Origin of the sequence: Streptomyces sp. NPDC085944 (genome assembly GCF_040686295.1) — a bacterium.
Lineage (GTDB): Bacteria > Actinomycetota > Actinomycetes > Streptomycetales > Streptomycetaceae > Streptomyces > Streptomyces salinarius.
This window is the reverse complement of sequence record NZ_JBFBJX010000019.1, coordinates 1-57,209: the sequence shown is the minus strand read 5'-3', so window position 1 is coordinate 57,209 and position 57,209 is coordinate 1. Positions and strand designations below refer to the sequence as shown.

47 protein-coding genes, 1 tRNA gene, 2 pseudogenes and 1 riboswitch (1 of these 51 running past the window's edge) are annotated in these 57,209 nt (G+C 71.5%); of the genes and pseudogenes, 20 read left to right on the top strand and 30 right to left on the bottom strand.

All coding sequences use genetic code 11. The annotated features are described in order from the left end of the window. Window positions 1-471, top strand: partial view of an FtsX-like permease family protein gene (locus AB0P07_RS30265; RefSeq protein ID WP_365556160.1) — the final stretch only. The gene continues 2,061 nt to the left of window position 1, outside the view; 471 of the gene's 2,532 nt are visible here — the last part of the coding sequence; the start codon falls outside the window, past its left edge; it ends in the stop codon at window positions 469-471. A 78-nt stretch (window positions 472-549) separates the two neighbouring features. Here AB0P07_RS30265 and AB0P07_RS30260 read toward each other — a convergent pair whose 3' ends face one another. The 9 genes from AB0P07_RS30260 to AB0P07_RS30220 all read right to left on the bottom strand — a co-directional run bounded on the left by AB0P07_RS30260 (window position 550) and on the right by AB0P07_RS30220 (window position 10,508). Then, the gene (locus AB0P07_RS30260; protein ID WP_365556158.1) at window positions 550-1,866 is read right to left on the bottom strand and encodes a cyclopropane-fatty-acyl-phospholipid synthase family protein; all 1,317 of its coding nucleotides are present in this window, start codon (window positions 1,864-1,866) and stop codon (window positions 550-552) included. A gap of 252 nt (window positions 1,867-2,118) precedes the next feature. Next, complete coding sequence (locus AB0P07_RS30255) at window positions 2,119-3,534, bottom strand: NAD(P)/FAD-dependent oxidoreductase (RefSeq protein ID WP_365556156.1); 1,416 nt, start codon at window positions 3,532-3,534, stop codon at window positions 2,119-2,121. 440 nt (window positions 3,535-3,974) lie between these two features. Next, window positions 3,975-4,940, bottom strand: coding sequence for a Ppx/GppA phosphatase family protein (locus AB0P07_RS30250; RefSeq protein WP_365556154.1), 966 nt, complete (start codon window positions 4,938-4,940; stop codon window positions 3,975-3,977). Continuing rightward, on the bottom strand, window positions 4,937-5,494 hold the full coding sequence (locus tag AB0P07_RS30245) for a DUF501 domain-containing protein (protein ID WP_365556152.1): 558 nt from the start codon (window positions 5,492-5,494) through the stop codon (window positions 4,937-4,939). The genes AB0P07_RS30250 and AB0P07_RS30245 overlap by 4 nt, the downstream gene beginning before the upstream one ends. 111 nt (window positions 5,495-5,605) lie before the next feature. Further along, the gene (gene divIC, locus AB0P07_RS30240; RefSeq protein ID WP_365556150.1) at window positions 5,606-6,088 is read right to left on the bottom strand and encodes a cell division protein DivIC; all 483 of its coding nucleotides are present in this window, start codon (window positions 6,086-6,088) and stop codon (window positions 5,606-5,608) included. Between the two features lie 108 nt (window positions 6,089-6,196). Then, the gene (gene eno / locus AB0P07_RS30235) at window positions 6,197-7,477 is read right to left on the bottom strand and encodes a phosphopyruvate hydratase (protein ID WP_365556148.1); all 1,281 of its coding nucleotides are present in this window, start codon (window positions 7,475-7,477) and stop codon (window positions 6,197-6,199) included. Between the two features lie 238 nt (window positions 7,478-7,715). After that, window positions 7,716-8,444 carry a resuscitation-promoting factor protein RpfA gene (gene rpfA / locus AB0P07_RS30230; protein WP_365556146.1) on the bottom strand — a complete coding sequence of 243 codons (729 nt, stop codon included), beginning with the start codon at window positions 8,442-8,444 and terminating at the stop codon, window positions 7,716-7,718. Between the two features lie 3 nt (window positions 8,445-8,447). Next, a riboswitch (cyclic di-AMP (ydaO/yuaA leader) is annotated at window positions 8,448-8,614 on the bottom strand. Window positions 8,615-8,797: 183 nt separating this feature from the next. Next, window positions 8,798-9,841 (bottom strand): transglycosylase family protein, encoded by a 1,044-nt coding sequence (locus tag AB0P07_RS30225; protein ID WP_365556144.1) that lies wholly within the window; start codon window positions 9,839-9,841, stop codon window positions 8,798-8,800. A gap of 124 nt (window positions 9,842-9,965) precedes the next feature. Then, window positions 9,966-10,508: a transposase gene (locus AB0P07_RS30220; RefSeq protein ID WP_365556142.1), complete on the bottom strand. Its 543-nt coding sequence runs from the start codon at window positions 10,506-10,508 to the stop codon at window positions 9,966-9,968. A gap of 69 nt (window positions 10,509-10,577) precedes the next feature. Here AB0P07_RS30220 and AB0P07_RS30215 point away from each other — a divergent pair, with 69 nt between their 5' ends. Beyond that, entirely contained in the window at window positions 10,578-11,816 is a 1,239-nt protein-coding gene (locus AB0P07_RS30215) for a cytochrome P450 (RefSeq protein ID WP_365556140.1), read from the top strand. Window positions 11,817-11,821: 5 nt separating this feature from the next. Here AB0P07_RS30215 and AB0P07_RS30210 read toward each other — a convergent pair whose 3' ends face one another. The 5 genes from AB0P07_RS30210 to AB0P07_RS30190 form a co-directional block, all read right to left on the bottom strand. After that, window positions 11,822-12,805, bottom strand: coding sequence for a nucleoside triphosphate pyrophosphohydrolase (locus AB0P07_RS30210; protein ID WP_365556138.1), 984 nt, complete (start codon window positions 12,803-12,805; stop codon window positions 11,822-11,824). Window positions 12,806-12,881: 76 nt separating this feature from the next. Next, window positions 12,882-13,529, bottom strand: a complete 648-nt coding sequence (locus tag AB0P07_RS30205; protein WP_365556136.1) for a SurA N-terminal domain-containing protein — start codon at window positions 13,527-13,529, stop codon at window positions 12,882-12,884. 199 nt (window positions 13,530-13,728) lie between these two features. Then, window positions 13,729-15,219 carry a serine/threonine protein kinase PkaE gene (gene pkaE, locus AB0P07_RS30200; RefSeq protein WP_365556272.1) on the bottom strand — a complete coding sequence of 497 codons (1,491 nt, stop codon included), beginning with the start codon at window positions 15,217-15,219 and terminating at the stop codon, window positions 13,729-13,731. A 38-nt stretch (window positions 15,220-15,257) separates the two neighbouring features. Continuing rightward, on the bottom strand, window positions 15,258-15,854 hold the full coding sequence (locus AB0P07_RS30195; RefSeq protein ID WP_365556134.1) for a hypothetical protein: 597 nt from the start codon (window positions 15,852-15,854) through the stop codon (window positions 15,258-15,260). Window positions 15,855-15,995: 141 nt separating this feature from the next. Beyond that, a complete protein-coding gene (locus tag AB0P07_RS30190; RefSeq protein WP_365556132.1) occupies window positions 15,996-18,050 on the bottom strand; it encodes an N-6 DNA methylase in 2,055 nt (684 codons plus the stop codon). Window positions 18,051-18,267: 217 nt separating this feature from the next. Here AB0P07_RS30190 and AB0P07_RS30185 point away from each other — a divergent pair, with 217 nt between their 5' ends. Then, window positions 18,268-18,774, top strand: a complete 507-nt coding sequence (locus tag AB0P07_RS30185) for a hypothetical protein (RefSeq protein ID WP_365556130.1) — start codon at window positions 18,268-18,270, stop codon at window positions 18,772-18,774. Window positions 18,775-18,784: 10 nt separating this feature from the next. On the opposite strand, the pseudogene AB0P07_RS30180 reads toward AB0P07_RS30185, so the two are convergent. Continuing rightward, window positions 18,785-18,976: pseudogene (locus AB0P07_RS30180) on the bottom strand (N-acetyltransferase); the annotation flags it as partial. 74 nt (window positions 18,977-19,050) lie between these two features. Continuing rightward, on the bottom strand, window positions 19,051-19,824 hold the full coding sequence (locus AB0P07_RS30175; protein WP_365556128.1) for an HNH endonuclease family protein: 774 nt from the start codon (window positions 19,822-19,824) through the stop codon (window positions 19,051-19,053). A gap of 146 nt (window positions 19,825-19,970) precedes the next feature. Between AB0P07_RS30175 and AB0P07_RS30170 the strand changes: the two genes are divergently transcribed. Beyond that, entirely contained in the window at window positions 19,971-20,168 is a 198-nt protein-coding gene (locus AB0P07_RS30170; RefSeq protein WP_365556126.1) for an antitoxin, read from the top strand. A 112-nt stretch (window positions 20,169-20,280) separates the two neighbouring features. On the opposite strand, the gene mfd is transcribed toward AB0P07_RS30170, so the two are convergent. The 6 genes from mfd to AB0P07_RS30140 form a co-directional block, all read right to left on the bottom strand. Beyond that, on the bottom strand, window positions 20,281-23,835 hold the full coding sequence (gene mfd, locus AB0P07_RS30165; protein ID WP_365556124.1) for a transcription-repair coupling factor: 3,555 nt from the start codon (window positions 23,833-23,835) through the stop codon (window positions 20,281-20,283). Between the two features lie 472 nt (window positions 23,836-24,307). Then, on the bottom strand, window positions 24,308-26,875 hold the full coding sequence (locus AB0P07_RS30160; protein ID WP_365556123.1) for an FtsX-like permease family protein: 2,568 nt from the start codon (window positions 26,873-26,875) through the stop codon (window positions 24,308-24,310). Then, window positions 26,872-27,660: an ABC transporter ATP-binding protein gene (locus tag AB0P07_RS30155; protein ID WP_365556121.1), complete on the bottom strand. Its 789-nt coding sequence runs from the start codon at window positions 27,658-27,660 to the stop codon at window positions 26,872-26,874. Before AB0P07_RS30155 ends, AB0P07_RS30160 begins: the two co-directional genes overlap by 4 nt. 385 nt (window positions 27,661-28,045) lie before the next feature. Next, window positions 28,046-28,936, bottom strand: a complete 891-nt coding sequence (locus tag AB0P07_RS30150; protein WP_365556119.1) for a cellulose-binding protein — start codon at window positions 28,934-28,936, stop codon at window positions 28,046-28,048. A gap of 187 nt (window positions 28,937-29,123) precedes the next feature. Beyond that, entirely contained in the window at window positions 29,124-31,934 is a 2,811-nt protein-coding gene (locus tag AB0P07_RS30145) for an SUKH-4 family immunity protein (protein ID WP_365556117.1), read from the bottom strand. A 7-nt stretch (window positions 31,935-31,941) separates the two neighbouring features. After that, window positions 31,942-32,934: an SMI1/KNR4 family protein gene (locus tag AB0P07_RS30140; protein ID WP_365556115.1), complete on the bottom strand. Its 993-nt coding sequence runs from the start codon at window positions 32,932-32,934 to the stop codon at window positions 31,942-31,944. 291 nt (window positions 32,935-33,225) lie between these two features. Between AB0P07_RS30140 and AB0P07_RS30135 the strand changes: the two genes are divergently transcribed. Both AB0P07_RS30135 and AB0P07_RS30130 read left to right on the top strand, forming a co-directional pair. Then, window positions 33,226-33,756 (top strand): YwqJ-related putative deaminase, encoded by a 531-nt coding sequence (locus AB0P07_RS30135; protein ID WP_365556113.1) that lies wholly within the window; start codon window positions 33,226-33,228, stop codon window positions 33,754-33,756. An 80-nt stretch (window positions 33,757-33,836) separates the two neighbouring features. Further along, the gene (locus AB0P07_RS30130; protein ID WP_365556111.1) at window positions 33,837-34,331 is read left to right on the top strand and encodes an SUKH-3 domain-containing protein; all 495 of its coding nucleotides are present in this window, start codon (window positions 33,837-33,839) and stop codon (window positions 34,329-34,331) included. 14 nt (window positions 34,332-34,345) lie between these two features. On the opposite strand, the gene AB0P07_RS30125 is transcribed toward AB0P07_RS30130, so the two are convergent. Further along, complete coding sequence (locus AB0P07_RS30125; protein ID WP_365556109.1) at window positions 34,346-35,665, bottom strand: histidine kinase; 1,320 nt, start codon at window positions 35,663-35,665, stop codon at window positions 34,346-34,348. 134 nt (window positions 35,666-35,799) lie between these two features. On the opposite strand from AB0P07_RS30125, the pseudogene AB0P07_RS30120 reads away from it, so the two are divergent. The 7 genes and pseudogenes from AB0P07_RS30120 (at window position 35,800) to AB0P07_RS30090 (ending at window position 41,525) form a co-directional block, all read left to right on the top strand. Continuing rightward, window positions 35,800-36,661 (top strand): annotated as a pseudogene (locus tag AB0P07_RS30120) (hypothetical protein). A 15-nt stretch (window positions 36,662-36,676) separates the two neighbouring features. After that, a tRNA-Gln gene (locus AB0P07_RS30115) sits at window positions 36,677-36,753 on the top strand. A 112-nt stretch (window positions 36,754-36,865) separates the two neighbouring features. Further along, window positions 36,866-38,314 (top strand): bifunctional UDP-N-acetylglucosamine diphosphorylase/glucosamine-1-phosphate N-acetyltransferase GlmU, encoded by a 1,449-nt coding sequence (glmU, locus tag AB0P07_RS30110; RefSeq protein ID WP_365556107.1) that lies wholly within the window; start codon window positions 36,866-36,868, stop codon window positions 38,312-38,314. Window positions 38,315-38,445: 131 nt separating this feature from the next. Further along, complete coding sequence (locus AB0P07_RS30105; RefSeq protein WP_365556105.1) at window positions 38,446-39,420, top strand: ribose-phosphate diphosphokinase; 975 nt, start codon at window positions 38,446-38,448, stop codon at window positions 39,418-39,420. A gap of 212 nt (window positions 39,421-39,632) precedes the next feature. Next, window positions 39,633-40,223, top strand: a complete 591-nt coding sequence (locus tag AB0P07_RS30100) for a 50S ribosomal protein L25/general stress protein Ctc (RefSeq protein WP_365556103.1) — start codon at window positions 39,633-39,635, stop codon at window positions 40,221-40,223. A gap of 116 nt (window positions 40,224-40,339) precedes the next feature. Continuing rightward, window positions 40,340-40,942: an aminoacyl-tRNA hydrolase gene (gene pth / locus AB0P07_RS30095; protein ID WP_365556101.1), complete on the top strand. Its 603-nt coding sequence runs from the start codon at window positions 40,340-40,342 to the stop codon at window positions 40,940-40,942. Window positions 40,943-41,006: 64 nt separating this feature from the next. Then, window positions 41,007-41,525 (top strand): hypothetical protein, encoded by a 519-nt coding sequence (locus AB0P07_RS30090; RefSeq protein WP_365556099.1) that lies wholly within the window; start codon window positions 41,007-41,009, stop codon window positions 41,523-41,525. A 115-nt stretch (window positions 41,526-41,640) separates the two neighbouring features. Here the strand turns inward: AB0P07_RS30090 and ppc are convergent, their stop codons facing one another. Next, complete coding sequence (gene ppc / locus AB0P07_RS30085; RefSeq protein ID WP_365556097.1) at window positions 41,641-44,376, bottom strand: phosphoenolpyruvate carboxylase; 2,736 nt, start codon at window positions 44,374-44,376, stop codon at window positions 41,641-41,643. A 291-nt stretch (window positions 44,377-44,667) separates the two neighbouring features. On the opposite strand from ppc, the gene AB0P07_RS30080 reads away from it, so the two are divergent. From AB0P07_RS30080 to AB0P07_RS30070, 3 genes are read left to right on the top strand one after another with little or no spacing between them, the layout of a single operon-like run. Beyond that, window positions 44,668-45,678, top strand: coding sequence for a fatty acid desaturase (locus AB0P07_RS30080; RefSeq protein ID WP_365556095.1), 1,011 nt, complete (start codon window positions 44,668-44,670; stop codon window positions 45,676-45,678). After that, the gene (locus AB0P07_RS30075) at window positions 45,675-46,352 is read left to right on the top strand and encodes a TetR/AcrR family transcriptional regulator (RefSeq protein WP_109034690.1); all 678 of its coding nucleotides are present in this window, start codon (window positions 45,675-45,677) and stop codon (window positions 46,350-46,352) included. The genes AB0P07_RS30080 and AB0P07_RS30075 overlap by 4 nt, the downstream gene beginning before the upstream one ends. Window positions 46,353-46,373: 21 nt before the next feature. Continuing rightward, a complete protein-coding gene (locus AB0P07_RS30070) occupies window positions 46,374-47,549 on the top strand; it encodes a CaiB/BaiF CoA-transferase family protein (protein ID WP_365556093.1) in 1,176 nt (391 codons plus the stop codon). A 13-nt stretch (window positions 47,550-47,562) separates the two neighbouring features. Here the strand turns inward: AB0P07_RS30070 and AB0P07_RS30065 are convergent, their stop codons facing one another. Next, window positions 47,563-47,940, bottom strand: coding sequence for a VOC family protein (locus AB0P07_RS30065; RefSeq protein ID WP_365556091.1), 378 nt, complete (start codon window positions 47,938-47,940; stop codon window positions 47,563-47,565). Continuing rightward, window positions 47,937-48,776, bottom strand: a complete 840-nt coding sequence (locus tag AB0P07_RS30060; RefSeq protein ID WP_365556089.1) for a trans-aconitate 2-methyltransferase — start codon at window positions 48,774-48,776, stop codon at window positions 47,937-47,939. Before AB0P07_RS30060 ends, AB0P07_RS30065 begins: the two co-directional genes overlap by 4 nt. Before the next feature lie 134 nt (window positions 48,777-48,910). Between AB0P07_RS30060 and tamR the strand changes: the two genes are divergently transcribed. Next, complete coding sequence (gene tamR / locus AB0P07_RS30055) at window positions 48,911-49,408, top strand: MarR family transcriptional regulator TamR (protein WP_102927250.1); 498 nt, start codon at window positions 48,911-48,913, stop codon at window positions 49,406-49,408. On the opposite strand, the gene AB0P07_RS30050 is transcribed toward tamR, so the two are convergent. Further along, complete coding sequence (locus AB0P07_RS30050; RefSeq protein ID WP_365556087.1) at window positions 49,367-50,146, bottom strand: response regulator transcription factor; 780 nt, start codon at window positions 50,144-50,146, stop codon at window positions 49,367-49,369. The two genes, tamR and AB0P07_RS30050, sit on opposite strands and share 42 nt — an antisense overlap. Window positions 50,147-50,421: 275 nt before the next feature. On the opposite strand from AB0P07_RS30050, the gene AB0P07_RS30045 reads away from it, so the two are divergent. Next, window positions 50,422-50,877, top strand: coding sequence for a GNAT family N-acetyltransferase (locus tag AB0P07_RS30045; RefSeq protein ID WP_365556085.1), 456 nt, complete (start codon window positions 50,422-50,424; stop codon window positions 50,875-50,877). Window positions 50,878-51,342: 465 nt separating this feature from the next. On the opposite strand, the gene galK is transcribed toward AB0P07_RS30045, so the two are convergent. The 3 genes from galK to galT are packed head-to-tail and all read right to left on the bottom strand — an operon-like array spanning window position 51,343 to window position 54,573. After that, window positions 51,343-52,506 carry a galactokinase gene (gene galK / locus AB0P07_RS30040; RefSeq protein WP_365556083.1) on the bottom strand — a complete coding sequence of 388 codons (1,164 nt, stop codon included), beginning with the start codon at window positions 52,504-52,506 and terminating at the stop codon, window positions 51,343-51,345. A gap of 46 nt (window positions 52,507-52,552) precedes the next feature. Further along, complete coding sequence (gene galE, locus AB0P07_RS30035; protein ID WP_365556080.1) at window positions 52,553-53,515, bottom strand: UDP-glucose 4-epimerase GalE; 963 nt, start codon at window positions 53,513-53,515, stop codon at window positions 52,553-52,555. Further along, on the bottom strand, window positions 53,512-54,573 hold the full coding sequence (galT, locus tag AB0P07_RS30030) for a galactose-1-phosphate uridylyltransferase (RefSeq protein ID WP_365556078.1): 1,062 nt from the start codon (window positions 54,571-54,573) through the stop codon (window positions 53,512-53,514). The genes galE and galT overlap by 4 nt, the downstream gene beginning before the upstream one ends. A 212-nt stretch (window positions 54,574-54,785) precedes the next feature. Here galT and AB0P07_RS30025 point away from each other — a divergent pair, with 212 nt between their 5' ends. After that, on the top strand, window positions 54,786-56,474 hold the full coding sequence (locus AB0P07_RS30025) for a sodium:solute symporter family protein (protein ID WP_365556076.1): 1,689 nt from the start codon (window positions 54,786-54,788) through the stop codon (window positions 56,472-56,474). A gap of 21 nt (window positions 56,475-56,495) precedes the next feature. Then, window positions 56,496-56,792, top strand: a complete 297-nt coding sequence (locus AB0P07_RS30020; protein WP_365556074.1) for a hypothetical protein — start codon at window positions 56,496-56,498, stop codon at window positions 56,790-56,792. Window positions 56,793-57,209 lie beyond the last annotated feature (417 nt).

Genomic DNA, 57,209 nt, shown 5'->3' with positions numbered 1-57,209 from the left:
GGCGACAACCCGGCGATCACCGTGATGGACCGGCAGGACATCCGCGACGAGTTCGGCGGCGCCATCAACACCCTGCTGAACGTCATGTACGGGCTGCTGGCGATGGCCCTGATCATCGCGGTCCTCGGCGTCGTCAACACCCTCGCGATGTCCGTCTTCGAACGGCAGCAGGAGATCGGCATGCTGCGCGCGATCGGTCTGGACCGTCGCCGGGTGAAGCGGATGGTGCGGCTGGAGGCCGTCGTCATCTCGGTGTTCGGCGCGGTGGTCGGCATCGGTCTCGGCACCTTCCTCGGCTGGGCGATCGGTGAGACCGTCGCCGACGAGATCCCGGGGTACGCGCTGGTGCTGCCCTGGGACCGGATCGGGATCTTCGTCGTGCTGGCCGGTCTGGTGGGCGTCCTGGCCGCCATGTGGCCGGCCCGCAACGCCGCCCGGCTGAACATGCTGAACGCGATCAAGGCCGAGTGACCTCGCCACGAGGGGACATACCGAAGGGCCGGGCCGCCGCATGGGCCCGGCCCTTCGGGGTCGTGGGTCGCGCGCGGATCAGGCCCGGTCGGGCGCGCCCCACACACGGGTCCGCAACGGCATCCCGGAGGCGCCCGAGTCGGGCGTCCTCACGGCGAGGACCTGGTTGACGCCGATGCGGTTGCGCTCGAAGGCGAGCGCGGAGGCGGCCATGTACAGCTGCCAGACCCGGGCGCGTCCGGGGCTGACCAGCCGGGTTGCCGTCGCCCAGTCGGACTCCAGGTTGGCGACCCAGCGGCGCAGGGTGAGCGCGTAGTGCTCGCGGATCGACTCCACGTCGCGGACCTCGAACCCGGCGCGCTCCAGCTGCGTGACGGTGGTGCCGATCGGGGCCAGCTCCCCGTCGGGGAAGACGTAGGCGTCGATGAACTCGTCGACGCTGTAGGCGGACTCGTCCCGCTGGGGGCGGCGGGCGATCTGGTGGTTGAGCAGCCGTCCCCCGGGCTTGAGCAGCCTGTGCAGGTCGGTGGCGTACTCCAGGTAGCGCTCGGCGCCCACGTGTTCGGCCATGCCGATGGAGGAGATGGCGTCGTAGGGCCCGTCCGCGACGTCCCGGTAGTCCTGGACGCGGATCTCCACCCGGTCGGTGAGCCCCTCGTCGGCGACGCGCTTGCGGGCGTATGCGGCCTGTTCCTGGGACAGGGTCACGCCGACGACGCTCACCCCGTGCTCGCGGGCCGCGTGGATCGCCATCGAGCCCCAGCCGCAGCCGATGTCGAGGAGGCGCTGACCGGGCTTCAGGTCCAGCTTGCGGCTGACCAGTTCGAGCTTGTCGCGCTGGGCGTCCTCGAGAGTGCCGCCCTCGGCCGGCGGAGCGGGCCAGTAGGCGCAGGAGTACACCATGGAGGGGCCGAGGACGAGTTCGTAGAAGTCGTTGCCGACGTCGTAGTGGTGGCTGATGGCCCGCTTGTCGGTGCGCTTGGTGTGCAGGTGGCCGCGGGTCCGGCGGACCTCCTCCGGCGGCGGCGCGGGCGGCAGCGGCGGCCCGGCGAGCTTCACCAGGCCCCGTACGGCGGCCCGGACCTCGGGGTCGCGCAGCGCCTCGACCAGGCCGCGGGCGTCCTCGCCCCGCTCCCAGATCAGGCCGGCCATCAGCCCGAGCGCGGTGTAGAGGTCGCCCTCGATGTCGAGGTCGCCGGCCACCCAGGCGCGGGCCAGGCCCAGTTCACCGGGTTTGAACAGCAGGCGGCGCAGTGCCCTGCGGTTGCGGACGACGAGGGTCGGTGCGCCCGGCGGACCCGCGTGCGAACCGTCCCAGGCGCGGATGCGCACCGGGAGTGGTGCGCCCAGCAACTGTTCGAAGAGGTTCTGCAGCCGCAGCGCGGCGTCAGCCATGGCGTACCTCCAAGACGAGCTATCCCGGAATGTCCAACACCACGTAAACACCTGCGGGCCCTCCGTACAGTCCCCGGCACGCGTTACGACTCGGCAAAATAGCTGTACACACCAACGGACTCGTCGCCCGGGCGGCGCGGCGCCAGCGCGAAGGGGCCGTCCGCACCACGGATGGCGGACGGCCCCTTCGAGGGACTGCTACTGGCTACTACCGACTTGTGCTGCCACGCGTACTGCCGACAGCGACGGGGGTCAGGAGGCCTTGGCCTCGGTCTTCTCCGCCGTCTTCTCGGCCGGCTTCGCGTCGGCCGCCTTCGCAGCGGCGGGCTTCGGGGCCGGCTTGGCGGCCTCGTAGAACTCCTCGCGCGGCGTCTCCATCGCACCGAGGGAGACGACCTCGCGCTTGAGGAACATGCCGAGCGTCCAGTCCGCGAAGACGCGGATCTTGCGGTTGAAGGTCGGCATCGCCATGCCGTGGTAGCCGCGGTGCATGTACCAGGCGAGACGGCCCTTGAGCTTGATCTTCATCTTGCCCATGACGATCATCGCGACGCCCTTGTGCAGGCCGAGGCCCGCCACCGCGCCCTTGTTGGCGTGGCTGTACTCCTTCTGCGGGAAGCCCCGCATGCCGGAGATCACGTTGTCGCCGAGGACCTTGGCCTGGCGCAGCGCGTGCTGGGCGTTGGGCGGGCACCAGGCGTTCTCGTTGCCCGCCTTGCGGCCGACGAGGTCCGGCACCTGGGCGTTGTCGCCCGCGGCCCAGATGTAGTCGGTGCCCTGGACCTGGAGGGTGGCCTGGGTGTCGACGTGACCGCGGGGACCGAGCGGCAGGCCGAAGCGGGCCAGCGCCGGGTTGGGCTTGACGCCGGCCGTCCACACGATGGTGTTGGAGTCGACCTCCAGCCCGTTCTTCAGCACCACGTGGCCGTCGACGCAGGAGTCCATGGAGGTGGACAGGTAGACCTCGACGCCGCGGCCCTCGAGGTGCTCCTTGCCGTACTGGCCGAGCTTGGGGCCGACCTCGGGGAGGATCTTGTCGGCGGCGTCCACGAGGATGAAGCGCATGTCCTCGCGGGAGACGTTGTTGTAGTACTTGGCCGCGTCGCGGGCCATGTCCTCGACCTCACCGATGGTCTCCGCGCCGGCGAAGCCGCCGCCGACGAAGACGAAGGTGAGCGCCTTGCGGCGGATCTCCTCGTCGGTGGTGGAGTCGGCCTTGTCGAGCTGCTCCAGGACGTGGTTGCGCAGGCCGATGGACTCCTCGATGCCCTTCATGCCGATGCCCTGCTCGGCGAGGCCGGGGATCGGGAAGGTGCGGGAGACCGCGCCCATCGCGATGACCAGGTAGTCGAAGGGCAGCTCGTACGCCTCGCCGACCAGCGGCGCGACGGTGGCGACCTTGCGGTCCTGGTCGATGGTGGTGACCCGGCCGGTGAGGACCTCCGCCTTCGGAAGCACGCGCCGCAGGGGGACGACGACGTGCCGCGGGGAGATGCTGCCGGCGGCGGCTTCGGGGAGGAAGGGCTGGTAGGTCATGTACGACCGCGGGTCGACGACGGTGACGGTCGCCTCGCCGTAACGCATCTTCTTCTGGATGCGTCGAGCTGCGTACAGGCCTACGTACCCACCGCCTACTACGAGGATCCTGGGACGCTCCGTGGTGCTCATGGCATCGAGTATCCACCCGGTCGAGGGGGGTGGTTCGTGCGCCCCTTCACAAGGTTCGGTGGAGGCTGTGCTACCATTCGCCGCCGACGTGACGGAGATCATGGCGGGCGAAGGAACCAGCGTGTAGGGCATCCCGTTGTCAATGCCGCGTGAGCTGCGCCTCCGCACCGACGAGACGGTGGATCACCCTCGCGCGAGGGTTCCGCGAGACCCCCTCACGACACCGTCCTGAACACGTTCAAAGGGCAGTTGAAACCCCAAAAGGGTCGACGAGCGCGCTTTCGTCGTCCGACGGGGCCCAATTCCTTGTGAAGAACTTCACGAACTTTGCCGACGGGATGTCACCGACGGGCCCCGAAGGGCCCCCGGCGCCCGCTCAATCGTCGTCGGTCCTGCTCAGAACCCCACCGCACGACCGCTCCGGCGCTGCGGCGAACCCCCTACGCGAGCGACCACGCGATGCCGTCGAGGATGTCGTGCTCGCTCACGACGACCTCCTCCGCACCGGCCCGCTCCATGATCGCCAGGAGCACCAGGGCCCCGGCCGCGATCACGTCGACCCGGCCCGGGTGCATGGAGGGGACCGCCGCGCGCTCGGCGTGCGTGGAGCGCAGCAGCCGGTCGGTGATCTCCCGGACCCGGTCGCGGGAGACGCGGGAGTGGTGGATGGCGGCCGAGTCGTACTCCGGCAGCCCCTGCGCGATCGCGGACACCGTCGTCACCGACCCGGCCAGACCCACCAGCGTGCGCGCCTCGCGCAGCGGCACCGCCTGCTCGGCGAGGTCCAGGGCGGCCTCGACGTCGGCCCGTATGGCGGCGACCTGCGTCTCGGTGGGCGGGTCGGTCACCGCGCCGTCGCGCACCAGGTGCCGCTCGGTCAGCCGGACGCAGCCGACGTCCACGGAGCGGGCGGCGCGCGCGTGGTCGTCGCCGACGACGAACTCGGTGGAGCCGCCGCCGATGTCGACGACCAGGTAGGGCCGGTCGAGGTCGGCGCGGCCGGTCAGCTCCTTCGTCGCGCCGGTGAAGGAGAACTCGGCCTCCTGGTCCCCCGAGATGACCTCCGGCTCCACGCCCAGGATGTCCAGCACCCCGCGCACGAAGTCGTCCCGGTTCTCCGCGTCGCGGGAGGCGGAGGTGGCCACGAAGCGCAGCCGTTCGGCGCCGTGCGCCTTGATGACCTCGGCGTACTCCCGGCAGGCGGCGAAGGTCCGCTCCAGCGCCTCGGGCGCCAGCCGTCCGGTGCGGTCGACGCCCTGTCCGAGCCGCACGATGGTCATGCGGCGGTCCAGGTCGATCAGCTCGCCCGTGGCCCCCGCGCCGGAGGCGCTGTCGGACACAGTGGCGTCGGCGACGAGCAGGCGGATGGAGTTCGTACCGCAGTCGATGGCGGCGACCCGGGTCACTGGGCGTCCTCCCCTTCGGTCCGCTCGGTCCCCTCGGTTGCGGAGACCGTCACGCACGGGCCCTTGCGCCACCACTCGGGCAGCATCGCGACCGCCTCGTCGCCCAGCGGGTTGACGCCGGGACCGGCCGCCAGCGAGTGGGCGACCAGGACGTGCAGGCACTTCACGCGGTCCGGCATGCCGCCCGCGCTCGGGAAGCCGGTCAGCTCCTCGATCTCGTCGCGGCGCCGGATGTAGTCCTCGTGCGCGGCACGGTAGGCGGCCGCCAGCTCCGGGTCGGTGGCCAGGCGCTCGGTCATCTCCTTCATCACGCCGTTCGCCTCCAGCGTGCCGATGGCGGAGGCCGCCTTCGGGCACGTCAGGTAGTACAGCGTGGGGAAGGGCGTGCCGTCGGGCAGCCGCGGCGCCGTCTCCACGACGTCCGGCTGTCCGCACGGGCAGCGGTGCGCGATGGCGCGCAGGCCGCGCGGGGGCCGTCCGAGCTGCTGCTTGAAGGCCGCCACGTCCGCGTCGGTCGGCTCGGTGCGCGGGGTGGTCGGCGGGGGAGTCTGCATGACTGTCTTCTGCTGGTCTTCCTGTTGAGTCGCGGCCGGAGCGGCCGGAGCGGCCGGCGTGGTCTGCGTGGCTGCGTGGTCGGCGATGCGGGCGTGGTCGGCGTGGTCGGTTCACTGCCGGCGGGCGGCGGCGTCGGCCTTGTCGACCCCGTCCCACACGTTGCGGTACCAGGGGCGGTCGGCGGCGCCTGCTTGGGCACGGGTCTGCTCGGCCGCGTCCGGGTCCACGACGACGAACCCCGTCTCCCCCGGCATCACGTAGTGCAGCCGCAGCCGGATCTGCTGCTCGGCGTAGGCGTCGTCCTGCCAGCGCGCCCTGAGGTCGCGCAGGTCCTCGACCCGCTGCCGGGTCTCCCGCTGCTCCTGCTCGAGGTCGGCGATCTCGGCCCGCTGGGCGACGTACTGCCGGATCGGGTAGGCGAGGGCCACGACGAGCGAGCAGAGCACCATCGCGAGCAGCGCGGCCCGGCCGGTCAGCCGGGAGCGCCGGGCCTGGCGCTTGGTCTGCGAGCGGTAGACCCGGGCCGCGGTCTGCTCCCCGATGATCCGGATCCTGGTCGCGGTGGAGAAACGGTCCCGGTCCTTCACGGCCATCTGGTCTCCGCCTCCCGTGCACGCGCGTACGTCCCCGCACACGGTACGGGACCGGATACGGGGACGTACGTACGACGCTGCCTCTTACGGGGCCTTACCGGGTGGCGCTCAGCCCTTGAACCGCGGGAACGCGCTGCGGCCGGCGTACACCGCGGCGTCGTCGAGGATCTCCTCGATGCGCAGCAGCTGGTTGTACTTGGCGACGCGCTCGGAGCGGGCCGGGGCGCCGGTCTTGATCTGGCCGCAGTTGGTGGCGACGGCCAGGTCGGCGATGGTGACGTCCTCGGTCTCGCCGGAGCGGTGGGACATCATGCACTTGAAGCCGTTGCGCTGGGCCAGCTCGACGGCGTCCAGGGTCTCGGTCAGCGAACCGATCTGGTTGACCTTGACCAGCAGGGCGTTGGCCGAGTTCTCCTCGATGCCGCGGGCCAGGCGCTCCGGGTTGGTGACGAACAGGTCGTCGCCGACGAGCTGGACCTTGTCGCCGAGCTTGGCGGTGATGGTCTTCCAGCCGTCCCAGTCGTCCTCGAACAGCGGGTCCTCGATGGAGACCAGCGGGTACGCCTCGACCAGCTCGGCGTAGTACTCGGTCATCTCGGCGGCCGTGCGGGTCTTGCCCTCGAAGGCGTAGGAGCCGTCCTTGTAGAACTCGGACGCGGCGACGTCGAGCGCGAGGGCGATCTGCTCGCCGGGGGTGTAGCCGGCCTCCTTGATCGCCTCGAGGATGAGGTCGAGGGCCTCGCGGTTGGAGCCGAGGTTCGGGGCGAAGCCGCCCTCGTCGCCGAGGCCGGTGGCCAGGCCCTTGTTCTTCAGGACCTTCTTGAGGGTGTGGTAGACCTCGGCGCCCCAGCGCAGGGCCTCGGAGAAGGACTCCGCGCCGATCGGAGCGATCATGAACTCCTGGATGTCCACGTTGGAGTCGGCGTGCGAGCCGCCGTTCAGGATGTTCATCATCGGCACCGGCAGCAGGTGCGCGTTCGGACCGCCCAGGTAGCGGAAGAGCGGCAGGTCGCTGGCCTCGGAGGCGGCGTGGGCGACGGCGAGGGAGACGCCGAGGATGGCGTTGGCGCCGAGCGAGCCCTTGTTGTCGGTGGCGTCCAGGTCGAACATGGCCTGGTCGATCAGGCGCTGCTCGGTGGCGTCGTAGCCGACCAGCTCCGGGCCGATCTGCTCGATGACGGCCAGGACGGCCTTCTCGACACCCTTGCCGAGGTAACGGCCCGGGTCGCCGTCACGCAGTTCGATGGCCTCGAAGGCACCGGTGGAGGCGCCGGACGGAACGGCGGCACGCCCCGTGCTGCCGTCGTCGAGGCCGACCTCGACCTCGACCGTGGGGTTGCCTCGGGAGTCCAGGATTTCCCGGGCTACGACGACGTCGATGGACGGCACGAGCATCTCCTTCTTCAATGTGACGCTTCGGTGTGACGCGCGGGCCCCGCGGGACCGCGGCGGCTCTGCGGGACCGAGCCTAACCGGCTCCGGGCGATCGGCCAGCCGATCGCCCACCCGCTGGACAGAACCGAGAGTAAATTGTTTCCGAACGAAACAAAGGCGGAATGTGAAAATCCCGCCCCGGTGCGTACGGGGGAACACGCACCGGGGCGGGAGTCGCGGGGGCCGCCGCTCCTTACTTCAGGTGCAGCTGCTGGCCCGGGTAGATCAGGTCGGCGTCGTCGACGATGTCGTCGTTCAGCTTGAACAGCTTCTGCCAGCCACCCTTGACGTCGTGGTCCGCGGCGATCGAGCTGAGGGTGTCGCCCTTGACGACCTTGTACTCGCCGTCGCCCTTCTCGACCTTCTTGCCGGTCGGGGTGGTGACGGTCTTCTTGGCGGGCTTCTCGGCCTTCGGCTCGGCGGCCGGACGCTCGGAGGAGCGGGAGGCCTTCTGCTCGGTGGAGCGCTCGGCGGTGGAGCCGCCGCTCTGGCTCTGCGAGCTCTCGGAGCTGCCGGAGCCGCTGTCCTGCGAACCGCCGCCGGTGTACGCGGCGCCCGACAGGCCGGTGCCGCAGACCGGCCAGGCACCCTTGCCCTGGCCCGCGAGGACCTTCTCGGCGATCTCGATCTGCTGGGCCTTGCTCGCCCGGTCGGCGGTGGAGGCGTACTGCGTACCGCCGTAGGCGGCCCAGGTGGAGGCGGAGAACTGCAGACCGCCGTAGTAACCGTTGCCGGTGTTGATGGACCAGTTGCCGCCGGACTCGCACTGGGCGACGGCGTCCCACTCGGACGCGGTGGCGGCGGAGGCGTTGCCGGCCGCCATCAGCGGGGCGGCGACGGCGGCACCGGTCACGCCGGCGACGGCGATGACACGGGTGGCCTTGGACGGACGACGGTGCTTGCCCTTGCCGGAAAACAGCATGGTTGATCCCCTCACCGACGCCTGCGAGGTGAGCTGTCGGGTTCGGGCCGGTTGAGTTGCCCGGCCGGGTTCCTCACGGAACTCGGCTTCACCCCTAGCCGCTCCGGCTCAACTGCCCGGTGCGGCACTTACCTTGGGTCCCCCGCTCCTGCCTGCGGCGCTTGACGCGACGACTGTTCCCGTACGGCCGCTGGCAGGATTCGGCGTTGCGGCTGTCGGGGCCCGCGGTGGCGAGCGGTCATGACCGTAGACACGTGCTCCGCGGATTTTCAAAGACGATCACGGCTTCTGAGACCTATCTCTCACGAGATCCAAAAGGGACATACGGTCTCTAACCGTGACGCGAACTCCCCCTACTTTTCGCCCGATTCGCCCGTGACCGTGAGCGTCTGACCGGGGAGGATGTGGTCCGGGTCGGCGCCGACGACGGTCTCGTTCTCGGCGTAGAGCGCACGCCACCCGCCGTCGAGGTCAAGGGAGTCGGCGATGGCCCAGAGGTTGTCGCCGGAGCGGACGGTGTACGAGCCGTCCTCGACCTCTCGCGGTCCACCGTCGCGCGAGGCGTGCCGTCCCGCCGCCTCGCCCCCGCGAGCCTCGTCCGCGGCGGCCTCGTCCGCGCTGTCGCCACGGTGCCGGCCGGAGCCGGACGAGCCCTCGGCGCCCTGCCGTTCGGCCACGACGCCGGAGTCGGATTCGGTGGATGTGTCCGACTTGATGGAGGAACCCTCGTCACTTGACGAGCCCTCGGAGGAGGTGTCGGACGACGGGGAAGAAGAGGGCGAAGGGGACGAAGAGGGCGCCCCGGACGTCGATTCGGTAGCCCCGCCCGCGTCGGCCGAGTCGGCCCTTCCGGACGACCGCGAGGACTCGGACGACCTGGACGACTCGGGCGACTGCGACGACTCGGGCGCTTCGGTGGTCGTGGGAGCGGCCGACGACTCGGAACCGTCCGTCTTCCCCGAGGCGTCCGAACCCTCCGACACCCCGTCACCGGACGCGTCCGAGCCGCTCGTGGCGCCCGAGTCGTCGCCGAGGCCGGCGAGGAGGCCGCAGGTCGGCCAGGCGGCGATGCCCTGGTCCGCGTGCATCTTCTCGGCGATCCGTATCTGCTGGGAGCGGCTGGCCTGGTCGGCACTGGGCGCGTAGTCGAGGCCGCCGTACCGCTCCCAGGCGTCCTGGGACAGCTGCAGGCCGCCGTAGTACCCGTTGCCGCTGTTCTGGCTCCAGGCACCGCCGGTCTCGCACTCGGCCACCTGGTCCCAGGTCCCCGAGCCGGCCGCGTGGGCCCCGGTGGCGCCGAGCAGCGGGATCGCGATGGCGGAGCCGGTCACTCCGGCGGCGACGACCAGGGCGGGAGCCTGGCGGGGGCGACGGTGACGACCGTTCCCGGAGAGCATGCGACGACCTTTCACGAGACGACGGGGACCACGCGGCGGATGACGCTCGACACCACGTTGATCCGTGAACGTATAGGGAGATCATCACTAGTCACAAGTTCATGCCGCGCAGATCACGTGAAGATCACAGAGTTGAGCGCGTGTCACGTTTGAACGACTCGGACGCGATGGTCCCCGTGACTTCGAATGGCGGCGCTTGCGGTTCGCACCGCACCGGCGTGGCCACCCCGCGCCGGTTCAGCTCTTCCATGAGTACAGGCCAGAAGCCTGTTCTGAACCAGGAGTTCTGCCGTTCTTCGGCGAGCTGCCACGGCCCGTACCCCTCGGGGAACTCGTCCCGGAGACAGCCTGTACGCAGCCGGTGCAGAGCACCGTTCAACTGCGTACGGGTGTCGACGGTTCCGCGAGCGAACTGGCGGCGCGCGAAGCAGGAGACCATGAGTTCTTCGACAACTGGCCATTCCGACTCCGCCACGGTGACGGGAACCGGTGTGCCGGTGCGCTCATGCCACTCCGTCACCTTGCACTTGACCCCGGAACGCCTCCTCACCGCTCCGAGCGGCTTCACCTCGATGTCCAAGAGATCGATCAGCAGTCTCATCCCGGCTGTTTCTGCCTGGTGTGGAGACTGCGCAGACAAACTGAGAAATCTCTCCTTGTCGTCCATGTCCTGACGAGTCGGTTCTCCTCTGTCGGCCCGGGAACTGGGAGCATCCGCTCCCGTTACGGTCGTACCGTGAATGTTCCGAGCGCCGCCCCCGAACTCTTCACCTGGGAGTTCGCCACCGACCCCTATCCGGCTTACGCCTGGCTGCGTGAGCACTCCCCCGTCCACTGGACGAAACTGCCCAGCGGAGTCGAGGCATGGCTGGTGACCCGATACGGCGACGCGCGTGAGGCTCTCGCCGACGGTCGACTGTCCAAGAACCCCGAGCATCACGCCGAGGACGCCGGCGGGAAGAGCAAGACCGGGATTCCCGGTGAGCGCAGCGCCAACCTCATGACCCATCTGCTCAACATCGACCCCCCGGACCACACGCGTCTGCGCCGCCTCGTCTCCAAGGCCTTCACTCCACGACGCATCGCGGAATTTGCCCCTCGGGTACAGCAGTTGGCGGACGGCCTCATCGACGATTTCGCCTCCCGGGGCGAGGCGGACCTCATCCACGACTTCGCCTTCCCTCTGCCCATCTACGCGATCTGCGACCTGTTGGGTGTCCCTCGGGAGGATCAGAACGATCTCCGGGACTGGGCAGGCATGATGATCCGCCACGGCGGAGGACAGCGCGGTGGCGTGGCCCGCTCCGTCAAGAGGATTCGCGCCTACCTCGCCGAACTGATCCACCGGAAGCGCGACGACCTCGGTGAGGACTTGATCTCGGGTCTGATCCGGGCCTCCGACCACGGCGAGCACCTCACCGAGAACGAGGCCGCGGCGATGTGCTTCGTCCTTTTGTTCGCCGGTTTCGAGACCACCATCAACCTCATCGGTAATGGCGTGTACACGCTCATGCAGCACCCTCGGGAGCGGGCTCGCTTGCAGGAAGCCATTCAGCGGGGCGATACGGCGTTGTTGGACAGCGGCGTCGAAGAACTGCTCCGCTACGACGGCCCCGTGGAACTGGCCACCTGGCGCTTCGCCACGGAGCCACTCGTCATCGGGCGACAACGCGTCGCCCAGGGTGACCCAGTACTCGTCGTGCTCGCTGCCGCAAACCGTGACCCGGCACGCTTCGCCGGACCGGACGCCCTCGACCTGAACCGCCGCGACAACCAGCACCTGGGGTACGGACACGGCATCCACTACTGTCTTGGCGCGCCTCTCGCCCGTCTGGAAGGCCGCACGGCTCTGGAGACCCTGCTACGGCGTCTCCCGGATCTCGAGCTGGCGGCCGACCCCGGCGACCTGCGCTGGCGGGGCGGGCTCATCATGCGCGGGCTCCGTGACCTCCCGGTACGGTTCACCGCTGTCTGACCGGCTCAGACTCCACCCTCGACCGCCCTGATGGCGTCCCGGTAGGTGCGGGCCGCCGCTCTCAGGGCCGCCTCCGGGTCGGTGCCCTCGGTCTCGGCGCGGGCGGCGAGGGCGAGCAGTTCGTAGCCGATGCCCTCGCCGGAGGGCAGGGGGACGTCGAGGCCGGCGGTGCGGACGCGGGAGTGGAGCTTGGCGGCGAGGGCGAGGCCGGGCTGGCCGAGGGGGACGCCTTCGGTGACCGAGGTGCGCTGCTTCTCGGCGGCCTTGGTGCGCAGCCAGTGCTCCCGGACCTCCTCGGGGGTGTCGGCCGTCTCGTCGCCGAAGACGTGCGGGTGGCGGTGGACGAGTTTGTCGACGATGGTGCCGGCCACGTCGTCGACGGAGAACGGGGCGTCCGGGTCCTCCTCCGCGATGCGGGCGTGGAAGACGACCTGGAGGAGCACGTCGCCCAGCTCCTCGCGCAGTTCGTCGCGGTCGCCGTCCTCGATGGCCTCGACGAGTTCGTACGCCTCCTCGATGGCGTACTTGGCCAGGCCCTTGTGGGTGCGCTGCGAGGACCACGGGCATTCCAGGCGGATGCGGTCCATGACCTGGACGAGGTCGAGCAGGCGGGCGCCCGGGAGGTCGTAGGAGGCGGGGAGCAGCTCGAGCTCGGGCATCCGGATGCGCCCGGAGCCGGCGAGGCGGGCGAGTCCGTCGGTGAGCGCGGGGTCGCCCTCGCCGGTGGCGACGACCACGGCGGTGCGGCCGCCGGCGCAGGCGTCCACCAGTTCCTCGGCGGTGGGGGCCGCCTCGTCCACCCGTATGCCGGCCTCGCGCAGGTAGGGCAGCTGCGGGTGGGCGCCGTCGGCGCACAGGACGCGGTCGGCGGTGCGCAGGGCCTGCCAGGCGGGCCAGGACAGCAGGCCGGGGGCGACGCGGTGGCTGGTGGTGAGCAGGACGATGCGGCCCTGGTCGGGGACGGTCGGGTCGGCGGTCTTCGCGTTCACTCTCCGAACCTAACGCACGCCGCCGACGGCCCCCCGAGTTGTCCACAGGGGGGCCGTATCCACGCTGCTCAGGCGGTTACGCGGGCTGCTGGTCCCCGGCCGCCGCGATCTCCCGCACCCACGGGGTCCGGGTGTCGACGCGGCTGCTCTTCTGGACGTCCCAGGTGCCGTAGCGCGGGTTGAGGTCGACGTCGAGCTTCTTCGAGGCGGCGGACAGGGCCTGCCAGAACTCGGGCCTGCTGGTGTCGGTGCCGAGGCTCTGGGCGAGCTTCTGGGCCTCGATCTGAACGGAGAGGTTGTCGTCGAGGCGGTCGGGGGCGACGCCGTACTGCTGGAGCCAGACCGTCTCCAGCTGCTCGGGGCCGCCGGCCTGCCCCTCCAGCTCGCCGCGCATGTCCTGCACCTCCTTGCGGCTGACGGTCACACCGGCGTCCTGGGCGGCGCGGTGCAGGACCCGGTCGAGGACCATGCCGTGCAGGGTGTCGCGGGTGAGGGTGCCGGTGCGGGCGACCACCTGCTGGTACTGGGTGTCGTCCGGGACGGCGGCGCGCTGTGCCTCGCGTACCTCGTCGACGCGGTTCTCCAGCTGGGCGACGGTGATCCGCTGGTCGCCGACGACGGCCGCGGCGCCCGGGTGCGCGTCGTTGCCGCAGGCGGCGAGCAGGGGTGCCGCGGCGGCGATCGCGGCGGTGAGGAGGAGCGCGGAGCGACGGCGGCGGTGCAAGGGAACCTCCCGTTGGAGATTGCAAGGGACAGGTGCGGCCCGAACCGCCTCCACCAGGGGTGGTGGTCGGGCGACGGGCGGGCGCACAAAGTCTTGCGATGATCGATGTTAGGCAGTGGCCCGGCTCTGGCCAACCCATTGGACCAACGATTCATCGGCACTTCGGGCACCGCCTCGCGCCCGCCGCCGTCGGGGGTCGTCAGCCGTGCATCCGGCCGAGCCACTGGAGCGTGCGCCGGACGTCGGCGGCGAGCGGGTGGCCGGGGCCGTGGACGCGCTCCACGTCGTGCAGCAGCCGGGCCAGCGTGTCGTGGGCGGCGGCGCGGTCGCCGAGGGCGAGCAGGAGGTGGCCGATGCGGCGGCGCACGTCGTGGGCGAGGTCGGGGTCGCCGGCGACGTACTGGTTCTCGTAGTACGGCAGCAGGGCGCGGTACTCGGCGAGGGCGGCGGCCGGTTCACCGAGCTGTTCCAGGCACTGGGCGGCGTCGTAGCGGTGGCGCAGGGACTGCGGATCGGCCTGGCCGGCCTCGGCGGCGCGTTCGTCGGCGAGGCGGCGCAGTTCGGGCAGGGCGCGCCGGTACTGGCCGTCGTTCATGAGGGTCGCGGCGTACTGCTTGCGCAGGGTGCGTACGACCGGGGAGTGTTCGCCGTGCTGGTCGGCGGCGGCGGGCAGGATGGCGCCGAGGACGTCGACGGCCTGAGTGATGCGGCCCTCGCCGAGGAGGCGCTTGACGTCGTCGACGGCGCGGGCGACGTCCGGCTTCCCGGCGTCGGCGGCGGGCGTCACCGGGGCGGGTCGGGGCGCGGGGGTGCGGGCGCGGTCGGGCCAGGGGGCGTGCGGGCGCACGAAGGGGCGGGTGGGGTCCAGGGGGCCGCCGGTGGGTACGCCGCGTGCGGGCAGCATCGGCGCCAGGTGCTCGTAGACCTCCTGGGCGGAGGCGGGGCGGTGCTGCGGGTCCTTGGCGAGCAGGTGCAGGACCAGGGTTTCGAGCGTGTCGGGGACCTCGGGGCGGATGCGGCGCACGGGCAGCGGCGGCTCGTACAGGTGCCGGTGCAGCACGCCGAGTGCCGTCGATCCCGCGAACGGGACCTCGCCGCTGAGCAGTTCGTGCAGCAGCACGCCGAGCGCGTACAGGTCGGTGTACGGGCCGACGGCGCCGCCCATGGCCTGCTCGGGCGCCATGTAGGCGGGCGAGCCGACGGGGGTGCCGGTGTGGGTGAGGCGGGTGGTGTCGGCGTCCATGACGGAGGCGACGCCGAGATCGAGGACGGTGACGGCGCCGTCCTGTCCGACCATCACATTGCGCGGCTTGAGGTCGCGGTGGACGATCGGCACGGCGTGCACGGCGCTCAGGACGGCGCACAGCTGCGCGGCGACCGCGACGGCCCACTGCCACGGGTAGGGCTCGTGCTCGGCGAGGTGGTCGGAGAGGTCGGCGCCGTCGACGTACTGCATGACGAGGAACAGCTCCTCGCCCTCGCTGCCCGCGTCGTGCACCGTGACCAGGCCGGGGTGATCGACCTGTGCGGTGATGCGGCACTCGCGCACGAAGCGGCGGCGCAGTTCGTCGGCCTCCTGCCCGGCCACCTTGTCGGGGCGCAGCAGCTTCACCGCCACGCGCCGGTCCAGGCGCCGGTCGTAGGCCGTCCAGACCTGTCCCATGCCGCCCTGGCCGATGAGCGTGGACAGCTCGTACCGGCCGGCGACGACGCGTCCTGCCCTCACGGTCACCGTCCGCCCCGGGGGCCGGCGTCGTGGCCGTCGTGGCCGCCGCCGTCGTGGCTGCGCAGGTAGTCGCTGAGCTCGTCGAGTTCGGCGCGGACCTGGTCGATGCGGGCGGCGGCGGGGTGGGGCTGCGGCGGGGCCTGGTAGGGCGGGACCGGCGTCTGCACGGGGGCGGGGGCGTAGGGGTACGGAGGCTGCGGATGTCCGTGGCCGGGTGTCGGCGGCAGCGGCACCGGAGGCAGGTGGGCGGGGTGGGGCGGCCGCCGGTGGTGGCTGATGTCCGCGTACAGGAAGTACCCGGCGCAGGCGCAGGCGTTGAGCAGCAGGATGATCATGCCGGTGGTGCCGGCCGGGGTGCTGAAGTCGTCGGTGTCGTCGGTGGCCAGGAAGCAGAAGCTGACCACCAGGAGGGCGACCGACGCCGCGAAGGCCCACCAGTCGCGCGGCTGCCGGGTCACGATGGCCGCGTACAGGGTCGAGATCCAGGCGAGGAACCCGATGCTCAGCAGGGGCAGGGCCACGAAGAAGACGCGCAGCAGGACCAGCACCGCGGTGGCGGGGCGGCGCGGCGGCGGTGGCGCATAGCCGTGGCCGTGCATGACTTCTCCCGAAGACCTGAAGAGACGGACGCGCACCGGCCGTCGACCGGTGCGGAGTCGAGCGTATAGGCCGGCACGGACAAGCGGCCCCGGGTTGTACCGAACCGTTGTCGTCCCGGTCACCCGGCCCGTGCGGACCGCTCAGTCGGGGGCGACCGTGCCGTCCGTGAGCCCGTCGTACATGCCGCGCACCAGCTGCTCCCCCAGGCGGCCCGCGAGCCGCAGCGCGCGCTCGAACTCGTCGAGGGCGCGGAAGCGGTCGCCGTAGCCGCGCTGGGCGTCGAGGGGGAGGCGGGGCAGTTGGAGGCGCCGCACGTCGAGGCGGGTGGCGGTGGAGGCGTAGCTGCTGGCCTGCCGGTGGTTGGCGGTGCCGCGCAGGAACCCGGCGAGGAACCAGGGGTCGAGGGCGGCGGGGTCGGGGCGCAGGAGCACGAGGTTGCGTCCCAGGGCGGCGCCGGCGGTGGCGTCGTCGACCACGCGCGCGACCGTGCCGCCGCCGAGGACGGGGACGACGACGTCTCCGGGCTGCGTCAGCACGGGCTCCTCGTCGCTCTCCGGAAGGGTGCCCGTGGGGCCGGTGCCGGTGAGGACGTCGTGGTCGGTGAGCACGGGCACGCGCGCGTGGCCGCCGTGGGTGCCGGTGCGCAGGGTCAGGGCCCCGCCCCGGGCGAGTTCGCCGACGGTGGTGAGGGGCCGGCGGGGCGCGGCGCGTCCGGTGGCGGGGGCGGCGGGGGCGGGGGTGAGCCGCGCGGTCAGCCGCAGGGTCTCGCCCAGGCGCTCGCGTACGTCCGTGAGCCGTCCGGTGTCGCCGGCGGCGGTGGGGGGCGGCAGGTGGCGGGCGGGGGCGAGGTCGACGTCGTCGTCGAGGAGTTCGATGACGGGCAGGCAGCGGGCCAGGCCCGGCCGGTCGTCGAGCCGGCCGGTGCGGTCGAAGTCGCCCCAGGCTTCGAGCACGGCGTCCCGCACGGACCGCCAGTCCGGTCCGCCCCGCCCCTCCCCGGCGAACTGCCCGGCGTCGGCGAGCAGTACCTCGGGCTGCGCGGGAGCCTTCTCGGGCCGGCGCAGCACCCACAGGTGCAGGGGGAGGTTGTACGGGGGTGCCGCGCCGACCGGCAGGGCGATCACGGCGCGCAGGGCGCCCCGGCGCAGCAGGTCGGCGCGGACCCGGCGGCCGGAGCGGCGGGAGGCCGCGGCGGGCGGCATGAGGACGACGACGGTGCCGCCGTCCCGGACGCGGGCCAGGGCGTGCTGCACCCAGGCCAGTTCGGACTCGGTGCGGGCCGGGAAGCCGTACTCCCAGCGGGGGTCGTAGGCGAGTTCGTCGTGACCCCAGTTGCGCTCGTTGAACGGCGGGTGGCACAGGGCGGCGTCGGCGCGCAGGGCGGGGAGGGCGTCGGCGCGCAGGCTGTCGCCGGCGGCGATGCGCACGGTGGCGTCCGTGCTCAGGGCGAGCCGGAGCGCGGTGAGGGCGGTGAGTGCGGGATCGTCGTCCTGGCCGTAGAGCTCCTGTCCGGAGCGGGGGGTGGCGGCGACGGCGCGGAGCAGGGTCCCGGTGCCGCAGGCGGGGTCGAGGACCGTGCGGGCGGGGCCGGCGAGTCCGGCCATCAGCTCGGCGAGGGGGCCCGGGGTGAGCGTGTACTGCCGCGGGTTGGCGTCGAGGTGCCGGCCGAGCAGGAACTCGTATGCCTTGCGGGCGCCCGGCCCGGCGGCGAGTTCGGCGGCGCCGCGCAGGAGGGGCACGGAGGGGAGCAGGCGGGGGCCGATCGGCGTGGTGACGGTGCGCTCGGACGCCGGGCCGAAGCGGGCGTCGAGCACCTGGTCGAGGGCGGCGGGCAGCATGGCGGCGAGGCGTTCGTCGGAGCCGGCGCTCGCGTCCAGCCACAGGGTCGGGCGGTCGTGGATCAGCAGGAGGCCGCAGCCGGTGTGCACGAGGGCGGTGACCGGTCCCTCGGGGTGGCCGGCGAGTTGCTGCCAGACGCGTTCGCGCGGGGGCACCTCGGCGAGTTTGCCCTGGGCGCGCAGCCATGCCTCGACGTCGGCGAGAGAGAAGGACGGGCTGGTCTCGGTGCCGCCGACGGGTTTGGGGAAGTCGGCGTGCCGGCGGCGCCAGTTGCTGACGGCGGCGCGGCCGACGCCGGCGAGCCGCGCGATACCGGCGGCGGTCACCTCGGTTCCGTCTGTCGCCTTGTCCTGCACGCTCGGGCCCCCTCGTCCTGGTCGTGTGAGGCCGATCCTACCGATGGACACGGACCACCCCGATTCACGATGTGCACCACCTTCTCACTGTGAACCGTGTTGACTCGGTTCACACGCTCTGTTCTTATTGACGCATCGAACCGCGAACCGGCCTGACCGACAGGCTTCGGTCCACGCGGTCATCAACTGATCTGTCTCTGGGGAGAGGACCGACGTCATGGGCATGAAGACCAAGATCGCGCTGGGTGCCGTGGTGGGGATCGCCGTCATCGGCGCGATGTCGGCGAACTCGGGCGACGGGGACGGGGACGGCGGCGGCAAGAGCGACGGCCGGACCTCCGCGAGCGCCGGCGAGAAGTCGGACGACGGCGCGAAGGCCGACGGAGGGAAGGCGGACGGCTCGTCCGACGCGAAGCCCGCCGAGGACAAGGCCGCCGAGAAGGCGTCCCAGGCCGAGCAGTTCAAGGCGTTCGTGCGGAAGAACGGCTCACCCAACGAGAAGGACGCCGTCTCCCACGTCACCAAGGTGCAGGGCGCCGAGGAGCAGAACGACATCCTCGACGCCGCCGACGTCTACACCGACTTCACCGGCGGCCTCATGGGCGAGGGCACGGGCCCGGCCAAGCTGATCGCCTCGGCTTTCGCCGACTGGAAGGACAGCGAGAACGGCCTCGTCACCATCTACGACGCCGAGGGCGAACTCCTCGGCAACGGCCAGTTCTGACCGGCTGCGGCTACAGCGCGTGCCGCAGCCACACGTTCGGCTCGACGTACACCGCGTACCCGCGCTGCGGTTCGCAACGCACCGGCACCAGGGCGCCGGGGACCTCGACGTCCCCGGCGGTGTCGAAGGGGAGTCCCGTCCACCCCCGCCACTCCTCCAGCGAGCCGGAGACGGTCATGGAGGCCGGGGCCACGGAGTCGAGGGTGGCTTCACGGGGCAACGCAGGCGGGAGGGCCGACGGCTCGAAAGCGGATGACGTCACCGCTCCCCGGGCCTTCAGTCGCCGCACTGCTTCGCCATCATCGCCTTGTCCGCCTTCGTCACCGCCAGTTCGTACTTGGCGGCCACCTGCGCGAACCGCACCGCGTACGCGCAGCGGATGGTCCTGCTGGGCGGCAGCCAGGAGGCCGGGCCCGCGTCGCGCTTGGCGGAGTTGGCGCGGCCCTCGACAGGGAGCAGGTTGAGCGGGTCGTTGGCCAACTGCTCGCGTTTGTTCTCCGGCCAGCGCGCGGAACCCATCTGCCAGCTGTACGACAACGGCACGACGTGGTCGATCTGGACCTCGCTCGCCTTCTGCTTGCGCCACTCGATGCTCGTCCCGGTGTACGGGTCGTCCAGCGTCATGGCGATGACCACACAGTCGGAGCCGGACCGGAAACGCACCTTCTGGCCATCGCGTTTCAGCAGGTCGTTCCGGGTGTCGCAGCCGTTGCGGGCGAGCGGGACGCCGTCGGCGGTGTCCATCCAGGCGTAGCCGAACTCGTCGCGGTCGTACCCCGTCTTCGGGCCGCGCCCCTTGGTGGTCAGGCCGTCGATCAGCTTGCGGGCCTCGGTCCGCGGGCCGTCGCCCGTGACCGGGGCCAGGCCCGGTTCGGTGCCGTCCGGGTTGTCCAGCGGGCTCGCGGCACGGCCCGCGGCGGGGGCCTCGGCGCCACCGCCCGAGGCCGGGGTGTCGCCGTCCGCCTCCAGACCCTCGCAGCCGGTCGCCAGGGCCAGGGCGAGGACCGCACCCGCGGCCCACCCGGTACGAATCCTGCTGTGCCGCCTCATGCGCGCCCCTCCCCTTGCCGTTCGCGACAACCACCGTAGCGACGGAGAAGGCCGCGCCATACCGTGCCTTAGGTGGGCTTTAGTGGGCACACGAGACATATCTGTCGTACGGTCGACAGTGAGTCACGTCTCGGAAGGAGCTCTGCATGGGCATCCTCGACAAGATGAAGAGCATGGCGGGCAAGGACAAGGACAGGTCAAGGAAGATGTCCGACGCCGCCGAACGCCAGGTCAACCAGAGGACCGGCGGCAAGTACGAGAAGCAGGTCGACGCCGCGCAGCAGCAGGCCGAGGGCAAGCTCGGCCTCGGGCGCGAGCAGGGCGGCGGCCGGGAGCAGCAGTAGGAGCCTCCCGCGACCGGAAGCGTCGAAGCCGTCCACGGAACTGTCTCCGTGGACGGCTTCTCCGTGACCGGCTGTGGACGGCTTCTTCTTGGCCGAGCCCCGGCCCCGGGTGCTACGACCCCAGGATCGAAGTGAGGAACTCGCCCACCCAGCCGAGCAGTTCCCGCCCGACCAGCGGCTTGCCACCCACCTTCGCGGTCTTCGGACGCGGTACGAGCACCTGGTGGGTGCCCGCCTTGATGACACTGCCGGGATAGAGCCGCTTGAGCCTCAGCTCCTGGGATTCGCGCAACTCCACCGGCGCGAAGCGGATGTTGTTGCCCTGGAGCACGACCTCTCCGACGGCACACGCCCGCGCGAGCATGCGCAGGCCGGCCACCAGCAGCAGGTTCTCCACCGGCTCCGGCAGCTTGCCGTAGCGGTCGACCAGCTCCTCCCGTACGGCCTTGATGTCCTCCTCGCTGTTGGCGGAGGCGATGGACCGGTACGCCTGGAGGCGCAGCCGCTCGCCGGGCGCGTAGTCGTGCGGGACGTGCGCGTCGACGGGCAGCTCGATCTTGACCTCCAGCGGCGGCTCCTCCTCGACCCCGCCCTCCAGGGAGGCCCGGTAGTCGGCGACGGCCTCGCCGACCATGCGCACGTACAGGTCGAAGCCGACTCCGGCGATGTGGCCGGACTGCTCGCCGCCCAGCAGATTGCCCGCGCCGCGGATCTCCAGGTCCTTCATCGCCACGTACATGCCCGCGCCCATCTCGGTGTGCTGGGCGATGGTGGCGAGCCGCTCGTGCGCGGTCTCCGTGAGGGGCTTTTCCGGCGGGTAGAGGAAGTAGGCGTAGCCGCGCTCCCGGCCCCGGCCGACGCGGCCGCGCAGCTGGTGGAGCTGGCTGAGGCCGAAGTTGTCGCCGCGCTCGACGATGAGGGTGTTGGCGTTGGAGATGTCGATGCCGGACTCGACGATGGTGGTGGAGACCAGCACGTCGAACTTCTTCTCCCAGAAGTCGACGACGACCTGCTCCAGGGCCTGCTCCGACATCTGGCCGTGGGCGGTGGCGATGCGCGCCTCGGGGACGATCTCGCGCAGCTTGGCCGCCGCCCGGTCGATGGACTCGACGCGGTTGTGGATGTAGAAGACCTGGCCCTCGCGCAGCAGCTCGCGGCGGATCGCGGCGCCGATCTGCTTGTGCTCGTAGGGGCCGACGAAGGTCAGCACCGGGTGGCGCTCCTCCGGCGGGGTGGTGATCGTGGACATCTCGCGGATGCCGGTGACCGCCATCTCCAGGGTGCGCGGGATGGGGGTGGCGGACATGGTGAGCACGTCGACGTTGGCGCGCAGCTTCTTGAGCTGCTCCTTGTGCTCGACGCCGAAGCGCTGCTCCTCGTCGACGATGACCAGACCCAGGTCCTTGAACTTGGTCTCCGAGGAGAACAGGCGATGGGTGCCGATGACGATGTCCACCGAGCCCTCGCGCAGCCCCTCCAGGGTCGCCTTCGACTCGGTGTCGCTCTGGAAACGGGACAGCGCCTTCACGTTCACCGGGAACTGCGCGTAGCGCTCGCTGAACGTGCCGAAGTGCTGCTGCACCAGCAGCGTGGTGGGGACGAGGACGGCGACCTGCTTGCCGTCCTGGACGGCCTTGAAGGCGGCGCGGACCGCGATCTCCGTCTTGCCGTAGCCGACGTCGCCGCAGATCAGGCGGTCCATCGGGACCGTCTTCTCCATGTCGTCCTTGACCTCGGCGATGGTGGTGAGCTGGTCCGGCGTCTCCGCGTAGGGGAAGGCGTCCTCCAGCTCGCGCTGCCAGGGGGTGTCGGCGCCGAACGCGTGGCCCGGCGCCGCCATCCGCGCGCTGTACAGCTTGATCAGGTCGGCGGCGATCTCCTTGACCGCCTTCTTGGCGCGCGCCTTGGTCTTGGTCCAGTCGGCGCCGCCGAGCCGGTGCAGGGTGGGGGCCTCGCCGCCGAGGTACTTGGTGATCTGCTCCAGCTGGTCGGTGGGGATGTAGAGGCGGTCGCCGGGCTGGCCGCGCTTGGCGGGCGCGTACTCCACTACCAGGTACTCGCGGGTGGCGCCCTGGACGGTGCGCTGCACCATCTCGATGTAGCGGCCCACGCCGTGCTGCTCGTGGACGATGTAGTCGCCGGCCTCCAGGGTGAGCGGGTCGATGGTCTTGCGGCGCCGGGCCGGCATCCGGGCGCCCTCGCGTCCTGCGGCCTTCTGCCCGGTCAGGTCGGTCTCGGTGAGCACGGCCAGCTTGAGGACCGGGTCGACGAAGCCGTGGTCGATCGAGCCGCAGGAGACGTGCACGACCGAGGGGCTGAGCGTGCCGAGGTCCTGGTCGAGGCGGGCGGCGATGCCCTCGCCGCCGAGGACCTCGACGGTGCGGGAGGCGGGGCCGTGGCCCTCGGTGAGGTAGACCGCGCGCCAGCCGTCGGCGAGCCAGCCCTTGGTGTCGGCCAGCGCCTTGGCGGTGTCGCCGCGGTAGGTCTCGGGGGCGTGCATGCCGAGCTTGAGGGTGTCCGGGTCGCCCGCCGTGCCGGCGTCGGACGTCAGCGTCTCGTCGGCGGCGAAGGGGGAGACCGACCACCACATCATGTCCAGCTCGCGGGCCCGCTCCCGGACGTCGGCGATGGACCACAGGGAGGCCGCGTCCACGTCGATCGGGGCCTCGCCGCCGCCGGCGGTGGCGGCCCAGGACGCCTGGAGGAACTCCTGGGACGTCGCCACCAGGTCGGCGGCCCGGGTCCGCACCCGCTCCGGGTCGCAGACCACGGACATCGAGCCCTCGGGCAGCACGTCGAGGAGCAGCTCCATGTCGTCGACGAGGACGGGGGCCAGCGACTCCATGCCCTCCACCGCGATGCCCTCGGCGATCTTGCCGAGCAGTTCGCCCAGCTCGGGGTGGTCCTCGGCGAGGGCGGCGGCCCGCTCGCGCACGTCCTGGGTCAGCAGCAGCTCGCGGCAGGGCGGCGCCCACAGGCCGTGCTCGGCGACCTCCAGGGAGCGCTGGTCGGCGACCTTGAAGTAACGGATCTCCTCGACGTCGTCACCCCAGAACTCGACCCGGAGCGGGTGCTCCTCGGTCGGCGGGAAGACGTCCAGGATGCCGCCGCGCACGGCGAACTCGCCGCGCTTCTCGACCAGCTCGACGCGCGCGTACGCGGCCGCGGCCAGGGCCTCGACGATCTCTTCCAGGTCGGCGCTCTGTCCGGTGCGCAGGGCCACGGGCTCCAGGTCGCCCAGGCCCTTGACCTGCGGCTGGAGCACGGAGCGTACGGGGGCGACGACGACGGAGACCGGGCCGGTCTCCGGGTCGTCGGGGCGCGGGTGGGCCAGGCGGCGCAGGACGGCGAGGCGGCGGCCGACGGTGTCGCTGCGGGGGCTGAGCCGCTCGTGCGGGAGGGTCTCCCAGGAGGGGTACTCCACGACGCCCTCGGGCGGCAGCAGGGAGCGCAGGGCCGCCGCCAGGTCCTCGGCCTCGCGGCCTGTCGCCGTCACCGCCAGCACCGGGCGGCCCGTGTCGCGGGCCAGGGCGGCGATCGCGAAGGGGCGGGCCGCGGGTGGGCCGACGAGGTCGACGTGCATGCGGTTGCCGTCTGCGGCCGCGGTGATCGCTTCCGCGAGGGCGGTGTCCTTGACGACGGCGTCGAGCAGACCGTGCAGGCTCATTGAAGGGGCGCTTCCGTCCTGGGGTGGGACAACACGAGTAACCCGACGCGGTGAGGGCCGGGGGTGTCCAGGTTACGTCGGTCCGCTCGTCGGCGTCGGGGGCCGTGGATGACGCCGGATGCGTGGTGGCCGGCCTCGCGGTGGCCGTACCAGGGGGATCCGCCCCTCGGACCCCCGAACCTGCGCCCACCCATCACCCGACTCGGTGGGCTGAAACCCGAACGCCCGGGGTGACGGACGCCCCGGGCCGGAAGGCTGCTGTCCCCGGCCCCCGGCCCCCGGAGACGCGAACGACCCGGGGACGAGAGCCACGGCACCCCAGGCACCGGCCCCGGCGTCGGAAGGTCCCGGGGGGGTACGGAGGCTGCGGCGGCCCCGGGGCGGGTGTGAAAAGGCCCGGCGCCGGAGGCGGTGGGCCTCCGGCGCCGGGCTTCCCCCGCAACCCCCGTGTGCGGTGGCTGTTGGACGGGTGCTAGTCCGTCGCGATGGCGTTCAGGACGTTCATGCGGCCGGCCCGGAAGGCCGGGACCAGGGCGGCGAACAGGCCCACGAAGGCCGATCCGACGAAGACCCCGATGATCGTCGGCCAGGGGATGTCCAGGACGTTCAGCCCCTCCAGGGCGAGCAGCTTCTGGGCCGTGGCGCCCCAGCCCATGCCCAGGCCGAGGCCCAGCAGGGCACCGAAGAGGGCGATGACCACGGACTCCATGCGGATCATGCGGCGCAGCTGGCGGCGGGAGAGGCCGATGGCCCGCATCAGGCCGATCTCCCGGGTCCGCTCGACCACCGACAGCGCCAGGGTGTTCACCACACCGAGGACCGCGACGATGATCGCCAGGGCGAGCAGGCCGTAGACCATGTTCAGCAGCTGGCCCACCTGGTCCTTCAGCTCCTGCTTGTAGTCGGTCTGGTCGGCCACCTGGTACTGCGGGTAGGCGTCCAGGGACTTCTTCAGCGCGGCGTACGCCCGGTCGGCCTGGCCGTCCTTCGCCTTGGCGAACATGATCGTGTTCGGCGGCACGTTCTCGGCCGGCAGGTACTTCTTCATCGTCTCGATGCTGATGTAACGGGCGCCCTGGTCGATGGCCACGTCGTCGCTGGTGATCGCGGCGACCTCGAGCTTCGCGGTCTTGCCGCCCTTGAAGGCGACGGAGACGGTGTCGCCGACGTGCACGCCGTGCTTCTCGGCGTAGTCCGAGCCCACCGACATGGCGTCGGTGCCGTAGGCGTCGGCGAGCTCGCCCTCCGTCGTCTCGCGGCGCACGTCCTCGGCGTAGGTGGGGTCGGCGGCCGTGACGCCGTCGTCGTCCGTCTTGCCGTCGGGCGAGGTCAGCGTGGCGTTGAGCACCTTGTAGCGGGTCACGTGCTCGAGGCCGGGGGTGTCGGTCATGGCCTGCTCGGCCTGCGGCACGATCCGCTGGTTGCCCTGGACGATGAAGTCCGCGCCGACGGTCTTGTCCAGCTCACTGGTGGCCGAGGCGACCATGGAGGAACCGACGACGGAGAGGCAGGCGACCAGTGCGAGGCCGATCATCAGGGCGGCGCCGGTCGCGCCGGTGCGGCGGGGGTTGCGCAGGGCGTTGCGCTCGGCCAGCCGGCCCACCGGGCCGAAGGCCCGCAGCAGCACCGCGCTGATCACCCGGACCACGAAGGCGGCCAGCAGCGGGCCGATGACGACGAACCCGATGAGCGAGAGCACGATGCCCGCGCCCAGCATCATCGAACCGTCGCTCGCCTTGTCGGCGGAGGCGGCCGTGAGCAGGGCGGCGGCGCCGGCGCCGGTGAGCACCAGGCCGATCAGGCCGCGTATCCAGCCGGCCTTGCCGTCGGCCGGCGTACCGGCGTCGCGCAGGGCGGCCATCGGGGAGATCTTCCCGGCCCGGCGGGCGGGCAGGTAGGCGGCCAGGACGGTGACCACGACGCCGAGGATCAGGCCGGTCACGGGGGTCGCCGTCTTGATGGTGAGGTCGTCGGTGGACAGGTTCATGCCCGCCGCCGACATGAGCTTCATCAGGCCGATGGCGATCCCGACACCGGCCGCGACGCCGAGGACCGAGCCGACGACCCCGAGGAGGAGCGCCTCGACCAGCACGGAGCGGTTGACCTGCCGGCGGGAGGAGCCGATGGCCCGCATCAGACCGATCTCACGGGTGCGCTGGGCGACCAGCATGGAGAAGGTGTTGATGATCAGGAAGATGCCGACCAGGAACGCGATCCCGGCGAAGCCGAGCATGGCGTACTTGATGACGTCCATGAACTCGCCGACGTCCGCGCGGCCTTCGTCGGACGCCTCCTTGGCGGTCTGGACCTTGAAGGAGTCGCCTCCGAGGGCTCCTGAGACGTTCTGCTTCAGCTGCGCGTCGGTCACACCGGCCGCCGCGGTGACGTTGAACTGGCTGAACCGGTCCGTGCCGCCGAGCAGTTCACGCTGGGCGGTGGGGGTGTCGAAGTAGACGACCGCGGCACCGGGGTTGGTGACGGTGAAGGAGGCGATGCCGACGATCTTCGCCTTGAAGTCGCCGGTCTGCGCGATGGTGCGCAGCTCGTCGCCGATCTTCAGGTCGTGCTTGTCGGCGGTGTCGGAGTCGACCATCGCCTCGGTCGGGCCGCGCGGGGCGTGGCCGGAGGTGATCTCCATGGACCGCAGGTCGTTCCTGGTCCAGTTCCCGGCGAGCGTCGGGGCGCCGTTGGTGGCTCCCACGTTGTCGTTGTCGGAGTTGACGACGGTCACGTTCATCGAGACGACCGCGCCCTCGACGGACTCCACGCCGTCGACCGGGCGGATCTTCTCCAGCGTGGACGCCGGCAGCGACTCCGGCACACCGTTCTGCGGGGTGTCCTCGGCCTTGGCGTCCTTCGGGGCGACCGTCACGTCGGAGGAGGTGACCGCGAAGAGCTTGTCGAAGGTGGTGTTCATCGTGTCCGTGAACACCAGGGTGCCGCAGACGAACGCCACCGACAGCAGCACCGCCACCGCCGAGAGCGCCATGCGGCCCTTGTGCGCGAAGAAGTTGCGCATCGAGGTCTTCACGACGGTCATGACGTGCGCCCCCGGGCGTCGAAGTCCTTCATGCGGTCGAGGACGCCTTCGGCGGTGGGCTGGTACATCTCGTCCACGATCCGGCCGTCGGCGAGGTACAGCACCCGGTCCGCATAGCTTGCGGCCACCGGGTCGTGGGTGACCATCACGATGGTCTGGCCCAGTTCGGCGACCGAGCGGCGCAGGAAGCCGAGCACCTCGGCGCCGGCGCGCGAGTCCAGGTTTCCGGTCGGCTCGTCACCGAAGATGATCTCGGGCCGGGCGGCCAGGGCCCGCGCCACGGCGACGCGCTGCTGCTGGCCGCCGGAGAGCTGGGTGGGCCGGTGCTTGAGCCGCCCGGCCAGGCCCACGGTCTCCACGACGCGGTCCAGCCACGCGCGGTCGTACTTGCGGCCGGCGATGTCCATGGGCAGCGTGATGTTCTCGATCGCGTTGAGCGTCGGGAGCAGGTTGAAGGCCTGGAAGATGAAACCGATCCGGTCCCGGCGCAGCTGGGTGAGCCTCTTGTCCTTCAGACCGGTGATCTCGGTCTCGTCCAGGTAGATCTGGCCGCCGGTGACGGTGTCCAGGCCCGCCAGGCAGTGCATCAGCGTGGACTTGCCGGAACCCGAGGGGCCCATGATCGCGGTGAACTGACCGCGGGCTATGTCCACGTCGACGTGGTCGAGCGCGACCACCCGGGTCTCGCCCGAACCGTAGGCCTTCACGACCTGCCGCGCCCGCGCGGCTACGGCCGTACGCCCTCGCGTGCTCCCGTGTGCGGGAATACTTACGGCCGATGTCATGTCAAGTCTCCTATGTCGGTCATCGAGTGAGCCGCCGGTGCCCGGCGCGACGTCCGTGCCGCCGCGCCCGCACTTGCTGCTGTCTCGAAGAGTCTGGCCGGAACCGGGGGCCTGCCGCGCTGGTGTTCAGCGCAGTCTTCTACTGAGGAAAACCCCACCCCCGCGGGTCCGGTTCACCGCCCCCCAGCGGCGTAAAGCCAGACTAAGGACGGCCCCGGGCCCGTCTCGTCCTCCGTCGGTACGAACCCTCCCCGAGCCGTAGTACGGAGGTACCCCTAGGGGCAGTCCACCCCTGGGCGGAGCGGGTCTCGGGGTCGCCCTCCTCCCTGAGACGCATCGAGCGTCCACCCTGACGCGACGTCAGGGGCAAGCGGACTACGGGCCGTCACTCCACCGCGCGGCCCGTCAGCGAACTGAGGCTGCTGCGCACGGAGTCCATCTGGGCCTGCAGTTCGTCCCACCGCTCCCCGTGCTCGCGCAGCACCCGCTCCGTGTCGCGGGCGATGCGCTCCTGACGCACCCGGGCCTCGGCGACAAGCTCGGCCGCGCGGGCCCGGGCCTCCTCCTGCCGCAGCCCGGCCGCCTCCCGGGCGGCGGTCAGTTCCCGCTCCGCCTCGCGCGCCCCCTGCTCGGCCCGCGCCACCAGCTCCGCGTGGTGGGCGTCCAGGGCCCGCACCCGCTCCTCCTCGGCCCGCTCCGCCGCCGCCCACCGCTCGGCCAGCTCCCCGCTCTGCTCGGCCGCCGTCCCGGTGCTGCGCCGGCGCGCCTCGCGCAACGCGGACAGCGCCTCCGCGCGCCCCGCCTTCACCTCGCGCCGCGCCTCGATCCGCACCTCGTCGGCCTCCGCACGCGCCGCGAGCAGCAACTGCCGGGCCCGCTCGTCGGCCTCGGCGCGTACGGCGTCGGCGTGCTCCCGGGCCGCCTCCCGCACCCCGGCCGCGTGCGCCCTCGCGGCCTCCATCAGCTCCTCCGCGGCACCACGCGCCCGCTCGCGCACCGCCTCGCCCTCCGCCTCGACGAGCCGGAACACCTCGCGCGCGCCCTCCCCCAGCACCTCGTAGTCCTGCGAGGTGAGCTGCTCGACCACCTCCTCCAGGTCCCCCAGGTCCGCCTCCATCTCCCGGGCCAGCACGGTGAGTCGGGCGGCCCGCTCCCAGGCCGCGTCACGCTCCTCGGAGAGGGCGGCGGCGTACGCCTCCACCTGCTCGGGGCGGTAACCGCGCCCGCGCCCGCGTACGGTCACGAAGCCGTGGGGGGACGCCGATGCACCGCTCATGCCCATCACCCCTGCATCACCTTGGCCCGCCTCGCGGTGGACCTGCCGCACCACATGGACCCGTCCGACTCTATGGACCGGGCGTAGGCGCACATAATCCGACACACCGCACGCAAACGGGCGGGGCCCGGCCGACTCACAGATCGACCGGGCCCCGCCCGTCGGGCACGTCAGCGGCGCGAGCGCCTCACAGCAGCCCGTCCCACATCTGCTCCAGCAGCACCGACCACCAGCTCTCCGGCGACCCGAGCGCCGCCGGGTCCAGCGCGGCCAACTGCGCCTGGAAGTCCACCGTCCAGCGGCCCGCCTGCTCCTGGTTCAGACCGAACCTGAGCCGCCACATCCGGCCCAGCAGCGCGAGCGAACGCGCGAACTCCGGCAGCCCCGTGTTCACGAACTGCGGCGGCACGGGCGCACCGCCCGGACCCGCCTCCACCGGAACCGCCACGATGGCCGCCGTCCCGTACTGCACACAGATCGCCCGGCCGAAGTCGCTGCCCACGACGAGGTACGACCCCGCGTCCGAGGCCGGCTGCGCACCGCGCTCCGCCGCCAGCTCCGCCAGCGTCGGCACCGGCCGCCCCGGCTGGGCCTGCGCCCAGAAGAACGGGCCCATGTCCATCGGCAGTCCCGCGGCCACCAGCGTGTGCGCCACGACCGGCGGCACCCCCTGCCGGGACACCGCGGCCTGCTCGAACCGGAACACGCCCGGCCCGAACGCCGCCGCCAGCTCCTGCCCGATGCCCTCCGGCGGGATCGGCGGCGCCGGCTGCACCTGCGGCAGCGGCGCCCGCACCGGCGCCGGACGCGCGGGACCGTCGGCCACCTGATGCAGCTCGCCCTGGTGCGCCAGCAGCTGCTGCATGCCCTGCTGCCGGCTCGCGTGGTCCAGACCGTACGGCGCGATCGAGGTGATCCGCGCCTGCGGCCACTGCTCGCGGATCATCCGCGCGCAGTACGCGCCCGGCAGCTCGCACGACTCCAGCTCGGTGTGCAGCTCGAGCACCTGGTCCGGCGGCACGTTCATGGAGCGCAGCTCGTGGAACATCTGCCACTCCGGGTGCGGCGTGCCCGGCGCGGAACGCCGGATCAGCCGCTGCTCGGAACCGTCCTGCGCGCGGTAGCGCAGCACGGCCTGGTAGCCCGGACCGACGGTCGGCTGACCGGTGGGCTGCGGCGGATACCCGTACGCCGGCGGCTGCCCCGGCACGGGCTGCCCGGGCGGCGGCACGGCACCGGGCGGGGCGGGTACGGCGCCGGGCGGGGCGGGTACGGCGCCGGGCGGGGGCGGAGGCGTACCGATGCCGCCGGGACCGCCCAGGGAGGGCGACGCCAGCACGGTCTGCGCGTGGTGCACGGCACCGCTCGCACCCCCCGCGGAACCGGGCGGCGGCACGGCACCGGGAGCGGCCGGAGGAGGAGGCGTACCCGGGCCGGAAGGCGCCCCGGGCACACCGGGAGCACCCGGAGCGGCGGGAACGCCGGGAGCCCCGGGCCGGCCGGGAGGTCCAGGAGGCTGCGGGGCACCGCCGCCGGGGCGGCCCGGGTCGGCCAGCATCGTGGCGGCGTGATGCATCCCGCCCGGCGGCGTCCCACCCGGCGCGTTCGGCGCACTCGGCGCGTTCGGCGCACTCGGCGGGGGCGGCGGAGTACCCGGCGCACCCTGACCCGCTGGGGGCTGCGGAGCACCGGACGGGGGCGGAGTGCCCGGAGCACCGGGCGGAGGCGGCGTGCCGGGGCCGCCGCCCGGACCCTCCGGGCCCAGCGACGACACCAGCTGCGTCGGCACGTAGCCACCCGCCGGCGTACCCGGCGCCGGAGTCCCCGACGGCGTGGGTGCACTCCCCGGACGCGCGCCCGGCACGCCCGGAGCGCTCGGCGGAGGCGGTGCCGACGAACCACCGCCACGGCGCGGCGGAGGCGTCGCCTTGCTGGTCGCGGCGTCGGCGATGTCCCCGGCGTTCGACGCGAGCGGCTGGGACGGCGTGGCGGGCGCTCCCGGACCGGACGCCCCCTGACCAGGCGCCCCCGGACCTGCGGACGGCTGCGCCGCGGACGGCGTGGGGGGTGCCGGCGGCGGCGTACCCGCCCCGGCGGACGCACCCGGCGCGTTCGGGTCGCCCGGCCCACCCGGCGTGTTCGGGTCGCCGATCGCCGGCGCGAGTGCCGTCGGCGGAAGCTGACTGCCGCCCGACATCAGCGCCGTCTTGGCGTCCGGCGTCGTCGACGGCGGCGGCGTGTCGTCGTCGGCACCGCTCAACGGCGGCGCGAACACGGTCTGAGGCAGCGGTACGGAACGGTCCTCACCGGCATCCGCGTTGGTGTCCGTCCCCGCCCACGGGGTCGCCCCGGCAGGCGCACTCGGGGCACTCGGCCCACCGGACGCACCCGCGCCCGCCCCCGAGTCACCCTCGCCCGCCCCCGAGCCCGCGGCCGGCCACCCCGCCCCACTCCCGGACGAGGCGTCCGCCGGCGCCGCCGGAGCCGACGGCACCCCGGCCTGCGTCTCGGGCAGCCCGCCACCGGCACCGGACCCGACACCCGCCCCAGCACCAGCACCGGACCCGGCACCCCCGGTACCACCGCCGTCCTGCCCCTCCTGATCCCCCCGCCGGCGATCCGGAATACCGATCCGGTCCGCCGCCTCCTGCAACCACTCCGGCGGACTCAACAAGAACGACGTCTGATTCAGATCCACCCGCGCCGCGGGCGCCGCAGCCGGCGCCTCCGCCTCGTCCGGACGGCCGTACTCCTCCTCGTACCGGCGGATCACCTCACCCACCGGCAACGAGGGCCACAGCGTCGCCTCGCCACTGTCCCGGGCGATCACCAGCCGCTGCGCACCCCCGTCCGAACGCGGACCGTCCGCACGGTCCTCCGCCCACACCACGAACCCCAGGTCGAACTCCCGCACCCGCACCTCACGGTGCTGGTACGCCGGCAACTCGCCGTTGACCCACTCCTCCGCGCGCTCCTGCGCCTGCGCGAACGTCACCATCGCCAGCTCACTCCCCTACCGACGCCGACGCGGGCACCGCACGCGCGAACCCGCCGTCCACCATCAGGTTCGCCACCGTCTCCAACTCCGGCGGAGAGCCCGCCAGACGCGACAGGAACGCGTCGAAATCCTCACCGCACGGCAACAGCAGCCGCTCCACACGATCCGCCGGCGGCCACGACGGATCCACGTCCCGCACGTCGTCGTACGCGCAGAACCACACCGAACCGATCCGCTCGCCCTTCACCTTCACGGCGAGCAGACCGCCCTGGACGAACGCGACGCCCAGAAAGTCCTTCGTCAGATGGTCCCGCAGACACTTGTTCACATAGACCAGGTCGTTGACCGCCGCCTCCTCACGCACCGTGAAGAACGGCTGGTCCACCAGCAGCCCCAGCTCCGCGTCGAGCGCCGTACCCACCGGCGCACACCCGCCCGCCGCCTTCAGGAACGACCGGTACGCACCCGGCAGCCGGTACCCGAGGTCCTCCTCGACCCCCTGCACCTGCTGCTCCGTGACGGCCACCCCCGACTTCGGCAGCCCGAAGTGCGCCGGACGCGTCTCCTGCAACGGCCGCGTGCCCCGCTTGGCCTGGTCCACCGCCGCCGTCGCGATCCCGCCGTGGTGCCGCAGCAGCGCCTTCACCTCGACCGGCACCAGCTCCATCCGCCGCGAACCCGACACGTGGTGCCACGTCCAGCCGTGCGGCGTCGCCACCGCCGGCACCGTGTCCCACAGCTCGTGCCCCGACGCCGACAGGGCCGCGTTCGCCGACACGTAGTCCGTCAGCCGCAACTCGTCGACCCCGAAACCCTCCGGCGGATCCGCGATCTCCGCGACCGCACGCGCGTACGGCGAGAAATCGGGGTAACCACCCGCGTCCACCCGTACCCCTCTCGGGTGACGGGCCGCACGCACCGGATCCGGGAAATGCACGACCTGCCCGGCATAGGCCGCGTTCGGCGGCGCGGCTGCTTGCCCGAGCCGACCTGTCGTCATGGCGGTTGCCCCCTGCGGCGTCTGTCTGCTGCCAGATCCCTCTGATCTGCCTGCACTGTCTGGTCCCCGCGTCCGATCGCGGTGCCGACAGCCTATGCGGTACCGCCACAGGGGTCACCGGCACCGGACCCCGCACCCCGCACCCCGCGCCCCCGCATCCGTGACCAGCCGTCACCCTCCCGTGACACACCGCCCATACCCGGGCGTGTCGCCACGCCCCAGCTTCCGCAGCAGCCACGGGATTTGGCACCCTGTGACCTCCGGGGGGATGCTCAGGAGGGGAAAACGATCATGACTGCGACACAGACGGGACCCGACACCGGGCGGTCCGACGACCGCCACGGCGGCGACCCCCGCATCGGCTGGAGCAGCACCGACACCGCCCAGGCCCCCACCCTCCGGCACCGCCGCGACGGCATACTCCCCACCGTCGCCGCCGCCCTCTCCGTACGCGGCACCACCCTCACCGGCACCGCCACCCGCGCCGACACCCCACCCGCCCTGCACCACCTCGTCCAGGACTTCCTCGACACCCTCACCAGCGGCCAACGAGACCGTTACACCGGACGCTGCGCCGAAACCATCCTCCTCTCACGGCACCTCGCCACCGCCGACGCCGCCCGCAGCAAACGCGCCGCACGCAAACCCATGACCAACGGCGAAGCCCGCAAAGCACTCAAACACGCCAAACTCACCACCCGCCGCATCCGCGAGGACGGCGACCCCCTCCACGGCGCCTTCGCCGCACCCTGCCGCGCCTGCACCGCCCTCACCGCCCACTTCGGCGTCCGCGTCGTCGACCCCACGACACACCACGACTGAGACGACTGAGACGACAGACCGGCACCCACACCACCGGCCGACGCCGCCGCCGCACCGGCCGACGAAACGAACCAGGGCAGATGCAAGCCGACCGCACCTCCACCACCCGCTTCCCCGTCCCCGTCGACGCCGCCCTGCGCGACGCCGGCTGGCAACCCGGACGCTGGGACATCAAACAGGCCGAGATCTGGGCCGACACCCTGCGCGAACACGCCTCACCCGCAGGACACCGCCACACCGTCTTCCCCGCCGCCGTCGAAGCCTGGGCCGAATTCGGCGGACTCCACATCACCCCCACCGGACCCGGCCGCCAGATCGCCCCCGCCACCCTCCACCTCGACCCCCTCCACGGCCTCCACATGGCCCGCACCCTCGGCGACCTCGGCCGCGCCCTCGGCACCCACACCTGCCCCCTCGGCACCGAAACCGACAGCCAGGCCCTCATCGCCATCGACACCGAAGGCCGCGTCTACGCCCTCGACCACACCGGCGACTGGTACCTCGGCCCCACCATCGACACCGCACTCGCCACCCTCGTCGCCGGCACCCAGCCCACCCGCCTCACCACGCACTGACGGCCGGCCCACACCTACGACGCCGGAATCACCGCCGACACCCGGAAACCCCCCGCATCCGTCGGCCCCGACACGAACACACCCCCCAGAGCGGCCACCCGCTCCCTCATCCCCACCAGCCCGTTGCCCCCCGACGGCAACCGCGCCGACGCCTCACCCGACAACTCCGGCGGCGGCTCGTTCTCCACCTGCATCGCGATCTCGGACACCCGATGCGCCAACCGCACATGCGTCTTCGCACCCGCCGCATGCTTGTGCACGTTCGTCAACGCCTCCTGCACCACCCGGAACGCCGTCGACTCCACCTCCGCCGCATACGCACGCCGCTCCCCCTCCACGGACAGATTCACGACCATCCCGGCCGCCTCCGACTGCCCGATCAACTCGTCCAGCTCCGACAGCCACGGCCCGTCCGACGACGACTCCCCGTCCTCCACCGCCCGCGACGCCGCCGCAGCCGCAGCCACCCCCACCGCAGCCAACGGCACCGACGCCCGCTCCGCACGCGCACCCTCCCCACCGCTGCGCAGCACCCCGAGCATCTCCCGCAACTCCGTCAACGCCTGCCGCCCCATGTCCCCCACCAGAGCCGCGTTCTTCACCGCCTTCTCCGGGTCCTTCCGCGCCACCGCCTGCAGCGCCGCCGCGTGCACCACCATCAGACTCACCCGGTGCGCCACCACGTCGTGCATCTCCCGCGCGATCCGGGTCCGCTCCTCACCCCGCGCCCACTCCGCGCGCTCCTCCGCCCGCTCGGCGAGCAACTGCAACTCACGCTCCAGGCTGTCCGCCCGCTCCCGCAGACTCTCCATCAGCCGACGCCGCTGCCCCACGTACAGACCCAGCAGCAACGGCGGCGCCGTCATCCCCAAAGACGTCGCGATCGACGCGAACGGAAGGAACCAGTCCCCCAGCTCCAGGCCGTCCCGCGCCATGTCCTGCCCCAGCCGCACGAACGTCACGACCAGCGTCCCCAGGAACGTCATCCCGGCCAGCGCCCCGATGATCCGCCGCGGAAACTCCGACGCCGCCAGCGTGTACAGGCCGACGACGCCCATCAGGAAGCCCATCTCGGCCGGCGTGATGGCCAGCGCCACCAGCACCACCGCGATCGGCCACTTGCGCCGCACCACCAGCACCGAACCGGCCAGCAGCCCGAACAGCACCCCCGCCGCAGCCGGAATCCCGGCATCCCGCGCGAACGGAACCCCCTCCGCCGCACACTCCAGCGCGGACACGGCACCGAGGCTCACATCGAGCACCGCACCGCGCCGCCTGTCCCACCACCAAGGCCCACCCCGGGCCGGTGCGTGATCTTCCCCCGTCGTGGTCATGCCTCCAGCCTACGGGCGCCGACCGCCCCTTTTCCGGTGACTTTCGACAAACGATACGACGCGATATCCCTCGAACTGGTGAACCCTGGACGGTTCCCCTCCGAAGGTGAAGATTCCGGCCGGACGGTATGCCCATGGCACGTTCACAGAACAAGTACGCGGACTTCGAAGGACTGCGGGAGCGGGCGGTGGCGCTGCGGCGGGCCGGCTACAGCCTTCGACAGATCCGCGACGAGCTGAAGGTCTTCAACAACGACATCCTCAGCCGACTGGTGAAGGGCGAGCCGCCGCCGGAGTGGACCAAGCGGCCACGCGCGAAGGACGACCTGCGAGATCGGGCACGCGAACTACGCCGCCGAGGGTGGACGTACGACCAGATCGAGGCCGAGCTGGGCTGCTCCAGGAGCTCGGTGTCGTTGTGGGTGCGGGACCTGCCGAAACCCGAACCCCGATACACACCGCAAGAACAGCAGACGCTGATGCGGGCCGGGCTCGCGCGTCTTCGTAGCGCTCAGGACGAGGAGCGACAGCGCACCAAGGAGGAGGCCAAGCTAGCCATCGGCGAACTGTCGGCCCGCGAACTCTTCCTGGTGGGCGTAGGCCTGTACTGGGCAGAAGGGGGCAAAGACAAGCCGTACGACCGCCGCGAGAACGTCACCTTCGTCAACAGCGACCCGGGCATGATCAAGGTCTTTCTGGCCTGGCTCGACCTGCTCGGAATCGAACGTGAGCGCCTCCGGTTCACAGTCATGATCCACGAGAACGCCGACGTGGCGGGCGCGGAGCAGTTCTGGGCCGAGCTCGTCAGCGCCGATCGCAGCACCTTCAAACAAGACGACCCTCAAGCGACACAACCCCAAGACGGTGCGCAAGAACGTTGGCGTCTCCTACCGGGGTTGCCTGGTGATCAAGGTCTTGAAGGGTGCCGAGTTGTACCGCCGCATCGAAGGGGCATGGTCCGGGCTGGTATTGGCAGCCGAACAGCGGACGCCGTAGGCTGACTCCCGGCATTCCCGGGTTGCTCTGTCGGTAGGGGCGACTGGACTTTGAATCCAGGTAAGACGCAGGTTCGACTCCTGCCCCGGGAGCTCCTAAGCGGGCCCTGACTCCACAGTCAGGGCCCGCACTCATGTCCCCCACAAACCACCCCGGTATCCTGCGGATGTCCACCCCCACCCCCTCAAAGCCGAAGGGCATCCCGTGAGCGCCATTCGCCCGGCAGCCGTCGTCGTTCTCGCAGCGGGTGAGGGCACCCGTATGAAGTCGGCCACACCCAAGGTCCTGCACGAGCTGTGCGGCCGGTCCCTCGTCGGGCACGTGCTCGCCGCCGCCTCAGAGCTGGACCCCGAGAACCTGGTCGCCGTCGTCGGGCACGCCCGCGAGAAGGTCACCGCGCACCTCGCCGAGGTCGCCCCCGACGTACGCACCGCCGTCCAGGAGCAGCAGAACGGCACCGGGCACGCCGTGCGGATGGGTCTGGAGGCGCTGGGCGGCGCCGTGGACGGGACCGTGGTCGTGGTCTGCGGCGACACTCCGCTGCTGACCGGCGACACGCTCAGGGCCCTCGCCGCCACCCACACCGCCGACGGGAACGCCGTGACGGTGCTGACGGCCGAGGTGCCGGACGCGACGGGGTACGGGCGGATCGTGCGGGACGGGGCCTCGGGTGCCGTGACGGCGATCGTGGAGCACAAGGACGCCTCGGAGTCGCAGCGGGCGATCCGGGAGATCAACTCGGGTGTGTTCGCCTTCGACGGGCAGTTGCTCGCGGACGCGCTGGGCAAGGTGCGGACGGACAACAGCCAGGGCGAGGAGTACCTCACGGACGTGCTGGGGATCCTGCGCGAGGCGGGGCACCGGGTCGGCGCGTCGGTGGCCGGGGACCACCGGGAGATCGCGGGGATCAACAACCGTGTGCAGCTCGCCGAGGCCCGCCGCATTCTCAACGACCGGCTGCTGACCGGGGCCATGCTGGCCGGCGTGACGGTGGTGGACCCGGCGACGACGTGGGTGGACGTGACGGTGACGTTCGAGCAGGACGTGGTCGTTCACCCGGGTACGCAGCTGCACGGTGCCACGCATCTCGCCGAGGGGTGCGAGGTCGGGCCGAACACCCGGCTCACGGACACGCGGGTGGGCGCCGGCGCGCGGGTGGACAACACGGTCGCCTACAGCGCGCACGTGGGGCCGCAGGCCTCCGTCGGTCCGTACGCGTATCTGCGGCCGGGGACGCGGCTGGGATTGAAGTCGAAGATCGGTACGTTCGTGGAGGCGAAGAACGCGTCGATCGGTGAGGGGACGAAGGTTCCGCACCTGTCCTACATGGGTGACGCGACGATCGGTGACTTCACGAACATCGGTGCCGCGAGCGTGTTCGTGAACTACGACGGGCAGGACAAGCACCACACGACGATCGGCTCGCACTGCCGTACGGGTTCGGACAACATGTTTGTGGCTCCTGTCACGGTCGGGGACGGTGCCTACACCGCCGCCGGCTCGGTGATCACGAAGGATGTGCCGCCCGGTTCGCTGGCCGTGGCCCGTGGCCAGCAGCGGAATATCGAGGGTTGGGTGGCCCGGAAGCGTCCGGGGAGCGCGGCGGCGAAGGCGGCCGAGGCGGTCTCCCGCGAGGCGGACGGCGAGGACTGACCGGAAACCGGTGCGTCGAACACGGCGTACCGTGATAAGTGCACATCCGCACCCCACCAGCTGAGACGCCCCCGCGGCCAGCGGGAGAGCGCCCATGTCGCTCAGCTGCGAACCTCTGAGGAGAAAGTGCTGTGACCGGGATCAAGACGACCGGCGAGAAGAAGATGATGTTCTTCTCCGGCCGCGCACACCCCGAGCTTGCCGAGGAGGTCGCCCAGCAGCTGGGTGTCGGGGTCGTCCCGACGAAGGCCTTCGACTTCGCGAACGGTGAGATCTATGTGCGGTATCAGGAGTCGGCGCGTGGTGCGGACTGCTTCCTGATCCAGAGCCACACGGCTCCGATCAACAAGTGGGTCATGGAGCAGTTGATCATGATCGACGCGTTGAAGCGTGCGTCGGCCCGTTCGATCACCGTCATCGTGCCGTTCTACGGTTACGCGCGGCAGGACAAGAAGCACCGTGGACGTGAACCGATCTCGGCGCGTCTGATCGCGGATCTGATGAAGACCGCGGGTGCGGACCGGATTCTGGCCGTGGATCTGCACACGGACCAGATTCAGGGTTTCTTCGACGGCCCGGTGGACCACCTGTTCGCGCTGCCGCTGCTGGCGGACTACGTGGGTGCGAAGGTGGACCGTTCGAAGCTGACGGTGGTGTCGCCGGACGCGGGCCGGGTGCGGGTGGCGGACCGTTGGTGCGACCGTCTGGGCGCTCCGCTGGCGATCGTGCACAAGCGGCGTGACAAGGATGTGGCGAACCAGGTCACGGTGCACGAGGTCGTGGGTGATGTGAAGGGGCGGATCTGCGTCCTGGTCGACGACATGATCGACACGGGTGGCACGATCTGTGCGGCGGCGGACGCGCTGTTCGCGCACGGTGCGCAGGACGTCATCGTGACGGCGACGCACGGTGTGCTGTCGGGTCCGGCGGCGGACCGGCTGAAGAACTCGAAGGTGAGTGAGTTCGTGTTCACGAACACGCTGCCGTCGGCGAGCGAGCTGGAGCTGGACAAGATCACGGTGCTGTCGATCGCTCCGACGATCGCGCGTGCGGTGCGTGAGGTGTTCGAGGACGGTTCGGTGACGAGCCTGTTCGACGAGCAGTGAGTGTTGTGCAGTAACCGTTCTGCAGGCTCCGGTACCGCCTGTTGATCGTTTTGGGTAGGGCCTTCCTGTCCGAGTAGACTGCTGAAGTTGCTCGGCGAGGGAGGCCGTGCCCGTGTTCGCGGGTGTGGCGCTCCGTTATCGACGCGCTCTTCGTAGCAGGCCGTTCGTGGCCGGGTGACCACGTCCGTTTCTGATTTCCACGAGGAGTGATCATGTCCGAGGTGAAGCTCACCGCCGAGACGCGTACCGAGTTCGGCAAGGGTGCCGCGCGTCGTATCCGCCGCGACAACAAGGTTCCCGGTGTTCTGTACGGTCACGGTGCCGACCCGCTGCACCTGACCCTGCCGGGTCACGAGCTGCTGCTGGCGCTGCGTACGTCGAACGTGCTGATCGCGCTGGACATCGACGGCAAGACCAATGAGCTGGCGATCCCGAAGTCCGTGCAGCGTGACCCGATCAAGGGTTTCCTGGAGCACGTCGACCTGCAGCTGGTGACGCGCGGCGAGACCGTGTCGGTCGAGATCCCGGTGCAGGCCGAGGGCGAGCTGGCCCCGGGCGGCTACCTGCTGGAGTACGTCCTGGACGCGCTGCCGGTCGAGGCCGAGGCCACGCACATCCCGGAGCAGGTCACCGTGTCGGTGGCGGGTCTGGAGGCCGGTGCCTCGATCCACGCCAAGGACATCGCGCTGCCGTCCGGCGTGAAGCTGGACGTGGACGGCGACACCGTCGTGCTGCAGGTCCTGGCCGCGCAGGCCGAGGAGGCTCCGGCCGCCGGTGAGGGCGAAGAGGCCGCCGAGGCCTGATCCTCCCCCACGGTCATCGTGTGGTCGGCCGCTGTTCCCGTCGGGGGCAGCGGCCGACGCGTCTGTGTGGACGGGTGCGGACGGGTACGGACGGGTTCTAGGGACACGAAGGAGACATGGACGTGACGACGGACGCGGGGGCTCCCTGGCTGGTGGCCGGCCTGGGGAATCCGGGCCCCGAGTATGCCGCGAACCGGCACAACGTCGGTTTCATGGTGGCGGATCTGCTGGCGGAGCGGATGGGGGCGCGGTTCAAGCGGCACGGCAAGGCGCAGGCGCAGGTGGTGGAGGGGCGGATCGGTCCACCGGGGCCCGCCAACCGGCGCGTGATCCTGGCCAAGCCGATGTCCTACATGAACGTGTCCGGCGGCCCGGTGACGGTGCTGCGGGACTTCTACAAGGTGCCGGTGGGCAATGTCGTGGCGGTGCACGACGAGTTGGACATCGACTACGGCGTGCTGCGGCTGAAGCTGGGCGGCGGGGACAACGGGCACAACGGGCTGAAGTCGATCACGAAGTCGCTGGGTGCGGACTATCACCGGGTGCGGTTCGGGATCGGCCGGCCGCCGGGGCGGATGCCGGTGGCGGACTTCGTGCTGCGGGACTTCTCCTCGGGGGAGCGCAAGGAGCTGGACTACTTCGTCGACCGGGCGGCCGACGCGGTGGAGGCGCTGGTGATCGAGGGACTGGAGCGGGCGCAGAGCACGTACAACTCCTGACTTGTCCGTTGATGGGGCTCGGGTGGGCGACCGGGCGGGTTGACCGGGCGTGTAGGTATGGCCAATGATCCCGGCCATGCCTGCCTCTGCCGCCGCCGCTCGTGCCCGTCAGGCGTCGTCCGCGTCCTCCGCCCTGTTGGCCTTCGGCCGGGTCGCGGCGATGGGGACGGTCACGGCGCTGATTCTGATCGCGGGTGTGTGGGCGTCGTGGGGCACGGCGCAGCACGTGCTGCTGACCAAGGGGCGGGAGCAGGGCACGGTCCGGGTGACGCGGTGCGGGGGCGGGGTGTGCAGTGGGCCGTACTCGCCGGTGTCGGCGGGGTCGCAGGCGCGGGAGCGGGTCGTGATCGAGGACTCGGTCGCGGTGGCGAAGGGGCGGACGTACGGCGTGGTGTTGAAGCCCGGTGGCGGGGACGCGGTGCGGTCGGGCCCGGCGGGGATTCTGTACGCGTGGGTGCCCCTGGGTGGGGCGTTGCTGCTGGCGTCGGTGGTGGTCGCGGGTGGGCTGCGGCGGACTCGGGTGGCCTGGGGGATGGCGGGGGTGGGGGTTGCGCTGCTGACGGCGGCGTTCTTCGCGGTGTGAGCTCTTCTCGTACGACGACGTGACGGTGCCCCGGGCTCGGGTGAGCTCGGGGCACCGGTGTTTCATGTGCGCCCGCCTCCGGGTGGGCGCGGTACGACTGCCGCGGACTCTGCGGTCAGCCCGTGTTGCGGAGGCCCGCTGCTACGCCGTTGACCGTGAGGAGGAGGGCTCGGGCGAGGAGGGGGTCCGGCTCGGTGTTCGCGGCGGCTGCCTCGCGCTGGCGGCCCAGGAGGGCGACCTGGAGGTAGGAGATGGGGTCGAGGTAGGCGTCGCGGATGGTGAAGGTCTGCTTGAGGACCGGGTCGGCGTCCAGCAGTTCGCTCTCGCCGGTGACGCGCAGGACCTCGGCGACGGTGAGCTCGTGCTCGGCCTTGATGGTGTCGAAGACGTGCTTGAGCTCGTCGGGGACGAGGGTGTCGACGTAGTGCTGGGCGATGCGCAGGTCGGTCTTGGCGAGGGTCATCTCGACGTTGGAGATGAAGTTGCGGAAGAAGTGCCACTGCTGGTGCATCTCGTCCAGGACGGTGTCCAGGCCGGCCTCGCGCAGGGCCTTGAGGCCGGAGCCGACGCCGTACCAGCCGGGGACGATCTGGCGGGACTGGGTCCAGCCGAAGACCCAGGGGATGGCGCGCAGTCCGTCGAGCGAGACGCCGGAGCCGGGGCGGCGGGAGGGCCGGGAGCCCAGGTGCAGGTCGGCGAGCTGGTCGACCGGGGTGGAGGCCAGGAAGTAGGCCGGCAGGTCGGGGTCCTCGACGAGGTGCCGGTAGGCGGTGTGGGCGGCGTCGGAGGCGACGTCCATCGCGGCGTCCCAGCGGGCGAGGGCCTCGTCGGACTGGCGGGGCGCGGTGTGCAGGGCGGAGGCCTGCAGGGTGGCCGCGACGGTCAGCTCCAGGTTCTCCCGGGCGAGGGCCGGGATGAGGTACTTGTCGGAGATGACCTCGCCCTGCTCGGTGACCTTGATCTCGCCCTCCAGGGTGCCCCAGGGCTGGGCGAGGATGGCGTCGTGGGTGGGGCCGCCGCCGCGGCCGACGGTGCCGCCGCGGCCGTGGAAGAGGCGCAGCCGTACGCCGTAGCGGTGGGCGACGTCGCGCAGCCGGCGCTGGGCGCGGTGGATCTCCCACTGGCTGGTGGTGATGCCGCCGAACTTGGAGGAGTCGGAGTAGCCGAGCATGACTTCCTGGACGTCGCCGCGCAGCGCGACCAGGCGCCGGTAGGAGGGGTCGGCGAGCAGGTCCTCCAGGATGGTGTCGGCGGCCTTGAGCTCGTCGGTGGTCTCCAGGAGCGGCACGATGCCGATCTTGGCCCAGCCGGCGTGCAGGTCGATGAGTCCGGCCTCGCGGGCCAGTACGGCCGCGGCGAAGACGTCGTCGGCGCCCTGGCACATGGAGATGATGTAGGACTCGATGACCTCGGGCCCGAAGACGTCCAGGGCGCGGCGGACGGTCTGGAAGACGCCGAGGGTCTTCTCGCCGGGCGCGTCGACGGGGGCCGGGGTGGGGGCGAGCGGCCTGCGGGAGCGCAGTTCCTTTGCGAGGAGCTTGGTGCGGTAGTCGCGGGGCATGTCGGCGTAGCGCCAGGATTCCTCGCCGAGCCGGTCGAAGAGCTGGCCGAGGGCGTGGTGGTGGGCGTCGGCGTGTTCGCGGACGTCCATGGTGGCGAGCTGGAGGCCGAAGGCGGCCAGCGTGCGGATGGTGCGGGCGAGGCGCCCGTCGGCGAAGAGACCGCCGCGGTGCTCACGCAGCGAGGTCTGGACGATGCGCAGGTCGTCGAGGAGCTGGGCGGTGCCGAGGTAGTCGCGGCCCTCTTCGTGGGGGGTTCCCTTGGCGAGGCGCTGCTTGGTGTTCTCCAGCTTCTGCCGGATGCAGGTGGCCTTGAGCCGGTAGGGCTCCTCGGCGTTGAGGCGCTTGTAGCGGGGGCTGATCTCGGGGAGCCGCTCGATGTCGGCCCGCAGGGAGGTCAGCAGTTCCTCGGTCGCGCCCGCGTAGCGGATGGAGTTGGAGAGGAAGCCGCGCAGTTCGTCGATCATCTCCAGGGCGTCGTTGATGCCGTGTTCGTGCTGGAGGATGAGGACGTCCCAGGTCACCTGGGGGGTGACGTTGGGGTTGCCGTCGCGGTCGCCGCCGATCCAGGTGCCGAAGGTGAGGGGACGGGTGTCGTCGGGGAGCTTGACGCCCGCGCGCTCCAGTTCCGCCGTCAGGTCCTCCAGGACGTCGCCGACGGCACCGAGGTGCAGCTCGTCGAGGTAGTAGATGGCGTTGCGGGCCTCGTCGGCGGGCTCGGGGCGGACCACGCGCAGCTCGTCGGTCTGCCAGACCAGGTCGATGTTCTCGGCGAGGCGGGTGTCCAGGCGGCGCCGGTCGGACTCGTTGACCGGGGTGTCCAGGAGGGCGGCGATGCGGCGCAGCTTGTTGAGGACGGAGCGGCGGGCGGCCTCGGTGGGGTGCGCGGTGAAGACGGGGCGCACGTTGAGGTTGCGGACCGTTTCACGCAGGTGCTCGGGGTCGGCGTCCTTGAGCCGGTCGGCGGTACGGGCGAGCAGTCCGCCTTCGGCGGCGCGCTTGGCGCCGAGTTCGCGGCCGCGGTGGACCTGTTCGGTGACGTTGGCGAGGTGGAAGTAGGTGGAGAAGGCGCGCACCAGCTTGGCGGCGGTCTCCAGTTCGGTGCCGCGCAGCAGTTCGGCGGCGGCCTCGCCGTCCTCTCGGGTGAGTCGGCGTACCTTCTCGACGAGTTCCAGCAGTTCGGGGCCCTCCTGCCGGACGAGGGTCTCGCCGAGGAGATCACCCAGTCGGCGGATGTCGGCGCGCAGCTCGCTGCTGGTCGTCGTGGTGGTCTGGTCGTCGGCACTGCTCACAGGTGCGGCTCCTTGCAGTGTTGAAGCTCGTCTGGGAGGGAACCCGGACGGCCGTCTCGCGCGGCGGGCGCCGCTTACCGGGCCGGACGTCCGGGAAGTAATCAGAGCGGACCGCGCTGTCCGACCGGCTTCCAGGATAGGTGCCGGTCAGGACGCGCAGGCTCTGGGGCTCTTGCCGCGCGGCCACGCACTGCCATACTTACGTCGCCGTAGGTTACGGAACCGTAGGAAAACCGTGCAGGTTTCCGGAGCCCGGCACCGGACTGACCCTCGACCCCACAGGGGACGCGCATGACCACGAGTTCCGATGTGATCCCAGACGCTCCGCAGCCGGCCGATGCCGCCGCGGCGTCCTCCGCCACGCTGGGTGGTGAGCAGAAGCGGTCGATCGAGCAGATCACGCTGCTGATGTTCATCACCCTTCCGTTCCTCGCGCTGGTGGCGGCGGTGCCGCTGGCGTGGGGGTGGGGCGTGAGCTGGCTGGACCTGGGGCTGCTGGTCTTCTTCTACTTCCTGGGCTGCCACGGCATCACCATCGGCTTCCACCGTCACTTCACCCATGGTTCCTTCAAGGCGAAGCGGCCGTTGAAGATCGCCTTGGCGATCGCGGGGTCGATGGCGGTCGAGGGGCCGCTGGTGCGCTGGGTGGCCGACCACCGCAAGCACCACAAGTTCTCCGACGACGAGGGCGACCCGCATTCGCCGTGGCGGTACGGCGAGACGGTCCCGGCCCTGATCAAGGGCCTGTGGTGGGCGCACATCGCATGGATGTTCGACGAGGAGCAGACGCCGCAGGACAAGTACGCCCCGGACCTGATCAAGGACCCGGCCCTGCGGGCGGTTTCCCGCCAGTTCATCCTGTGGACGGTGGTGTCCCTGGCGCTGCCGGCCCTGATCGGCGGGCTGGTCACGATGTCCTGGTGGGGGGCGTTCACCGGGTTCTTCTGGGGTTCACTCGTGCGGGTGGCGTTGCTGCACCACGTGACGTGGTCGATCAACTCGATCTGCCATGCGGTGGGCAAGCGCCCGTTCAAGTCCCGGGACCGTTCGGGCAACGTGTGGTGGCTGGCAGTGCTGTCCTGCGGTGAGTCCTGGCACAACCTGCACCACGCGGACCCGACGTCGGCTCGGCACGGCGTGATGCGCGGGCAGCTGGATTCGTCGGCCCGCCTGATCCGCTGGTTCGAGCAGCTGGGGTGGGCGTACGACGTGCGCTGGCCGTCACGCTCGCGTATCGATTCGCGCCGCAACACGGATCAAGACGGCGCCCGCCGCCGGAAGGAGACGGCGAAGGCGGCATGATTGACGCCGTGGCGACCGACTCCAGCAGCACCCCAGGCAACGAGAAGCCGCGGCGAGCGCGTCGCACCCGGATGACCGGTGCCGAGCGCCGCCAGCAGCTGCTGGAGATCGGCCGCACCCTCTTCGCGGCGAAGGGCTTCGAGGGCACGTCGGTGGAGGAGATCGCGGCGAAGGCCGGGGTGTCCAAGCCGGTGGTGTACGAGCACTTCGGCGGCAAGGAGGGGCTGTACGCGGTGGTCGTGGACCGCGAGATGCGGCGGCTGCTCGACATGGTGACCGGCTCCCTGACGGCCGGCCACCCGCGGGAGCTGTGCGAGCAGGCCGCCTTCGCGCTCCTGGACTACATCGAGGAGTACACGGACGGCTTCCGCATCCTGGTCCGCGACTCCCCCATCCCGCAGTCGACGGGCACCTTCGCCTCCCTCATCTCGGACATCGCCACCCAGGTGGAGGACATCCTGGGCCGCGAGTTCAAGAGCCGCGGCTTCGACGCGAAGCTGGCCCCGCTGTACGCGCAGGCGCTGGTGGGCATGGTGGCGCTGACCGGTCAGTGGTGGCTGGACGTGCGGCGCCCGAAGAAGGCGGAGGTGGCGGCGCACCTGGTGAACCTGGCGTGGCACGGCCTGGACGGCCTGGAACCGAAGCCGCGGCTGATAGGGCACCGCAAGAGCTAGCGGCCGCGAGGGGCAGAACACATGCAGCCACTGCGCGGCGTCACGGTCGTCTCGCTGGAGCAGGCGATCGCCGCTCCCTACGCCAGCCGTCAGCTCGCCGACCTCGGCGCACGGGTGATCAAGGTGGAGCGCCCGGGGACGGGGGATTTCGCGCGGGCGTACGACACCCGGGTGCGGGGTCTGAGCTCGCACTTCGTGTGGGTCAACCGCAACAAGGAGTCCCTCACCCTGGACTTCAAGGATCCGCGGGGCCTGGAGCTGTTGCGCCGGCTGATCGCGGACGCCGACGTCTTCCTGCAGAACCTGGCGCCGGGCGCGGCGGCCCGGGCGGGTCTGGGCGCCGCGGAGCTGCGGGCGGCGCATCCGGGGCTGATCGTGTGCGACATCTCGGGCTACGGCACACCGGGCCCCTACGCGGACCGCAAGGCGTACGACCTGCTGGTGCAGTCCGAGGCGGGGCTGCTGTCGGTCACGGGCACGCCGCAGGAGGCGGCGAAGGTGGGCATCCCGGTGTCGGACATCGCCGCCGGGATGTACGCGTACAGCTCGGTCCTGGGCGCGTTGCTGGAGCGGGGCCGGACGGGACGGGGCACGCACCTGGACGTGTCGATGCTGGAGGCCACGGTGGAGTGGCTGGGCTTCCCGCTGTACTACTCCTTCGACGGAGGCGAGCCGCCGCCGCGGGCGGGCGCCGCGCACGCGACGATCTATCCGTACGGCCCGTTCACGGCGGGCGACGGGAAGGTCGTGATGACGGCGGTGCAGAACGAGCGCGAGTGGCGCGGCTTCTGTGCGGGTTTCCTGGGCCGCCCGGAGCTGGCCGGGCATCCGCACTACGCGACCAACGCGGACCGCAACGCGCACCGGGAGGAGCTGGGCGCGCTGATCGCGGCCCGGTTCGCGGAGCTGACCGCGGCCGAGGCGATCGAGCTGCTCGACGCGGTGCCGGTCGCCAATGCCCGGGTGAACACGCTGGCCGAGGTGTGGGAGCACCCTCAGCTGACCGCGCGCGGACGCCTGCACGAGGTGCCCACGCCGGCCGGTCCCGTCCCGGCACTGGCGCCGCCCGGCCCGACCGGTGGGGCGCCCCGGATGGAGGCGGTCCCGGCACTGGGCGAGCACACCCGTGCCGTCCTCGGCGGCCTCGGCCTGTCGGAGGAGGAGATCGACGCGCTCGTCGCGGACGGCGTGGCGTGAGCCGGGCCGGGGATCAGGGCCGGGCGGGCCCGTCCGGTTCCAGGAACTCCAGGCGGTTGCCGACCGGGTCGGCGCAGTAGAAGCGCCGGTGGCCGGGCAGATCGTGGTCCCAGGTGACAGGTGTGCCGTGGGCCGTGAGGCGGGCGGCGTACGCGTCGATCCCGGTGACCCGCAGCCCGGGGTGGGCCTTGCGGGCGGGGCGGAAGCCGGCCGTTTCGACGCCCAGGTGGAGGTGGGCGGTGCCGGCCCGGAACCAGCAGCCGCCGTGTGCGGCGAGCACGGGCGGCTTGGGGACCTCGGTCATGCCGAGGACGTCGGTGCAGAAGGCGCGCAGCGGCTCCTCGGCGCCGGGCGGCACGGCGAGCTGCACGTGGTCGAGGCCGGTGATCACCGGCCCGCCTTTCCCGCGGACCCCGCGGGCTTTTGTGCGACGGCGAAGACGCGGCGGAAGGGGAAGGGGGTGCCGTGCGCCTGGGCGGGGTAGGCGGCGCGCAGGACGGCCCGGTATTCGTCGAGGAACGCGTCGCGGGCGTCCGGGTCGTCGGCGAGGGCGTACAGGACGGGCCGCAGTCCCGTGCCCTTCACCCAGTCGAGGACGGCGTCGTCGCCGGGCAGCAGGTGGATGTACGTGGTCTCCCACACGTCGGCGGTGCAGCCGGCGGCGGTGAGACGGGCGAGGTAGGACTCGGGGGCGAGGACGGCGTCGTCGTGGCGCAGGACGCCGGTGAGGCGGTCCCGCCAGCGCCGGGAGTCGGCGAGTTCGCGCATCAGGCGGTGGCTGGGGGCGTGGAAGTTGCCGGGCACCTGGAGGGCGAGGGTGCCGCCGGGGGCGAGGCGGTCGATCCAGTCGGGGAAGCGGTCGGCGTGGCCGGGGACCCACTGGAGGGTGGCGTTGCTGACGAGAAGGTCGCAGGGCTCGTCGGGGGTCCAGGTGCGGGCGTCGGCGGGGGCGAAGTCGAGGTGGCCGCCGCCGGGGGTGGGGCCGGCGTACTGCCGGGCGCGGTCGAGCATCTGCGGCGAGTTGTCGTAGCCGGTGATGCGGGCGGTGGGCCAGCGGTCGGCGAGGAGGGCGGTGGCATTGCCGGGGCCGCAGCCGAGGTCGGCGATGCGGGGCGGGTCGGCGGGGAGGTCGGGGATCCGCGCGAGGAGGTCGGTGAGCGGGCGGGCGCGGTGGCCGGCGTGGCGCAGGTACTGGGCGGGGTCCCAGGTGGGGGCGGTGGCGGGCATGGAGCCTCCAGAGGGTGTCCGTGCGGGACGGGTACCCAGCGTCACGCCGAAACCATCTCGACGTCAAGATAGTCACTACCGAGAGAGTCGACATCAAGAGACTTCACATCGACACAACCACTACACTGATCGTCATGGAGGACGAGGTCGATCGGCTGGTCGCAGCGTGGCGCCGGGAGCGCCCGGACCTCGACGTGGAACCGCTCGAGGTGCTGAGCCGCGTCAGCAGGCTGGCCCGGCACCTGGACCGCGCACGGCGGCTGGCCTTCTCCGAACACAATCTCGAGCCCTGGGAGTTCGACGTGCTCACGGCGCTGCGCCGGGCGGGCACCCCGTACCAGCTCTCCCCGGGACAGCTGCTCACCCAGACCCTGGTCACGTCGGGCACGATGACCAACCGGATCGACCGACTGGCGAAGAAGGGCCTGGTGGAGCGCCTGCCCGACCCCAGCGACCGGCGCGGTGTCCTGGTCCGGCTCACCGACGAGGGCCGGGACCGCGCCGACCAGTCGCTGGCGGGCCTGCTGGCGCAGGAGCGCGCGATCCTGGGCGAGCTCTCGCGTGCCCAGCGCAGCGAGCTGGCGGCCCTGCTACGCCAGCTGACCGCCCCGTTCGACAACATCCCCGGTTGAGGGTCCGCCCAGGTCGGCCGGTCCCACCCCGGCCCGGCGTGCCAGCGCGACGGCGGCCAGGGTGGAGTGGACGCCCAGCTTGCCCAGGACGTTCTGCATGTGGGTGCGCACCGTGTGCGGGGACAGGTACAACCGCTCGGCGACCGCCTTGCGTCCGAGGCCGGCGACCATGCAGCGCAGAACCTCGCGCTCGCGCGGGGTCAGCGACTCGACCAGCAGCTCGCTCTCGGTGCGGTGCTTGCGGGCGGCGGTCAGCTCGCGCAGGACGCCGGTGAGCAGGGCGGGCGGCAGGTGCGTCTCGTCGCGCAGGACGCCCCGGATGACGCTGAGCAGCCGGGACAGCGAGCAGTCCTTCGCCACCCACCCCGAGGCCCCGGCCCCGAGCGCGAGGGCGGCCCGCCGGGGGTCGTCCTTCTCGGCGAGGACAACGATCCGTACGCCCGGGTGCCCCGACCGCACCCCGGTGACCAGCGAGATCCCGTCGACCAGCCCGTCCTCGTTGCCGTCGCGCACGGGCACGGCGGGCCGGGTGCCGGGCACGTGGCCGCCCAGGTCGGCGTCGACGAGCAGGACGTCGAACCGCCTTCCCTCGGAAGCGGCGCGTTCCAGGCAGCGCAGGGCGGCCGGACCGCTGCCGGCCGCGGAGACCTCGACGTCGGGCTCGGCGGCCAGGGCCGCCGCGAGCGACTCGGCGAAGATGCGATGGTCGTCGACGACCAGGACTCGGATACGAACCACGTAACCCCCTCCCCCGAGCTCCGCGCGGAGCAGGGGATACCCATCGGCTGTCCGTCCCCGGCTGACGGCACCGGCACGGGCACGACGCCCGAGACCCCGTAACGCAGATCCCGTATTCAGCTGTGTCGTGCGGTAACCGGTGCCCCCGCCCGGGCGTCGTACCCGGCTGTCTCGCCCCCCTGAACGGCACCGGCCCCCACCGGTGCTGCTCATCAGAGTACGGGCGGGCGCCGACAGCGGAAGGCTATTTGCAGAACTGACTCCCCCACGCGTTTATGGTGTGCCGCATGTTTCGTCTTGTGACAGAAGTCGACAGGGAACGGCGCGATCTGCTGCGCACCCGCCTGCGGGAGACGAACACAGCGGCCTCCTCCGTCCTGCGTTCCCTGCGCGGAACCCCTCACGAACGCGAATTCCCGCTGCACGTGTGGGTGCTGGACGAGACCGGGGCGCTGGCGGGCGGCCTGGTCGGCCACACCTGGGCGACCTGGCTCCACGTGACCTACCTGTGGGTGGACGGCCGGCACCGCGGTTCGGGCCTGGGCTCCGCCCTCCTCGACGAGGCGGAACGCACCGCCCGCACCGAACGCGGCTGCGCCGCCGCCCGCGTGGAGACCTGGGACTTCCAGGCCCCGGGCTTCTACACGAAGCGCGGCTACGACGTCGTGTGCGTGATCCCCGACTACCCGCCGGGGGTCACGGAGTACACGCTGGTCAAGCGGTGGGACTGAGGCGAACCGGGAAGGCCCCGGGCCGTGGCGGGGGAAACCGCGGCCCGGGGCCGGTCGGTGGGGTGCCGGGCGGTCAGCGGGTGTGGGCGGCGCGGCCGGAGCAGGAGACGTCGACCGTGCGGCCGTCGACGCCGATCTTCTTCTCACCGGTGAAGGAGGCCCCGGCCGATCCGCGGAGGAGGTGCCCTCGGTGCCGGCGTCGGCGTACTCCTCGTTGAGGACCAGTCCCGCGCCGGCCACGGTGCAGACGGCGGCGATCGCGGCGGTCGCCTTGGCGAGGGTGCGGAACAGGGGAGCCGCCAGCGGCGGGGTGGGGTGGGCGTCAGGGGCCCAAGAAGCCTTCTCGGCCCGCCGGTTGTCGTTCCCGGCGACCGAGGAAGACTCCAGGAACCCGACGGCCCCCGATCGTCACCCCGCGGTGGTCACCTGCCCGTAGCTCCCCCGGGGGGACAAGCCCGCGAGGACTCAGCCCACCCGCCGGGCCCCCGCCGAGGGCACCGCCTCGAACACCCGCGGCGCCTTCAGGTCCGCCGCCGCGAAGGCGTCCTCGACCGCCTTGGTGACGGTGTCCACGTCTGCGGCCTCCACCAGGACGATCGCCGAGCCGCCGAAGCCGCCGCCGGTCATGCGGGCGCCGAGGGCACCGGAGGCCAGGGCCGTGTCGACGACCAGGTCCAGCTCGCGGCAGGAGATGCGGAAGTCGTCGCGCAGCGAGGCGTGGCCCTCCACCAGCACGGGGCCGATGGCCCGGGTGTCGCCGGACTCCAGGAGCGAGACCACCCGCTCGACGCGTTCGTCCTCGGTCACCACGTGCCGGACCAGGCGGCGCACCTCCTCCTCGTCGCCCAGGCGTTCCAGGGCGGCGTCCAGCTCGGCGTGGGGCACGTCGCGCAGCGCGTCGACGCCCAGCAGCGCGGCGCCCTTCTCGCAGCCGGCGCGGCGCTTGCCGTACTCGCCCTCGCTGTGGGAGTGCTTGACGCGGGTGTCGACGACCAGCAGGCGCATGCCCTCGGCGGCGAGGTCGAAGGGGATCTGCCGCTGGGACAGGTCCCGGGTGTCCAGGAACAGGGCGTGGCCCGCCTCGCAGCAGGCGGAGGCGGTCTGGTCCATGATGCCGACCGGGGCGCCGACGTAGACGTTCTCCGCGCGCTGGCACAGGCGGGCCAGCTGCCAGCCGCGCAGGCCGAGGGAGTACAGGTCGTTCAACGCCAGTGCCACCACGACCTCCAGGGCCGCGGAGGACGAGAGCCCCGCGCCCGGGGCGACCGTGGAGGTCAGGTGGACGTCGGCGCCGGTCATCTCGTGGCCGGCCTCGCGCAGCGCCCAGACGACGCCCGAGGGGTACGCGGTCCAGGCCTTGTCCGAGCCGGGGGTCAGGTCGGCGACGCGCAGTTCGACCGGGTCGCCGGAGATGTCGGCCGAGTGCAGGCGCAGGACGCCGTCGTCGCGCCGGGAGACGGCCGCGACTGCGGTGTGCGGGAGGGCGAAGGGCATGACGAAGCCGTCGTTGTAGTCGGTGTGTTCGCCGATGAGGTTCACCCGGCCCGGCGCCGCCCACACGCCTTCCGGTTCCGCCCCGTACAGCTTCCGGAACCGCTCGCCGACGGTTTCCGCGACAGCCTCGCCCATGCCCTGACCCCTCGTTCTTCCGGTGCGTCCGTGGATACCGCGCGTCCTAGCCCGCGTGCCGCTGCGCGAACTCCCACGCGTCCGACACGATGCCCGCGAGGTCCGCGCGGGACGGGTTCCAGCCCAGTTTCTCCCGAGCGGTGTCCGCCGACGCCACCAGGACCGCCGGGTCGCCGCCCCGGCGCGGGGCCACGACCTCGGGGATGGGGTGGCCCGTGACCCGGCGCACCGTCTCGACGACCTCGCGGACGGAGAAGCCGTTGCCGTTGCCGAGGTTGCAGATGAGGTGCTCGCCGGGGGTGGCGGCCGCCACGGCCAGCAGGTGGGCCTCGGCCAGGTCGGCGACGTGGATGTAGTCGCGTACGCAGGTGCCGTCCGGCGTCGGGTAGTCGTCGCCGAAGACGGAGATCGCCTCACGCCTGCCCTGCGCCACCTGCAACACCAGCGGGATCAGGTGCGACTCGGGGTCGTGGCGCTCGCCGTACTCCCCGTACGCGCCCGCGACGTTGAAGTAGCGCAGCGAGACCGCGCCCAGCCCGTGGGCCGCCGCCTCGCCGGTGATCATGTGGTCGACCGCGAGCTTCGAGGCACCGTACGGATTGGTGGGCCTGGTCGGCGCGGTCTCGACGATCGGGACCTGCTCCGGCTCGCCGTAGGTGGCGGCGGTGGAGGAGAAGACGAGCCGCCGCACGCCCGCGCCCCGCATGGCCTCCAGCAAGGCCATGGTGCCGCCGACGTTGTTGTCCCAGTACTTCTCGGGCTTCACGACGGACTCGCCGACCTGCGAGAAGGCGGCGAAGTGCAGCACGCCGTCGAAGGAGGCGTCCAGCCACTTGGCGGCGTCGCGGATGTCGCCCTCGACGAACGAGGCACCGGCCGGCACACCCTCGCGGAAGCCGGTCGACAGATTGTCGAGCACGACGACCTCGTGCCCGGCCTCCACCAGATGCTGGGCGACGACGCTGCCGACATAGCCGGCCCCGCCCGTCACCAGGTACTTCCCGCTCATGAACTCGCTACCTCTCGCAGTCGCTCGGCCGCGCGCTCCGGGGGCACGTCGTTGATGAACACGTCCATGCCGGACTCGGAGCCCGCGAGGAACTTCAGCTTGCCCGACGTACGGCGAATGGTGAAAAGCTCCAGGTGCAGCGCGAAGTCGTCCCGCGTCACGCCGTCGAACTCCTCCAGCTGCCCGAACGGCGCCTGGTGCCAGGCCGCGATGTACGGCGTAGGCGGCTCTCCCTCGCCGAAGATCCGGTCGAAGCGCCTCAACAGTTCCAGATAGACCTTGGGGAATTCTGTGCGCGCCACCTCGTCGAGGCCGAGCAGGTCGGGCACCCGCCGCTTCGGGTAGAGGTGCACCTCGTACGGCCAGTGCGCGGAGTACGGCACGAAGGCGACCCAGTGCTCGCCCTCCAGGACGACCCGCTCACCGGCCAGTTCCTGGGCCAGCACGGCGTCGAACAGGTTCTCCCCGCCGGTCGCGTCCTTGTGGGCGGCGAGCGAACGGAGCATCAGGGCGGTGCGGGGAGTGGTGAACGGGTAGGCGTAGATCTGCCCGTGCGGGTGACCCAGCGTCACTCCGATCTCGGCACCGCGGTTCTCGAAACAGAACACCTGCTCCACGGAGGCCAGATGCGACAGCTCCGAGGTGCGATCGGTCCAGGCGTCGAGCACGAGCCGGGCCTGGTCCTCGCCGAGGTCGGCGAAGGAGGCGTCGTGGTCGGAGGTGAAGCAGACGACCTCGCAGCGCCCGGAGTCGCCCGCCAGCGAGGGAAACCGGTTCTCGAAGACCACCACGTCGTACGACGCGTCCGGAATCTCGCTCAGCCGCTCCCCGTCCGACGGGCACAGCGGGCACTGGTCGGCCGGCGGATGGTAGGTGCGGCCCTGCCGGTGCGAGGCGACGGCGACCGAGTCGCCGAGCAGCGGATCACGCCGGACCTCGGAGGTGGTGACGGTCCGCTCCAGCGGGCGGCGGTCCGCTGCGTCCCGCACGGTGTCGTCCCGCAGGTCGTAGTAGACCAGCTCGCGGCCGTCGGACAGCCGGGTCGAGGTCTTCTTCACTGCCGCACTCCTCTGCACCCACCCATGACGGTCGCCGGGACACCGTCCATCACCGAACACAATCAAACATAACACATCACAACCCACCACTCCGGCCGCCGCAGCCGTCGTTCATCACAATCCAACAAATTTCATCACCAAAAGTGTTCAATTCCTGAACGCGGAGGCGTAGGTTCCGCTGCGGATCAGTTCGCGAACGAAGCGAGTGCTTAATGCAAACCCCCACAAGCCCTACATACCTAGCCGCAGAGCTTCGACTCCCCACCAACTGGCTCGACTACACGATCCTCGGGATCTACTTCGTGGTCGTCCTGGGCATCGGCTTCGCCGCCCGGCGTTCGGTCAAGACCAGCCTGGACTTCTTCCTGTCCGGCCGTTCGCTGCCCGCCTGGGTCACCGGACTCGCCTTCGTCGCCGCCAACCTGGGCGCCACCGAGATCCTCGGCATGGCCGCCAACAGCGCCCAGTACGGCGTGTACACGACGCACTGGTACTGGATCGGCGCCATCCCGGCGATGGTCTTCCTCGGCCTGGTGATGATGCCGTTCTACTACGGCTCGAAGGTCCGCTCGGTCCCGGAATTCCTGCTCCTGCGCTTCGACAAGGCCTCCCACCTCCTCAGTTCGGCCCTGTTCGCCGTGGCGGCCATCCTGATCGCCGGCGTGAACCTCTACGCCCTCGCGATCGTCGTCGAGGCCCTGCTCGGCTGGCCGGAGTGGGTGGCCATCGTGGTGGCCGGCTTCTTCGTCCTGGCGTACATCACCCTGGGCGGCCTGTCCTCGGCCATCTACAACGAGGTACTCCAGTTCTTCGTGATCCTGGCCGGCCTCATCCCGATCACCATCCTGGGCCTGAAGAAGGTCGGCGGCTGGGACGGCCTGTCCGACTCCCTCTCCCAGTCCCACGGCTCCGACTTCATGACGGCGTGGGGCGGCACGGGCATCGGCAGCGAGAACCCGCTGGGCGCCAACTGGCTGACCATCGTCCTGGGCCTCGGCTTCGTCCTCTCCTTCGGCTACTGGACGACGAACTTCGCCGAGGTCCAGCGCGCCCTCTCCGCGAAGAACCTCTCCGCGGCCCAGCGCACCCCGCTGATCGCCGCGTTCCCGAAGATCTTCATCGTCTTCGTCGTCATGATCCCGGGCCTGGTCGCCGCGGTCCTGGTCCCGAAGATCGGCACCCCCGGCTCGGACCTCCAGTACAACGACGCGATCCCGTACCTGATGCAGCAGTTGCTGCCCAACGGTGTCCTGGGCATCGCGGTGACCGGTCTGCTGGCCGCCTTCATGGCCGGCATGGCGGCCAACATCTCCTCCTTCAACACCGTCTTCACCACCGACATCTGGGCGAAGTACGTGGTGAAGGACCGCGAGGACGGCTACTACGTCCGCTTCGGCCGCCTGATCACGGTCATCGGCGTCCTGGCCTCGATCGGCACGGCCTTCCTGGCCTCCTCCTTCTCGAACATCATGAGTTACCTCCAGACGCTCTTCTCCTTCTTCAACGTGCCGATGTTCGTGGTCTTCATCATCGGCATGTTCTGGAAGCGGGCGTCCATGAAGTCCGGCTTCTGGGGCCTGATCGCGGGCACCACGGCGGCGATGGTCAATTACTTCGTCATCTACAAGCAGGGCGTCATCGACATCCCCTCCGATCAGGGCGCCAACTTCGTCTCCGCGATCGCGGGCTTCGTCGCCGGTGCGGTGGTCATGGTCGCGGTGTCCCTGTTCACCGCGCCGAAGCCCACCGCCGACCTCCAGGGCCTGGTCTACGGCACCACGTCCCCCGGCATGGCGGAGCCGCCGGCCAAGGGCGACGACGCGTGGTACCGCAAGCCGGCGCTGCTGGGCTGGGGGGCGGTCGTCCTGGCCGCCGCCTGCTACATCCCGTTCTCGTTCTGATCGCGGGAGGATTGAGAGAGCATGTCTGATTCCTACTCCGACAAGAACCTGCAGGACGAGGTCTCCGAGCTGGAGACCAAGTCCGTCACCGCCGCGCGGCTGTTCGACATCCGGCGGATCATCGGCGGGCTGTTCGTGATCTACGGCGTCATCGTGACGATCGCGGGTTTCGTGGCGTCCGACGACGAGATCGACAAGGCGCAGGGGGTGAACATCAACCTGTGGACCGGCGTGGGGATGCTGGTCCTCGGTCTCTTCTTCCTGGCCTGGCTGAAACTGCGGCCGACGGCGCCGTTGGAGGAGGCCGGGAAGGAGTAACGGTGCGCCGGTGACACCGTGAGGGCGGTCCGGCCTCGGTGCGGGCCACCGGCCCGGCGTGGGTGCGGGTGGGCCCACGGGCCCGGGGTTGCCGGGTCACCCGGCGTGGGCGCGGGCGCGGCCCGGCGTAGCGGGGTGCCTCCCCAGCGCCTGAACGGCCTGGGAGGTACCCCCACCGCCCACCCGTGCCGCCCCAACGGCACGACTGCCCGCAGCGAGGGCGGCAGGCATGGCGACTGCCCGCAGCAGCAGCGGCGGCGGTGTGGCGGACTGCCTGCAGCGGGGGCGGCGGGGAGCCGCGTACGGCGGGGACGGGGCAGCAGCGTGGGGCGGCGGAGAGCCGCGTACGGCGAGGAGGGGTCGGGTCGGGGGGTGTCCGCCCGCAGCGGTTGGCGCGTCAACGCCGGGGAAGATCTG

Bases quoted from the DNA above. Each gene is read 5' to 3' on its own strand.
- AB0P07_RS30070 (WP_365556093.1), top strand. From the start codon at position 46,374: ATGCAGCCACTGCGCGGCGTCACGGTCGTCTCGCTGGAGCAGGCGATC.
- AB0P07_RS30145 (WP_365556117.1), bottom strand. From the start codon at position 31,934: ATGGTGACGTTCGCGCAGGCGCAGGAGCGCGCGGAGGAGTGGGTCAAC.
- AB0P07_RS30125 (WP_365556109.1), bottom strand. From the start codon at position 35,665: ATGACCACGACGGGGGAAGATCACGCACCGGCCCGGGGTGGGCCTTGG.
- AB0P07_RS30080 (WP_365556095.1), top strand. From the start codon at position 44,668: ATGACCACGAGTTCCGATGTGATCCCAGACGCTCCGCAGCCGGCCGAT.
- galE (WP_365556080.1), bottom strand. From the start codon at position 53,515: ATGAGCGGGAAGTACCTGGTGACGGGCGGGGCCGGCTATGTCGGCAGC.
- divIC (WP_365556150.1), bottom strand. From the start codon at position 6,088: ATGGCCGTGAAGGACCGGGACCGTTTCTCCACCGCGACCAGGATCCGG.
- AB0P07_RS30170 (WP_365556126.1), top strand. From the start codon at position 19,971: ATGGGCATCCTCGACAAGATGAAGAGCATGGCGGGCAAGGACAAGGAC.
- AB0P07_RS30020 (WP_365556074.1), top strand. From the start codon at position 56,496: ATGTCTGATTCCTACTCCGACAAGAACCTGCAGGACGAGGTCTCCGAG.
- AB0P07_RS30140 (WP_365556115.1), bottom strand. From the start codon at position 32,934: ATGACGACAGGTCGGCTCGGGCAAGCAGCCGCGCCGCCGAACGCGGCC.
- AB0P07_RS30090 (WP_365556099.1), top strand. From the start codon at position 41,007: ATGATCCCGGCCATGCCTGCCTCTGCCGCCGCCGCTCGTGCCCGTCAG.
- AB0P07_RS30060 (WP_365556089.1), bottom strand. From the start codon at position 48,776: ATGCCCGCCACCGCCCCCACCTGGGACCCCGCCCAGTACCTGCGCCAC.
- AB0P07_RS30175 (WP_365556128.1), bottom strand. From the start codon at position 19,824: ATGAGGCGGCACAGCAGGATTCGTACCGGGTGGGCCGCGGGTGCGGTC.
- mfd (WP_365556124.1), bottom strand. From the start codon at position 23,835: ATGAGCCTGCACGGTCTGCTCGACGCCGTCGTCAAGGACACCGCCCTC.
- AB0P07_RS30160 (WP_365556123.1), bottom strand. From the start codon at position 26,875: ATGACCGTCGTGAAGACCTCGATGCGCAACTTCTTCGCGCACAAGGGC.
- galK (WP_365556083.1), bottom strand. From the start codon at position 52,506: ATGGGCGAGGCTGTCGCGGAAACCGTCGGCGAGCGGTTCCGGAAGCTG.
- AB0P07_RS30045 (WP_365556085.1), top strand. From the start codon at position 50,422: ATGGTGTGCCGCATGTTTCGTCTTGTGACAGAAGTCGACAGGGAACGG.
- AB0P07_RS30150 (WP_365556119.1), bottom strand. From the start codon at position 28,936: ATGAGCGGTGCATCGGCGTCCCCCCACGGCTTCGTGACCGTACGCGGG.
- AB0P07_RS30075 (WP_109034690.1), top strand. From the start codon at position 45,675: ATGATTGACGCCGTGGCGACCGACTCCAGCAGCACCCCAGGCAACGAG.
- AB0P07_RS30220 (WP_365556142.1), bottom strand. From the start codon at position 10,508: ATGGACGACAAGGAGAGATTTCTCAGTTTGTCTGCGCAGTCTCCACAC.
- AB0P07_RS30245 (WP_365556152.1), bottom strand. From the start codon at position 5,494: ATGCAGACTCCCCCGCCGACCACCCCGCGCACCGAGCCGACCGACGCG.
- AB0P07_RS30130 (WP_365556111.1), top strand. From the start codon at position 33,837: ATGCAAGCCGACCGCACCTCCACCACCCGCTTCCCCGTCCCCGTCGAC.
- tamR (WP_102927250.1), top strand. From the start codon at position 48,911: ATGGAGGACGAGGTCGATCGGCTGGTCGCAGCGTGGCGCCGGGAGCGC.
- pth (WP_365556101.1), top strand. From the start codon at position 40,340: ATGGACGTGACGACGGACGCGGGGGCTCCCTGGCTGGTGGCCGGCCTG.
- AB0P07_RS30135 (WP_365556113.1), top strand. From the start codon at position 33,226: ATGACTGCGACACAGACGGGACCCGACACCGGGCGGTCCGACGACCGC.
- AB0P07_RS30155 (WP_365556121.1), bottom strand. From the start codon at position 27,660: ATGACATCGGCCGTAAGTATTCCCGCACACGGGAGCACGCGAGGGCGT.
- AB0P07_RS30225 (WP_365556144.1), bottom strand. From the start codon at position 9,841: ATGCTCTCCGGGAACGGTCGTCACCGTCGCCCCCGCCAGGCTCCCGCC.
- AB0P07_RS30185 (WP_365556130.1), top strand. From the start codon at position 18,268: ATGGGCATGAAGACCAAGATCGCGCTGGGTGCCGTGGTGGGGATCGCC.
- AB0P07_RS30025 (WP_365556076.1), top strand. From the start codon at position 54,786: ATGCAAACCCCCACAAGCCCTACATACCTAGCCGCAGAGCTTCGACTC.
- AB0P07_RS30260 (WP_365556158.1), bottom strand. From the start codon at position 1,866: ATGGCTGACGCCGCGCTGCGGCTGCAGAACCTCTTCGAACAGTTGCTG.
- rpfA (WP_365556146.1), bottom strand. From the start codon at position 8,444: ATGCTGTTTTCCGGCAAGGGCAAGCACCGTCGTCCGTCCAAGGCCACC.
- AB0P07_RS30100 (WP_365556103.1), top strand. From the start codon at position 39,633: ATGTCCGAGGTGAAGCTCACCGCCGAGACGCGTACCGAGTTCGGCAAG.
- AB0P07_RS30255 (WP_365556156.1), bottom strand. From the start codon at position 3,534: ATGAGCACCACGGAGCGTCCCAGGATCCTCGTAGTAGGCGGTGGGTAC.
- AB0P07_RS30195 (WP_365556134.1), bottom strand. From the start codon at position 15,854: ATGCACGGCCACGGCTATGCGCCACCGCCGCCGCGCCGCCCCGCCACC.